The sequence below is a fragment of the Citrifermentans bremense genome, assembly GCF_014218275.1.
GTDB lineage: Bacteria > Desulfobacterota > Desulfuromonadia > Geobacterales > Geobacteraceae > Geomonas > Geomonas pelophila.
In genome coordinates this window covers 342,210-399,880 of the sequence record NZ_AP023213.1, presented here as the reverse complement: position 1 = coordinate 399,880, position 57,671 = coordinate 342,210, and the positions used below count along the sequence as shown (strand labels likewise).

At 59.6% G+C, this 57,671-nt stretch carries 42 protein-coding genes and 1 riboswitch (1 of these 43 only partly in view); of the genes, 17 read left to right on the top strand and 25 right to left on the bottom strand.

All coding sequences use genetic code 11. From position 1 onward, the window contains the following. The 5 genes from recB to rmuC form a co-directional block, all read left to right on the top strand. Positions 1-2,209, top strand: partial view of an exodeoxyribonuclease V subunit beta gene (recB, locus tag GEOBRER4_RS01655; protein WP_185243960.1) — the 3' portion only. It extends 1,181 nt beyond the left edge of the window; only the last 2,209 of its 3,390 coding nucleotides appear in the window; the start codon falls outside the window, past its left edge; its stop codon occupies positions 2,207-2,209. A gap of 17 nt (positions 2,210-2,226) precedes the next feature. Continuing rightward, positions 2,227-4,026 carry an exodeoxyribonuclease V subunit alpha gene (recD, locus tag GEOBRER4_RS01650; protein ID WP_185243959.1) on the top strand — a complete coding sequence of 600 codons (1,800 nt, stop codon included), beginning with the start codon at positions 2,227-2,229 and terminating at the stop codon, positions 4,024-4,026. A 111-nt stretch (positions 4,027-4,137) separates the two neighbouring features. Further along, entirely contained in the window at positions 4,138-4,494 is a 357-nt protein-coding gene (locus GEOBRER4_RS01645) for a four helix bundle protein (RefSeq protein WP_185243958.1), read from the top strand. An 85-nt stretch (positions 4,495-4,579) separates the two neighbouring features. Then, positions 4,580-5,371 (top strand): alpha/beta fold hydrolase, encoded by a 792-nt coding sequence (locus GEOBRER4_RS01640; RefSeq protein ID WP_404813873.1) that lies wholly within the window; start codon positions 4,580-4,582, stop codon positions 5,369-5,371. Positions 5,372-5,407: 36 nt separating this feature from the next. Then, positions 5,408-6,727 carry a DNA recombination protein RmuC gene (gene rmuC, locus GEOBRER4_RS01635; RefSeq protein ID WP_185243957.1) on the top strand — a complete coding sequence of 440 codons (1,320 nt, stop codon included), beginning with the start codon at positions 5,408-5,410 and terminating at the stop codon, positions 6,725-6,727. 199 nt (positions 6,728-6,926) lie between these two features. Here rmuC and GEOBRER4_RS01630 read toward each other — a convergent pair whose 3' ends face one another. Both GEOBRER4_RS01630 and GEOBRER4_RS01625 read right to left on the bottom strand, forming a co-directional pair. Beyond that, a complete protein-coding gene (locus GEOBRER4_RS01630) occupies positions 6,927-7,391 on the bottom strand; it encodes a CHRD domain-containing protein (protein WP_085814154.1) in 465 nt (154 codons plus the stop codon). Between the two features lie 309 nt (positions 7,392-7,700). Beyond that, a complete protein-coding gene (locus GEOBRER4_RS01625; RefSeq protein WP_185243956.1) occupies positions 7,701-8,720 on the bottom strand; it encodes a GPMC system family 4 glycosyltransferase in 1,020 nt (339 codons plus the stop codon). A gap of 157 nt (positions 8,721-8,877) precedes the next feature. On the opposite strand from GEOBRER4_RS01625, the gene GEOBRER4_RS01620 reads away from it, so the two are divergent. The 3 genes from GEOBRER4_RS01620 (at position 8,878) to GEOBRER4_RS01610 (ending at position 14,555) form a co-directional block, all read left to right on the top strand. After that, positions 8,878-9,633, top strand: coding sequence for a GPMC system MBL fold metallohydrolase (locus GEOBRER4_RS01620; RefSeq protein WP_185243955.1), 756 nt, complete (start codon positions 8,878-8,880; stop codon positions 9,631-9,633). Between the two features lie 34 nt (positions 9,634-9,667). Further along, positions 9,668-11,512, top strand: a complete 1,845-nt coding sequence (locus GEOBRER4_RS01615; protein ID WP_185243954.1) for a TIGR04442 family protein — start codon at positions 9,668-9,670, stop codon at positions 11,510-11,512. 265 nt (positions 11,513-11,777) lie between these two features. Then, entirely contained in the window at positions 11,778-14,555 is a 2,778-nt protein-coding gene (locus GEOBRER4_RS01610; RefSeq protein WP_185243953.1) for a GPMC system transcriptional regulator, read from the top strand. 95 nt (positions 14,556-14,650) lie between these two features. On the opposite strand, the gene katG is transcribed toward GEOBRER4_RS01610, so the two are convergent. After that, a complete protein-coding gene (katG, locus tag GEOBRER4_RS01605; RefSeq protein ID WP_185243952.1) occupies positions 14,651-16,852 on the bottom strand; it encodes a catalase/peroxidase HPI in 2,202 nt (733 codons plus the stop codon). 343 nt (positions 16,853-17,195) lie between these two features. On the opposite strand from katG, the gene GEOBRER4_RS01600 reads away from it, so the two are divergent. Then, positions 17,196-17,534 carry a hypothetical protein gene (locus GEOBRER4_RS01600; protein ID WP_185243951.1) on the top strand — a complete coding sequence of 113 codons (339 nt, stop codon included), beginning with the start codon at positions 17,196-17,198 and terminating at the stop codon, positions 17,532-17,534. 600 nt (positions 17,535-18,134) lie between these two features. Here the strand turns inward: GEOBRER4_RS01600 and GEOBRER4_RS01595 are convergent. Continuing rightward, on the bottom strand, positions 18,135-19,646 hold the full coding sequence (locus GEOBRER4_RS01595; RefSeq protein ID WP_197971389.1) for a hypothetical protein: 1,512 nt from the start codon (positions 19,644-19,646) through the stop codon (positions 18,135-18,137). Between the two features lie 170 nt (positions 19,647-19,816). Between GEOBRER4_RS01595 and mobF the strand changes: the two genes are divergently transcribed. Next, a complete protein-coding gene (gene mobF / locus GEOBRER4_RS01590) occupies positions 19,817-20,326 on the top strand; it encodes a MobF family relaxase (RefSeq protein ID WP_185243950.1) in 510 nt (169 codons plus the stop codon). 100 nt (positions 20,327-20,426) lie between these two features. On the opposite strand, the gene GEOBRER4_RS01585 is transcribed toward mobF, so the two are convergent. The 13 genes from GEOBRER4_RS01585 to GEOBRER4_RS01525 form a co-directional block, all read right to left on the bottom strand. Beyond that, a complete protein-coding gene (locus GEOBRER4_RS01585; RefSeq protein ID WP_226377863.1) occupies positions 20,427-20,771 on the bottom strand; it encodes an SPFH domain-containing protein in 345 nt (114 codons plus the stop codon). 82 nt (positions 20,772-20,853) lie between these two features. Beyond that, positions 20,854-21,432 (bottom strand): transglutaminase-like domain-containing protein, encoded by a 579-nt coding sequence (locus GEOBRER4_RS01580; protein ID WP_226377862.1) that lies wholly within the window; start codon positions 21,430-21,432, stop codon positions 20,854-20,856. Between the two features lie 60 nt (positions 21,433-21,492). Next, a complete protein-coding gene (locus GEOBRER4_RS01575; RefSeq protein ID WP_185243949.1) occupies positions 21,493-22,389 on the bottom strand; it encodes a hypothetical protein in 897 nt (298 codons plus the stop codon). A 1,014-nt stretch (positions 22,390-23,403) separates the two neighbouring features. Next, a complete protein-coding gene (locus GEOBRER4_RS01570) occupies positions 23,404-25,155 on the bottom strand; it encodes an ATP-binding protein (protein WP_185243948.1) in 1,752 nt (583 codons plus the stop codon). A gap of 247 nt (positions 25,156-25,402) precedes the next feature. Continuing rightward, on the bottom strand, positions 25,403-25,981 hold the full coding sequence (locus tag GEOBRER4_RS01565; protein WP_085814182.1) for an antibiotic biosynthesis monooxygenase: 579 nt from the start codon (positions 25,979-25,981) through the stop codon (positions 25,403-25,405). Positions 25,982-26,017: 36 nt separating this feature from the next. After that, on the bottom strand, positions 26,018-26,761 hold the full coding sequence (locus GEOBRER4_RS01560) for a ZIP family metal transporter (protein WP_185243947.1): 744 nt from the start codon (positions 26,759-26,761) through the stop codon (positions 26,018-26,020). 40 nt (positions 26,762-26,801) lie between these two features. Then, positions 26,802-27,518, bottom strand: coding sequence for an MBL fold metallo-hydrolase (locus GEOBRER4_RS01555; protein ID WP_185243946.1), 717 nt, complete (start codon positions 27,516-27,518; stop codon positions 26,802-26,804). A gap of 221 nt (positions 27,519-27,739) precedes the next feature. Next, entirely contained in the window at positions 27,740-28,327 is a 588-nt protein-coding gene (locus tag GEOBRER4_RS01550) for an outer membrane beta-barrel protein (RefSeq protein WP_226377934.1), read from the bottom strand. Positions 28,328-28,440: 113 nt separating this feature from the next. Next, positions 28,441-28,517: riboswitch (cyclic di-GMP riboswitch) on the bottom strand. A gap of 65 nt (positions 28,518-28,582) precedes the next feature. Continuing rightward, positions 28,583-29,500: an AEC family transporter gene (locus GEOBRER4_RS01545; RefSeq protein ID WP_185243944.1), complete on the bottom strand. Its 918-nt coding sequence runs from the start codon at positions 29,498-29,500 to the stop codon at positions 28,583-28,585. Positions 29,501-29,590: 90 nt separating this feature from the next. Continuing rightward, entirely contained in the window at positions 29,591-30,469 is an 879-nt protein-coding gene (locus GEOBRER4_RS01540; protein WP_185243943.1) for a LysR family transcriptional regulator, read from the bottom strand. A gap of 33 nt (positions 30,470-30,502) precedes the next feature. After that, positions 30,503-31,300 carry an arylamine N-acetyltransferase family protein gene (locus GEOBRER4_RS01535; protein WP_185243942.1) on the bottom strand — a complete coding sequence of 266 codons (798 nt, stop codon included), beginning with the start codon at positions 31,298-31,300 and terminating at the stop codon, positions 30,503-30,505. Positions 31,301-31,921: 621 nt separating this feature from the next. After that, positions 31,922-32,431 carry an OmpA family protein gene (locus tag GEOBRER4_RS01530; RefSeq protein ID WP_085814190.1) on the bottom strand — a complete coding sequence of 170 codons (510 nt, stop codon included), beginning with the start codon at positions 32,429-32,431 and terminating at the stop codon, positions 31,922-31,924. Between the two features lie 193 nt (positions 32,432-32,624). Beyond that, complete coding sequence (locus tag GEOBRER4_RS01525; RefSeq protein WP_185243941.1) at positions 32,625-34,109, bottom strand: sigma 54-interacting transcriptional regulator; 1,485 nt, start codon at positions 34,107-34,109, stop codon at positions 32,625-32,627. A 313-nt stretch (positions 34,110-34,422) separates the two neighbouring features. Here GEOBRER4_RS01525 and GEOBRER4_RS01520 point away from each other — a divergent pair, with 313 nt between their 5' ends. Beyond that, the gene (locus GEOBRER4_RS01520) at positions 34,423-37,827 is read left to right on the top strand and encodes an acyl-[ACP]--phospholipid O-acyltransferase (RefSeq protein ID WP_185243940.1); all 3,405 of its coding nucleotides are present in this window, start codon (positions 34,423-34,425) and stop codon (positions 37,825-37,827) included. Between the two features lie 92 nt (positions 37,828-37,919). Here the strand turns inward: GEOBRER4_RS01520 and GEOBRER4_RS01515 are convergent, their stop codons facing one another. The 3 genes from GEOBRER4_RS01515 to GEOBRER4_RS01505 all read right to left on the bottom strand — a co-directional run bounded on the left by GEOBRER4_RS01515 (position 37,920) and on the right by GEOBRER4_RS01505 (position 40,511). Continuing rightward, on the bottom strand, positions 37,920-38,645 hold the full coding sequence (locus GEOBRER4_RS01515) for a Tll0287-like domain-containing protein (protein ID WP_185243939.1): 726 nt from the start codon (positions 38,643-38,645) through the stop codon (positions 37,920-37,922). 262 nt (positions 38,646-38,907) lie between these two features. Continuing rightward, positions 38,908-39,732 (bottom strand): nitroreductase family protein, encoded by an 825-nt coding sequence (locus GEOBRER4_RS01510; protein ID WP_185243938.1) that lies wholly within the window; start codon positions 39,730-39,732, stop codon positions 38,908-38,910. Between the two features lie 143 nt (positions 39,733-39,875). After that, positions 39,876-40,511 carry a flavodoxin family protein gene (locus tag GEOBRER4_RS01505; RefSeq protein ID WP_185243937.1) on the bottom strand — a complete coding sequence of 212 codons (636 nt, stop codon included), beginning with the start codon at positions 40,509-40,511 and terminating at the stop codon, positions 39,876-39,878. A gap of 165 nt (positions 40,512-40,676) precedes the next feature. Between GEOBRER4_RS01505 and GEOBRER4_RS01500 the strand changes: the two genes are divergently transcribed. Beyond that, positions 40,677-41,027, top strand: a complete 351-nt coding sequence (locus tag GEOBRER4_RS01500) for a winged helix-turn-helix transcriptional regulator (protein ID WP_085814196.1) — start codon at positions 40,677-40,679, stop codon at positions 41,025-41,027. Here GEOBRER4_RS01500 and GEOBRER4_RS01495 read toward each other — a convergent pair whose 3' ends face one another. The 4 genes from GEOBRER4_RS01495 to GEOBRER4_RS01480 all read right to left on the bottom strand — a co-directional run bounded on the left by GEOBRER4_RS01495 (position 41,028) and on the right by GEOBRER4_RS01480 (position 49,822). Then, positions 41,028-42,260, bottom strand: coding sequence for a c-type heme family protein (locus GEOBRER4_RS01495; RefSeq protein ID WP_185243936.1), 1,233 nt, complete (start codon positions 42,258-42,260; stop codon positions 41,028-41,030). It lies immediately after the preceding gene. Between the two features lie 24 nt (positions 42,261-42,284). Next, entirely contained in the window at positions 42,285-46,091 is a 3,807-nt protein-coding gene (locus tag GEOBRER4_RS01490; protein WP_226377861.1) for a FecR family protein, read from the bottom strand. Between the two features lie 217 nt (positions 46,092-46,308). Next, on the bottom strand, positions 46,309-47,829 hold the full coding sequence (locus GEOBRER4_RS01485) for a tetratricopeptide repeat protein (RefSeq protein WP_226377860.1): 1,521 nt from the start codon (positions 47,827-47,829) through the stop codon (positions 46,309-46,311). A 22-nt stretch (positions 47,830-47,851) separates the two neighbouring features. Then, positions 47,852-49,822, bottom strand: a complete 1,971-nt coding sequence (locus tag GEOBRER4_RS01480; protein WP_185243933.1) for a CHASE2 domain-containing protein — start codon at positions 49,820-49,822, stop codon at positions 47,852-47,854. Between the two features lie 171 nt (positions 49,823-49,993). On the opposite strand from GEOBRER4_RS01480, the gene GEOBRER4_RS01475 reads away from it, so the two are divergent. The 4 genes from GEOBRER4_RS01475 to GEOBRER4_RS01460 all read left to right on the top strand — a co-directional run bounded on the left by GEOBRER4_RS01475 (position 49,994) and on the right by GEOBRER4_RS01460 (position 55,517). Continuing rightward, positions 49,994-52,297: a GspE/PulE family protein gene (locus tag GEOBRER4_RS01475; protein ID WP_185243932.1), complete on the top strand. Its 2,304-nt coding sequence runs from the start codon at positions 49,994-49,996 to the stop codon at positions 52,295-52,297. 92 nt (positions 52,298-52,389) lie between these two features. Then, positions 52,390-52,719: a hypothetical protein gene (locus GEOBRER4_RS01470; RefSeq protein WP_226377859.1), complete on the top strand. Its 330-nt coding sequence runs from the start codon at positions 52,390-52,392 to the stop codon at positions 52,717-52,719. Between the two features lie 106 nt (positions 52,720-52,825). Continuing rightward, the gene (locus GEOBRER4_RS01465) at positions 52,826-53,443 is read left to right on the top strand and encodes an OmpA family protein (RefSeq protein WP_185243930.1); all 618 of its coding nucleotides are present in this window, start codon (positions 52,826-52,828) and stop codon (positions 53,441-53,443) included. Between the two features lie 196 nt (positions 53,444-53,639). Next, positions 53,640-55,517, top strand: coding sequence for a tetratricopeptide repeat protein (locus GEOBRER4_RS01460; RefSeq protein ID WP_185243929.1), 1,878 nt, complete (start codon positions 53,640-53,642; stop codon positions 55,515-55,517). A gap of 66 nt (positions 55,518-55,583) precedes the next feature. Here GEOBRER4_RS01460 and GEOBRER4_RS01455 read toward each other — a convergent pair whose 3' ends face one another. Next, positions 55,584-56,042: a DNA-binding protein gene (locus GEOBRER4_RS01455; protein ID WP_185243928.1), complete on the bottom strand. Its 459-nt coding sequence runs from the start codon at positions 56,040-56,042 to the stop codon at positions 55,584-55,586. A 138-nt stretch (positions 56,043-56,180) separates the two neighbouring features. Here GEOBRER4_RS01455 and GEOBRER4_RS01450 point away from each other — a divergent pair, with 138 nt between their 5' ends. Continuing rightward, a complete protein-coding gene (locus GEOBRER4_RS01450) occupies positions 56,181-57,548 on the top strand; it encodes a chloride channel protein (protein WP_185243927.1) in 1,368 nt (455 codons plus the stop codon). The last annotated feature ends 123 nt before the right edge of the window (positions 57,549-57,671 follow it).

Genomic DNA, 57,671 nt, shown 5'->3' with positions numbered 1-57,671 from the left:
CGGTAAGCCGATCAACAAGGGAGACGCCTGGGACGACCTGCCTGAAGCGGTGGCGGCGGAAATCTCGCGGCTTCTGCGTGACGGCGCGGCCGGGAAGCTGACCATCGAGGAGCTCGACAAGGACCCGGATGGGGGCGACAAGTGGGTGCAGCGCCCGGTCCAACCCAAGGACGTCGCAGTCCTGGTGCGGGCGAACCGGCAGGCGAAGCTGATGCAGCGGGCGCTCACCCGCAGGGGGATCCCGAGTGTTCTTTGCAGCGCGGGGAACCTCTTCGAGTCGGACGAGGCGGCGGAACTGCTGCGGCTCCTTTCCGCGGTGGCGCAACCGGGACATGAGTCGCTTCTGCGCGGGGCCCTTGCCACCGACCTCGTGGGGGTGAGCGGGACGGAACTGGCAGAGCTCATGAACGACGAGAAGGGGTGGGAGGAAATCCTGGAGGAGTTCCGGGACTACCACGACACCTGGAGCAGCGGCAGCTGCATGTCCATGGCCCTGCAGTTCATGGAAAAGCGCGAGGTCAGGAAGCGGCTTCTCGCTGAACCGATGGGAGAGCGGCGGCTCACCAACCTCCTGCACGCCATCGAGACCATCCACCAGGCGCAGGTCGAGGAACGCCTGGGGATGGAGGCGGTCATCGCCTGGCTCGCCTGCCGCATCACCGAAGAGCCCAAGAAGGAAGAGTACGAGATCCGCCTGGAGACCGACGAGGCCGCGGTGCAGCTGGTCACCATCCACAAGAGCAAGGGGCTCGAATACCCCATCGTGTTCCTCCCTTTCTGCTGGGCCGAGTACGCCGGAAAAGACGAGGGGGCGCTCTTCCACGACGAGGATGGGCGGGTGGTCTTGGACATGGGTTCAGAGCAGATGGCAGAGCACAAGGCGCAGGCCGCGCGGGAGGCGCTTGCCGAGAGCCTGCGGCTTCTCTACGTCGCCTTGACGCGAGGCAAGCACCGGACCTACCTCGTCTGGGGCGCCTTCAAGGACGCAGGGGAGAGCGCGCTCCACTACCTGCTTCATCCGGGTGAGAGCCCGGTCAAGGGACAGGTGACGCTCAGCGATGCAGGCATCCGTGAACGGCTGGAAACGCTGGCGGCATCCTCGCCCGGGAAGATCGAAGTCCTGGACCTCCCTGCGGCCGACCTGTCCCCGTACCGGGCGCACGACAAGAAGAAGCCGGATCTGGCGCCGCTTCCTTTTAACGGGGCCATCCCCCGTGACTGGCGCGTGGCGAGCTTCACCTCGCTCTCCAGTCGCAAGCAGCACACAGCCGAGCTTCCCGACCGTGACGAGGGGAGTCCGGTAGAGGAGCGCGCTGCGCACGAGGTCGAGCCGACCGGGATCTTCGCCTTTCCCAAGGGGGCCAAGGCCGGCATCTTCCTGCACAAGATCTTCGAGGACCTCGATTTCACAAGGGCCAAAGAGCAGCTCTTACCCCTGGTCGAGGAGCAGCTGGACAAACATGGCTTTTCCGCTGAATGGAGCGGTGCCGTTGGCCAGATGGTGCATAACGTCCTGCAGGCGCCGCTGGGGGATTGGGAGATCAAGCTGGCGCAGGTGGGGCTGGAGCGGCGCCTCACCGAGATGGAATTCTTCTTCCCCCTTTCGCTCGTTACCTCCGAGCGCCTGAAGGATGCCGCCTCCCGCTTCATGGCGGGAACTGGCGCAGCGCAAGGTCTCCGGCTCCCGGTCGAGCTGGCGGATCTCTTCGGCCGCCTCTCTTTCGCGCCGGTGCAGGGGATGCTCCTTGGATTCATCGACCTCGTCTTCGAGCACGGCGGGCGCTACTACATCGTGGACTGGAAGTCCAACCACCTGGGGAACACCCCCGGCAGCTATGGCCAGGAGGCGTTGAAAAAGGAGATGGCAGAGAACTTCTATCCCCTGCAGTACCTCCTTTACACGGTGGCGCTCGACAACTACCTGAGGCTGAGGATCCCGGATTACGATTACGACCGGCACTTCGGCGGCGTCTTCTACCTCTTCCTGCGCGGCGTCGACGGCACGGGGAACGGGGTCTACGCAGACCGCCCTCCGAAAGAGCTCATCGCCCACCTTGCCGAGGTGCTGCTACCGGAGAGCGCCCGCCCGTCCGGTAAAGGTGAACCAAGCCCCTCACCCCAGCCCTCTCCCGCTGGGCGAGGGGGAGTCGGGAAGAAGTCGAAAAAAGCTGAGATCGAAGGTCAGCTCAGCCTCGATCTGTTCGATTAAAGTCACCAGGAAACCAAATGGCCGCTGAAACATTCCAATTCAACGACATAGACCGGCAGTTCGCCTCCTTCATCTGCCGGCAGGCGGCAAGCCGCGACCCGCACCTCGAAGCTGCGGCGGCGCTCTTGAGCCGCGGTGTGACCGCTGGGGACGTCTGCCTCGATCTCGCGGGCGCCCTGGAAGACGCGCGCGCCGCTGGTTACCGCATCGAATCGGCCTCCGCCTGGCGCGAAAGACTCGCCGCCTCCCCGGTGGTTGGCGCTCCCGGGGAGTTCAAGCCGCTCATCCTGGACCACGCCGATCGCCTTTACCTGCAGCGCTATTGGCGCTACGAGGAGGAGCTCGCCCAGGCGATCATGAAGCGTGGCGAAACCGTGCCATTCGACCGGGCGCTGCTGCAAAAGGGACTCGCGCGGCTCTTCCCGCCCACCCCTGGAGAAACGGACTGGCAGCGGGTAGCGGCGCTCGCCGCCGTCACCAGGCGCTTTTGCGTCATCTCCGGAGGGCCGGGAACCGGCAAGACCTCGACCGTGGTGAAGGTGCTCTCGCTCCTCCTGGAGCAGGCGGAGAAAGCCGCGAACGGCACCGGCCTCAGGATCGCGTTGGCAGCCCCCACCGGCAAGGCGGCCGCGAGGCTCAAGGAATCGATCAGCGCCGGGGTCCAGGCTGCGGAAGAGGGTGTACGTGGACTGATCCCCGAAGACGTCTTCACCCTGCACCGCCTGCTCGGCTACCTGAAGGGGTCCAGCGGCTTCCGCCACAACGCCGACAACCCGCTCCCCTACGACGTGGTCATCGTCGACGAAGCCTCCATGGTCTCGCTCCCCCTCATGGCAAAGCTGGTCTGCGCCCTGCGGCAGGACACCCGCCTGATCCTTTTGGGCGACCGGGACCAGCTGGCCTCCGTGGAAGCGGGCGCGGTCCTGGGTGATATCTGCGACACCGGCGGCGTACACGGCTTCTCCCCCGCCTTCGCCGAATTGGCAGCCGAGGTCGCCGGCGACGCGGTTCCCTCGCAATCCGGCATCGCGCCGCTCGGAGACGCGGTCGTGCTGCTGCAGAAGAGCTACCGCTTCTCCTCCGCCGGGGGGATCGGCAAGGTCGGTTCGCTGGTGAACGCAGGGGATGCACCCGGGGCCTTTTCCGCCTGCCTGGATCCGGCGCTGGCCGGGGTCTCGCTGGCGCCGCTTCCGGCGGCGGCAGCTCTCGCCGAGGCACTGGCCAAAAGGATCACCGAAGGATACGGAGGGTACTTGCGCGAGGAGAGCCCGGAAGCGGCCTTCGCGCAGTTCAGCCGGTTCCGGATCCTCAGCGCCATGCGCAGCGGCCCCTTCGGGGTCGAGGCGATAAACATATTGGTTCGCCAGCGGTTGGCCCAGGCCGGCATGATCACCCCCCGCGGCCGCTGGTACGCAGGCGAACCGGTGATGATCACCAAAAACGACTACAACCTGGGGCTCTTCAACGGCGACGTGGGGCTGATACTGCCCGATAACGAATCGGGAGGAGAGCTGCGCGCCTTCTTCCCCTCCGGCACCGGAGGCATGAGGAAGGTCTCGCCGCTCAGGCTCCCGGAGTACGAGTGCGCCTTCGCCATGACCGTGCACAAGAGCCAGGGCTCGGAGTTCGATCGCGTGCTTCTGGTCATGCCCGACCGCGACGCACCAGTTCTGACCCGTGAGTTGCTCTACACCGCCATCACGCGGGCTAAGCAGTCCGTGGAAATCCTCAGCAGCGACGATATCTTTCTCGATACTGTGCAGCGTAGGGTCGTCAGACGGTCGGGCCTGAGAGAGAGGCTGTGGAGAACCAATTGACAATGGACAATTGACAACTAAAGCGTTGTAAGGCAATGGACGATTGACGATCAAAGCGTCGAACGGCAATTGACGATTGACAATTATTAATTGGCGATTACAACCTTTCGGATGGAAACCAATGCGGTCAAAGAAAAATCTTTTGCTTTCGCGCTAAGAATCATCAAGCTGTACCAGTTTCTCTGCGAGCGAAAGGAATTCGTGATCGGCAAGCAGTTGCTGAGATCTGGCACCGCGGTTGGTGCATTAGTGCGCGAAGCTGAACAGGCTGAAAGTAGAGCCGACTTCATTCACAAAATGGCAATAGCTCTAAAAGAAGCCAACGAAACGGAGTACTGGCTTGAACTCCTTCACCAGTCCAATTATCTCGATGAGAAGAATTATCACTCGATAGCCTCAGATACCAAATGCCTATTGAAACTGCTTACTTCAATAATTAAAACGACCAAGGAGCACAACAAAAAGTAACCATATCCAGTCAAGTCAACTTTAGACTGGGTTATCGTTGTCAATTGTCAATCGTCAACCGTCAATTGGTTCTAAAAGGATTTCCATGCAAATAAACGACATAAACCTTGCCTTCGACGACCTCGGCAGCGGCCCGGCCGTCTTGCTCATCCACGGCTTCCCGCTCAACCGCCAGATGTGGCAGCCGCAACTAAAACCGCTGGCCGACGCCGGCTACCGCGTCATCGCCCCCGACCTGCGCGGCTTCGGCGCCAGCGACGCTCCCGCTACCGGCTACAGCATGGACCGCTTCGCCGACGATCTCGTATCGCTGCTCGACGCCCTCGATATCGAACAGGCGGTCGTGGGCGGTATGTCCATGGGGGGATATATCCTCATGAACCTCCTGGAGCGCCATCCTGACCGGGTCCGCGCCGCCGCCTTCATCGCCACCAGGAGCAACGCCGATGACGAGGCGACGCGCCTGCGCAGAAGCGAAATGGCAGCCCAGGCCGAAAGACTGGGGGCAAACCCGATCACCAAGATCTTCGCCGAGCTCCTTTTCGCCGACGCTACCTCCGTCTCCCGGCCGGAACTTATCGCCCAGGTCACCGCCTGGATGCGCGGCACCTGTCCCCATGGACTCGCGGGGGGACTGCTCGCCATGAGGGACCGGAAGGAGTACACCCCCCTTCTCGCCTCTTTCCGAAAGCCCTCCCTGGTCATCGCCGGAGCTGAGGATAGGGCCGCGCCGCTCGAAGTCGCCCGGGTGCTCATCGATGCGCTTCCCAGCTGCCGGAGCAGGATCATCGAGAAGGCGGGGCACATGGTGAACATGGAACAGCCGGAAATCTTCAACAAGACGCTGATAGAGTTCATCAATTCGATTGCTGGTTAGGATCTCGAATGAAGCACTGCCACATTGGGATTAGACATGACACCTGACCTCTTTCAATTGATCATCCTGCTTCTTTGCGCCGCCACCTTCGTGATCGCGTTCCTTTGCTACCTGCATCTCAAGCGGCTGCACGTTGCGGAAACGCGCTTCGACCAACTGGAGAAGGGGCTGGAGCGGCTGGAGCGCACCCTGCAGGCGGAGCTTGGGCGAAACCGCGAGGAGCTCGGCGGTAACCTCAGGCAGTTCGGGGAGGCGGTGCAAAAACGGATGGTGGATATCGCCTCGCTGCAAAAGGGGCAGCTGGAAGGGTTCACCCAGCAGCTCGGAAGCCTCACCGCGAGCAACGAGCAGCGCCTGGACAAGCTGCGCGAAACGGTGGAACTGCGCCTCAAATGGCTGCAGGACGACAACTCGAAGAAGCTGGAGCAGATGCGCGCCACGGTTGACGAAAAGCTGCACGAGACCCTGGAGAAGCGGCTGGGCGAATCATTCAAGCAGGTTAGCGGGCAACTGGAGCAGGTCCACAAGGGGCTGGGAGAGATGCAGTCCCTTGCCTCCGGGGTCGGCGACCTGAAGAAGGTCCTCTCCAACATCAAGACACGCGGAACCTTGGGCGAAGTGCAACTGCACAACCTTTTGGAGCAGATACTCACCCCGGACCAGTACGGCGCCAACGTCGCCACCAAGCCGGGGAGCGACGCGCGGGTCGAGTTCGCCATCCGCCTCCCCGGCAAGGGCGACAAGCCGCTCTGGCTCCCGGTCGACGCCAAGTTCCCCCAGGAGGATTACCTGCGGCTGGTCGAGGCCCAGGAGCAGGGGAACCAGGCGGCGGTACAGGAGGCGACCAGGCAGTTCGACAAGACCGTCGCAGCCATGGCAAAGCTCATCTGCGAGAAGTACCTCTCCCCTCCCGACACCACCGACTTCGCCGTCATGTTCCTGGCCAACGAGGCGAGCTACGCCCAGGTGCTCAGCCGTCCCGGTCTTTTCGACGCCATCCTGCGCGAGCACAAGGTCATCGTCGCAGGCCCCACAACCATCGCCGCCCTCCTCTCCTCGCTCAGCTTGGGCTTCAAGACCCTCACCATCGAGAAGCGCAGCAGCGACGTCTGGCGGCTCTTGGGCGCCATCAAGACCGAGTTCATGACCTTCGGGACCCTGCTGGAAAAAACCAGGAAGAAGCTCGACGAGGCATCCTCCAGCATCGACACTGCTGCTACCCGCACCCGCCGGATACAGCGAAAGATGCAGGGGATCGAGCAGTTGCCGGAGCATGAGGCGAAGGGATTGCTGGGAGGGGAACTGGGCGTTGCCACCGATCCGGAGAGCGAAGTGATCTTGATTGACGAGGCTTGAGGGTCTTCCGCGAGATTGGTTCGTCAGAGGCAAATCCCCCCTGTCCCCCCTTCGCAAAGGGGGGAACCCAAGGTCGCCTGGTCCTTGGAGTGAACACGCCCCCCGGCTTCCGGAATGGAAGATTACTTTAAAAAAAACCGCCGGCGACCGGTCCTTTGAACCGACGCCGGCGGTCATATGTGAGCAGTTACTTGCTGCTTTATTTGATCTGTCCGCGGATCTCGCCGTCCGGATACTTGTCGGTGTGGACGTTAACGTAGGTATCGCCGGACCTTAAGAGCTTGACCAGTTCGTCGAATTTCCCTTTGTAGTCGCCCATAAGGTCGTTGCCGCTAACCTTACCCTCGGAAAGAACGCCACTAAATTTCCCTTTTTTGCCGCCGCTGAAAAGTCCCACGATCGGGGGACCATTCTCACCCTTTTTGCCTACGTGGATATGCGCGGCGCTTGCGTCTACGACGTTCTTAACGTGTAGTTTATATGTCAGTTCCTTGCCGTCTTTGCTGAGTTTGAACTCGGCCTTGCCTGAGGATTTTGCGTCAGGCTTGGCGACTTCCTCTTTCGGGGTCAATTTTGCTTTGAAGCTGTGCTCAGCGGCATAGCCGGTAGATACGGCAAAGAATGCGGCCAGCACTACCAACAGTAACAGCCTTACCCTTTTCATCTCCTACCTCCTTTGCAGCTTTCATAGTACCACTGCCACCGATTATACCCCTTACATTCAAAAAGCACTATATTTTTGCAGCGTCCGATTTTGCTAGGCAAACTCGGCAATTGCCTGCCCTGGCTGCCCCTGAAGCAGCATTAGAGGCTATGCGTTTTGACTTTTGCGCAGGGAGGAAGAAGGTCGTGTTCTTTGAAAAACCAAGCGTGCTATCACGTTCCCCCCTTTGCGAAGGGGGGACAGGGGGGATTTGTCTCTGGTGAACCAGCTAAGTCAAAAGGTGACGGGGAGGGAAGAAGTGACAGAGCCTTACTTCGCTTGCAGTATCTCGCGGTAGAGGTTGAGGTAGGAGACGGCTTCCTTGTCGGGGGAGTAGTGTTCGCGGACCTGGGCTTTGCCATTTTTGCCCAGCTTTTCCCGCAACCTGGCATCTGCCAAAAGCTCGCCGGCCTTGGCCACGAACTCTCCAGAATCGCGATACAAGAGGCCGGTGACGTGTTCCTTGACCACAGAGCGGTTTCCCTCGATGTCCGCGACCAGAAGCGGTTTGGCATAGGCCATCGCCTCTAGGACCGTGTTGGCCATACCCCCCTCGCTGAGGGAACTGTTCAGCACCACGTCGATTCGGCGGTACAGATCCCCCATGAGGTCGTGCCCCACCACTCCAAGGTACCTCGCGAAGGGGTAGCGTTCCAGTGCCTCCATCACCTGTGCTGCGTAGTCCTTGTCGAGCACCGGGCCCGCTAGAAGCAGGCGCACCTGGGGATGGGCGGCGTAAAGCGCAGCCAAAGGCTCCAGCGGGAACAGTACGTTCTTCACCGGGCGCAGGCCTGCCGGCAGCAAAAAGGTGAAGCTTCCTTCCTCGGCCGGGGGAAGCGTGGTGCAGTCGACGGGGAGATCGACCCCCTGGGGTATTATGGCGGTCCGCTCCTCCAGGCTCGGCATGTGCTTAGCCAGCCGGTGACGGACGCAGCCATGGAACGCCACCAGCCGGCTTGCCCCCCTGAGGGCTCCGTGGAGCTCCAGGTTGCGCTGGTCGCAGAGCGCGTTGTAGATGTCGGTACCGGTGAAGGTCACCAGGTAGGGAATCCCCAGCACCTTGGACAGCACGCAGGCCATCCTGCCGCCGTGGTAAGCGTGGAAGGCGTGCAGGATATCCGGCGCGAATTCAGCCACCGCCCCCTGCAGCTTCTCCCCGGCCATGCGATCCGTCGCGAAAACCTTCACCTCGCAGCCAAGCTCTTTCAGGTGCCGCTCGACGCGCCTCACCGTCACGGCGTTACCGGTTTCCTCGGCGTAGTAGTTTGGGGAGATGATGCCGACGCGCATGTGAACCTCTGCTAAAATTTATTGCTTAAAAACGGCCGGACATGGAGCCCGGCCAGGGTGAGATAATAGCCGCAAAACCCGCGCAAGGCAAGGGATAAACCCCTTGCTTCACTGGCGCATTCCATGCTACCTTACCCAGCATTCCGAGGGGCGACACATGAAGATTACCATCCTCGGCTCTGGCACCTCGACGGGTGTTCCCATGGTCGGCTGCCACTGCCAGGTCTGCGGATCAACTGACCCGCGCGACAAAAGAACACGTGCCTCGATCCTGGTCGAGTCCTGCGGGCAGCGCATACTGGTCGACACCTCGACCGATCTCAGGACACAGGCGCTGCGTGAGGGGATCCCGCATGTCGATGCGGTCCTCCTCACCCATACCCATGCCGACCACATACACGGCATCGACGACCTCCGCGGTTTCTATTTCATCCACCGCCGGATCATCCCCTGCTACGGCAGCCCGGAAACCATACAGTCAATAAGCGACAAGTTCGCCTACATCTTCGAGGGGCTCACTTCCGAAGGGTACTCGCCGCTTCTGGAACCTTTCCCCATCGAAGACCCTTTCGAGCTGTTCGGATGCCGGGTGGTGCCGGTGCCGATCAAGCACGGCTCCTTTAACGCCACAGGCTACCGCTTCGACGACGCTGCCTACCTGACCGACTGCAGCGAGATCCCGGAGCAATCCCTGGCTCTTCTGGAAGGGCTCGAACTTCTCATCATCGACGCCCTGCGTTTTTCCCCGCACCCGAACCATTTCAACATCGAGAGGGCGCTGCAGGTGGCGCAAAAACTGCGGCCGCGCCGCACGCTCTTCACGCACTTGACCCACGAAGTGCGCCACAGCGACGGCTGCCAACTACCCGCCGGAGTCGAATTCGCCTACGACGGCATGACGGTGGAACTCTGAAGAGATAGAAGTTTTACAGAAACGGACGGAACCGATGTTCAAAGACATTCGACTGCACGGCTACGCGAACGAACAGATCGAGTTCTACGCCATCACGGCTGGAACCGAGGCGTACAACCGTTACTTCTTCAACACCGACCCCACCGACCCCGACGAGATCCGTTTCTTCTCACCCGGCAACGAGTTCGTCATCGGCCGCAAAGGGATCACCCACCGCGGCAACGGCGGCTCCTTCTGCGAGTACATGTTCGGCGTCGACCAGCCCATCGCCGACCTCGCCAAGGAGGAGGTCTCGAACCGGCTCATCATCTACGGCACCCATTACGACCACCGGACCGGCACCCTCAAATTCAGCGACCGCACCGAAGGGTACCACAGCTACGACAAGATCTTCTTCGACGGCAACGCCATCTTCAACTATTTCTTCGCCCTGACCGGTTCGGCCTTCAACGGCGCCATGCACGAGCAGCAGGAGCGCATCGTCAAGGTGCTGGGCAAGGCGCTCAAGCGCTCCGACGCCGTGGGAGAGGAGCAGGACAACCTCATCATCGACGAGATCCTCAACATCGTCGACGACCCGGGCGCACACCTTTTCCTCTTCAAGCTCATCAACGTAAAGCACCGCGAATACAGCGACCGCTTCAAGACCCTTTACTTCAACAACAAGAAGATCACCGATTCGGACTTCCAGACGCTCGCCGCCTTGGCCGAGCGCTACGGCATCGACCGCTACCAGCAGGAGCGGATCCGGATCGACGTCATGTACAAGCACCCCGACAACCGCCGCATCGTCGACGAGTACCGGAAGATCCTGATCGCCTGCAACCGCAAGGGGGAGATCAACAAGCTCGAAAACGCGAGGCTCACCCGCCTGAAGACCCTCTCGGTGCGCAACAAGATCCCCGGAGCGCTCTTCTACACGCTCGACGAGATGCTGAAGAAGGACAAGAAGCTCGTCGACCTGGAAGAGAGCAACTACATCTCCGAAACAAGGCAGATCCTGGAGGGGATGTTCCTTTCCGAACGGCACATCGAGAGCACCATCGAACCCGAGGACATGCTGAAGCTCCTCTTCGCGAAGAAGCAGGCTGCGGAAAACCGCGACCACGCCTTCGAGGAGATGCTCTTGGACGCGAGCAAGGCCTGCGACGAGAAGATCCGCGACGGCGCCGACATCTCGATCCTCGAAGGGTACTCCTACATCATCACCTACTTCGACCGCTACGATGCCACCTCGTCCGCGATCAACCAGCTCGCCTTCATGGAAAACGTCAGGATATCCGAGGAGATGATCAGGAGTCTCCTGGGGAACAAGAGCGCCTTCGACATGCTGGCCCCGGACCTCTTCACCAAGCTCTTTATCTCCGGCATCTTCGAGGACAAGTACCTGGGGATCTACGGCCGCAAAAAGGTGACGACGCTTGCGGCCGGGCTGAAGCTGATCGAGGAGAACCGCCTGACCACCACCGCGCTTTTGGAGCAGCTGGTGCGCATCGACAACGACGAGCGCCTCTACCTGACCCTCCTGGAGCACGTGAAGGACCGTATCCGCAATTTCTACTCCAAGTACGCCACCAAGGGCGACCAGGACGCGCTCAAGAAGGAACTCGCCGAGGAGCTCAACCACAAGAAGATCCTTTCGGGCGACATCCCCGCCCACCTGTTCCAGGAGGCGATCCTCACCATCAAGAAGGAAGCGGTCTACATCCACAACCTGCTCCCCCAGATCATCAACGAGAACAACTGCCTGCTGCGCGAGGATTTCCTGGAGAACTCCGGCCTCGACCGTTTTTACGTCGAGGAACTGGAGCGCGAATTCTTCGAACTGAACGGCCTGAACCTCGAGGACCTGTACCAGATCCGCAAAGGGTTCAACTAGAACCGGCACAAGGGGGTTCCCCCCCTACCCGCTCCTGCCACCACTCTTCTTACTCCCTCGCAACCGCCCTCACCCCCGCCCCTCTCCCTCCGGGCGAGGGGAGACAAGAAACCTCGTCCCAGCGTCCCCTCTCCCTTTGGGAGAGGGACAGGGAGGGGGAAAGAGACGTAATTCTGGCTCTCCCCCTGATGTTGACACCGCCTCCGTTTTCCTCTAATGTGTTTCTGGTGTGTAAATTTTGTACTCAGAGGAACAGATAGCCGTCATGGAACAACAACTGAAAAAGTTAGGCGACCGCATCGCCTCTTTCGGAAAGGAAAACCTGGACGAAATGCTGCACCTGGTCGGCGAAGGGTCTAGGCTCGTCTCCGGGCAGGAACGCGTGCGCATATACCTTGAGGATCTCACCAAGGGCGCCCTTTCCTGCGCCTTTTCCTGCGGCAGCTTTGCCACCGAGATCAGACAGGAAACCTTCCCCATCATCTCCGCCGAAGCCGCGGTCTCCCGCACCTTCGTGACCCAAGAGGTGGCCCAGTACCAGAACCCCGCCGAAACCGGACTCCCCTTGGACCAGGAATTCTCGCGCCGTTTCCAGATCGACGGGACGACCATGCTCCCCATTACCAGCCAAGGCAAATCGATCGGCGTCGCCTGCCTGGACGGCGGCGCGCTCTCCCAGGAGAAGATCGACACGCTGGTCCCGTTCCTGGCGAGGGCGGGAGAGAGAGTGGACCATGCCAGGAAATACCACCAGCAGCTTCTGCTGGCCCGGCGGGTCGAACTCTACAAGAGACGCGAGGCCGCCGGCTTCATGGTGCGCTCCGCCGTGAACCTCATCGACGGGCTGACGCTCGCCTCGGTGCTCGTCCCCAACAAGGGGGGGATGGAGGTGCTGGCGAGCCACGCCCAGGACCCGGACCTGAAATACCGCTATGACAACGTGGGCAACATCGACCTGAAGCACGGCACTTCGCTCGTTTCGCGCTACGTCAACGAAGACGGCGTGGTCACGGACCCGAGCCTTCTGAAGCCCATGTTCTTCCCCGACCTTTTTGACCAGTCCATCCAGCGCCGCGCACTGATTGAAGAGATGGGGCTGCGCACCCTGTACATGGTGCCGCGGGTCGAGCCGGAGACGCGGCGCATCATCTGCCTGATGAACTACTTCACCCGCGAGGCCACCAGCTACACCGAATTCGAGATGGGCCTTTTGCAGACCCACGCCGAGATGGTGGAGCGGGTCATCAACGAGGTCGGGGGCGAGCACCTCGAAATCAAGGTCCTTTCCGAGATCTCCGACCTGCTCCAGGAGCCCAACGAGGGGCTGCACGGCTTCCTCACCAAGGTACTCTCCAAGGCGACCGAACTCATCGGCGCCGACACCGGGAGCATCGCCATCGTGCAGGAGCGCGAGGGGGTGAAGTGGCTGGTGGTGGAAACCGAGGAAGGGACCATCGTCGGGGCTAAGAACAAGGAATGGCTCAAGAAGAAGATCCCCCCCTTCAAGATCGGCGGCGCCGACCTTCCCGCCGAGGAGCGCAGCCTCACCGGCTACGTCGCCTGGAACAAGGAACCGAAGATCATCGAGCAGGTGGCGGACCAAAGCCAGCACGAGGGGTTCCACCGCCCGATGAACGAGTTGATCCAAAGCGAGATGGCGGTCCCGGTCATCAGCGATGACGAGGTGATCGCCGTCATCTGCCTAAATTCGCTGCAAGAGGGGTACTTCACCGAAGAGCACAAGCGGATCCTGCAGATCATCGACCGGCTCACCTCGCGCCACATCTCGGACATTCAGCGCATCGAAAGGCTGCAGTCCGAGGTGAACAAGCTGCAAAGCGACATCTCCTACAAGGACCCGAAAGTCTCCTCCTACCGCCTGGGAAACATCATCGGCAACAGCCGCAAGGCGCAGGAGATCGTCGCCTTCATCAACACCGTGGCGCAGCCCTTATCCAACCGGATCGGGTTGTGGAGCAAGAACATATTGCAGGAGGCGACCATAGGCCTCCCCTCCATCCTGGTGCTGGGGCCGACCGGCGCGGGGAAGGAATTCTTCTTCAACAACCTCTACAACAAGCTCAACGAGCTGTACCGGCAGCAGATAAACCCGGACGGCGAGCTCCCGGTGAAGAAGACCAACATCGCCGCCTACAGCGGGGACCTCACCTACTCCGAGCTCTTCGGCCACATCAAGGGTGCCTTCACCGGCGCCTACAGCGACCGCAAAGGGATCATCGAGGAAGCCGCCGGAGGCATCGTCTTCCTGGACGAGATTGGCGACGCCGACCCCAAGACCCAGGTCCAGCTGCTGCGCTTCCTCGACAACGGCGGGTTCGTGCGCCTGGGCGAGAACCGCGAGCGGATCAGCCGCGTCCTGCTCGTTGCCGCGACCAACAAGGACCTGAGCAAAGAGATCGCCTTGGGGAACTTCCGCGAGGACCTCTTCCACCGCCTGACCGAGCTCTCCGTCGTGGTGCCGTCGCTTAACGAGCGGCGCGAGGACATCCCCGACCTCTCCACCCACTTCCTTGGAAAGCTCTACCGCACCTACAGAAGCCGCGAAGAAGAGGTGCGCGACGACGAGCCGAGCCTCTCCCAGGACGCGAAAGACGCCTTGGTAAGTCACAACTACAAGGGGAACATCCGCGAGCTGCGCAGCATACTGTTGCGCGCCCTCTTCTTCAGGACCGGCAAGATGGTCACCGGCGAGGACATAAAGAAAGCCATAAGGGACGGGATGCGCGAGCAGATGGCGCCCGCGGCCGAAAGGCTTTCCGAAGAAGTCGCCGGGGGGATATTAGCCGAGATAGAAGGTGGGAGCGATTTCTGGGAGGCAGTGTACCAGCCCTACTCGCAGAGCCAGATTTCCCGCGACGTGGTGCGGCTGATAATCGAGAAGAGTCGGGTTGCCGCCGGCAAGAACATGCCCGAGATCGCCAAGTATTTAAAAGCCATCACCGGCGATCCCCAGGAGGACGAAGAAGAAAGAAAGCGCTTCTTCCGGTTCAAGAACTTCCTTTACAAGACGGTGAAGATCTGAGGTTTTGGGAAGGATTGCAACAGGCCCAGCAGAGGTCCCTGTCGTGCATGACAGGGACCTCTGCTTTTTTAGCGGGCTTTATCCGCATCCGATCACTATGACTTGGCGATGTCGAAGCGGTCGAGGTTCATCACCTTGCACCAAGCCGCAATGAAGTCAAGCAGGAACTTCTCCTGTGAGTCCTTGCAGCCGTATACCTCCGCCTGGGCTCGGAGCAGCGAATTGGAACCGAAAATGAGGTCGACACGGGTGCCGGTCCACTTCATCTCGCCGGTAACGCGGTCGCGCCCCTCAAAGACATCTTCGGCTTCCGAGGTCGCGCTCCACGTGGTGCTCATATCGAGCAGATTCACGAAGAAGTCATTGGTGAGCGTTCCCGGCTGCTTGGTGAACACCCCGTGCCGGGACTGATTCGCGTTAGCATCCAGAACGCGCATGCCGCCGATGAGGACCGTCATCTCTGGTGCGCTCAGCGTCAGTAGTTGCGCTCGATCAACGAGCAACTCTTCTGCCGATACCGAGTACCTTGCCTTGAGGTAGTTTCGGAACCCGTCCGCTGTCGGTTCCAGGGGGGCAAATGCAACCACGTCGGTTTGCTCCTGCTTCGCATCAGTGCGTCCCGGCGTGAATGGAACAAGAACTTCGTGGCCGGCATTCCTTGCTGCCAGCTCTATAGCAGCGCATCCACCAAGAACGATCAAATCGGCGATCGATACCCGCTTGCCGCCAGACTGGGCGCTGTTGAACTGTTTTTGGATTCCCTCAAGGGTTTCTAGCACGAGCTTCAACTGAGCCGGCTGGTTAACTTCCCAATCCTTTTGCGGGGCAAGACGAATGCGCGCCCCGTTGGCCCCACCGCGCCTGTCGGAGCTGCGGAAGGTGGATGCAGATGCCCAAGCAGTCGAAACCAACTGCGGGATCGACAGCCCTGAGGTAATGATCTTGCCCTTGAGTTCAGCGATGTCTTTATCGTCAATGAGCTCGTGATTCCGTGCGGGGAGTGGATCCTGCCAGATCAGATCTTCTGCAGGAACCTGTGGGCCGAGATAACAGGCGCGCGGCCCCATGTCACGGTGCGTCAGCTTGAACCAGGCCCGGGCAAACGCATCTGCGAACACGTCAGGCTGCTCATGGAAGCGCTTGGAAATCGGCCCATAGATCGGATCCAACTTCAGGGCGAGGTCCGTGGTAAGCATCATGGGCGCATGCCGCTTGGTTGGATTATGGGCGTCCGGCACGGTGCCCTTTGCGGCGGGATCGGTTGGAGTCCACTGATGTGCACCGGCTGGGCTTTTGGTGAGAGCCCAATCATAACGGAACAAGACGTCAAAAAAGCCATTGTCCCACTTCACCGGGTTCGTGGTCCAGGCTCCCTCCAGACCGCTTGTGATAGTGTATTCGCCTTTCCCGGTGCCGAAGCTGCATTTCCAACCCAACCCTTGCTCAATGATGCTTGCGCCTTCCGGCTCGGGCCCCACATGCGTTGCAGCGCCGGCGCCGTGGCATTTGCCGAAGGTGTGCCCACCGGCGATGAGCGCCACAGTTTCCTCGTCATTCATCGCCATACGAGCGAAGGTTTCGCGTATATCCTTTGCCGCTGCAAGCGGATCAGGGTTGCCGTTCGGGCCTTCGGGATTCACATAGATCAGACCCATCTGAACGGCGGCCAGTGGATTTTCCAGCAGCCGCTCGCCGGAATAACGTGTGTCGCCCAGCCAGGTATCTTCCGCCCCCCAGTATATGTCCTCTCCTGGCTCCCAGATGTCCTCGCGCCCGCCACCGAAACCGAATGTTTTGAAACCCATCGATTCAAGCGCACAGTTGCCAGCGAAGATCAGCAGGTCGGCCCAGGAGATCTTCTTGCCGTACTTTTGTTTGATAGGCCATAACAGCATGCGCGCCTTGTCGAGGTTGGCGTTGTCGGGCCAACTGTTCAGGGGGGCAAAGCGCTGACTGCCAGATCTTGCGCCGCCGCGGCCGTCGCCGGTACGGTAGGTGCCGGCGCTGTGCCAGGCCATGCGTATGAACAACGGACCGTAGTGGCCGTAGTCGGCTGGCCACCACTCCTGTGAAGTGGTCATCAACTCGAAAATATCCTGCCTGACTGCGGCCAGGTCGAGAGTCTCGAATTCTTCTGAATAGTTAAAATTACCACCCATGGGATTGGATAGGGGGGAGTGCTGGTGCAGAATCTTGAGGTTCAACTGGTTCGGCCACCAGTCGCGGTTCATTCTACCACCTCTGGCTGAGTGCTTGTTAGCTCTGCCTGTTACCGGGCACTGACTGTCGGTGCTCATAGGATTAGCTCCTTTCATTGGTGTGGGCGACCGAATCCAATCTGAATAAAGTTATAAGAGGCACGCTCTGCGGCTGATTCTGAGAATCAGTAAATAAAGAGGTTACATAGCATCAAGGGGTTGTCAACTTGGTGTTGCCAACCCAATGCATGCCATGGTCCTGCCTGGAAATGTTGAGTTCTGAATGTCAAAGACAGGCGGATTGGCAACGCGCTCAGTTTCAAGGGGCATTCCCCTTCGCCCCGGTTCCCTTCCCCCCTCCCTCAGACACAACATTGATTGGCGCTAATTTTGAAGTATCATCTCCCGTTGAACGAGAAACCTACCTAAAGGAGGAGAAGCGATGCGGCGACTATCTAAATCATTGGTGATCGGCGGCTTGGGTCTTGGCTTTATTTGCGGTGCAGCCAGTCCTGGCTTGGCTCTGCCTAAGCAGCAAACCTTCCACTGCGCATGCGACTGCTCATACAACAGACAAATTGACCACACGGTCAATTTCAGCACATCCGATTGCAGCGTAGCCATCGGCATGGTGTGCCAGGTCGAAGTGCCCCAACAAGGAGTTTGGGTGATCCGTAACGGCGAAATCACAGGCTGCCTGGGAACGGCAGCTTCAGGCACACGGAAGATCGACTCCGTGGGAGTAGGCATCCCGCCGATTATCAAAGACATGCCCCGTTAACTCGAACCTCTCCTTTACTTCGCTTCACAGCAGGCGCAAAAGAGCCCCCTCTCATACAACGACAGGGGGCTCGATTATTTAACCGGAATTTGCAGTGCCAGGTTTTCAGACCTGGCACTCAGCGTGCGAATTTCTGGTCGGGGTTGCCATACAGGGAGCGGTCACCTCATATGTCATGCTCTTAATCAGTATTGTGTCCCCGGAATTCACTTACAAACCGCGGTGTCGGCAAATTCAAGCTCTGACCCCGCCCCCTCCCTAGGAAAGTAAAGTTTACAGACGCGACCCCGTTCTGCTTTATAGGTACAGCGTCTTAGGTGAGACGAAGAGTTACACAACTTACCCACTGTCCCCTCACCCCTCAAATTCAAGCTCTGACCCCGCCCTCTTTTTTTTGAAACGCCAGATAACCTGAGGTTGCGGCGAACAAAATTGCAAGTGAGGGGTAAAGAAGCTCCTTCCACGTGTGGCTTCTTTTAAAGATATCAGATAGCCATGCTGCTATTGATGCTAATGTTCCAATGCCAACTAAGATTTGCCATATTTTTAGACTCGTTTGCAATTGTTCCTTCCTTTTTTGTCTGTTGTTTACCACAAATTTTACATTGGGCTTTTTATAGGAGAATGGGACTTCCGATAGATTGGATCTTCATTTTTGGGATTATACACAAACGCCTCTTTATCCAAGATGACTCTAGACCCCAATATGTCGCGAGCCTCACCAAGGGACCAAGTCGTTGACAAATCGTGTGTTAGGTTCCTGTATACCGAACTAAAGCCTCTATTCTTATCGAATTTTAAAAAGTCTGGCAGCTTAACGGAAAAGTTATAATCTGGGAGCGTTGGTAGACCTTTTAGGGCTGCCACAGTATTGTAAATGTGTACCAGTCGAGTAACCGGAACTCCTTGTTTTGTTTTGATCCCATATTTTGTTCTCATGTCAGTTGATGCTTTTTTCAAATCCACAATTATTTTTGTTACAGCCTTATTTGCCGAACCAATGTCAGACTCATCGAACAAACGTCTTACCTCTCTTAGTTGTTCTCTGGCTTCCTGGAACTCGGATCTTTCCCTTAATTCTAAGGTTGCAGTGATTAGTGTAGCAGGGTCTCCAGTCTGCCTTGCCATCCAAGCACCAAATATTGGCAAATCGATGGCACTCGCTGTTGCCAGTCCACCCTGCTGTATTGCAATAATGTCCTCGCTAAAAGTACTGGAAAATGATTCTACAATTCGCTTAGGGTAGTTCTGCCCGTAGTTACAACTTTGGCTGATGTAGTGTTGTTGGTAAGCCTGCCTTATCGGGTAGAGGAAGGTATCTGCTTGCAGGTATTTCGCCACCAGTGAATAAAAAATTGACCTATTTGCTAACCATACAAGGGAAGCAACAAACGGTTTTATCGCACCCGTCATGCCACCAGTGCTTCCGTCCCCCCATTTCGCTCCTGGAATTTTGTAACCAGAACCTATGGGCTGGCCATAACGATCGAATAGCGCTACATCCCCTGATGTTCGTTTTCCTGAATCCGCAGCATCGCCAAGTTCACTGAAAATTGCAGCGGCTAAATTTCCGTACTTTTCAAATTCTTCGCTGTTTTTTTCAGCGAGTCCTTTTAGCGTTAGATAATAGATGCTTGAACTTACATCCCACGTGCAAATAATGTGCGTTTGCAAGAGTTCAAGTAATCTTTTAAAGTCTTCGTTCACAAATTCACCGCCCCTTATTTCAGGACGTAACTCTGCTGATTTTTCGCTAGCCTTTGCAGCTAGTGCATCCAGATTATAATCAGCAGATCTCAAAAAATTTACGAAGTTGAAAGACTTAATCCTAGCATCCCGATGTCGAGGTATGTAGTCGTCAATAGCGATAATCTGGTCGTAAAACAAAACAGCTTGTAGGAAGTTTTCCAGAGCGACTATGTCCGTATCTACTGAATCTCTGGATTTAGTTTTAACCTGCCCAAGGATTCTCTGGACAGCAGTCAATGTAGCATTATCTACAAGTGCGTATGTCAATTTTTCCTCCATTTCAGCGAGTATGTCACCGACTTTCCCATACCTTTCCAGCAGTTGCTTGCCCCCCCTCTGGCTTGGCTTGGGATTCAAGCGCAATCTTAGTACCCTCCCCCTGACTGGGCGCAGCATATCATGCTAGGTTAATGAATAACAATAAGAAATTGCTCCTGCTGCTGACGTTGGAATGTTGCTGATCTTTGTTAAAGTACGCTAATGTATTATGGCGCTTTGGAACAAACACCACGGCCTTTCGCTCACCGGAGGTGATGGCGATGATGTCGGTTTCGCCAGGGATGGCCGCCGGGCAAGCTGGTGGGTATTTCTCCAGGGAAGACTATTATCTGGGCGGACTCGAGGAAGGGAGCAGCCACTGGTACGGCCGGGGAGCAACGGCACTGGGGCTCGACGGCCCAGTCGCGGAGGAGGAGTTCCGCGCCCTCTGCCGTGGGGAAGACCCGGAGGGGAACCGGATCGTCGCACCCAAGCTGAGCCGGGATCCAGAAAGCGGCTTGCTTGTCGAGACGCATCGGGCCGGCAACGACTGCACCTTCTCAGCCCCCAAGTCGGTCTCCATCGCCTATGCCGCAGGGATGGACCTGGTCCGGGAGGCGCACGACGCGGCGGTGCTCTCGGTCCTCTCGCACATGGAGGAGCATTACTCCCATTACCGCAGTCCTGAGGGGATCAGGTGCGGCGACATGGTGGCGGCGAAGTTCGACCACGCCACCTCCCGGAACGTCGATCCGCAGCTGGGAGTGTCAGGGGTCAGAGCTTGAACTTGAAATAGCTGCAAATTCAGGCTCTGCCGCCACCACACAACCACATGTTCAGAAAGGCGCCCCCCGCTTTATAGGCCCGTCGCTTTTGTCCCATAAATTACATGCTTCTTCCAGCAATCCCCTTTACGGCGCCGAGTATGTCGGCTGGCAACACGAAGTTCTTTGTGTTCGGCGAGGCGGAGAGCTTTTGAATGGCATTCACATAGCGGTCGCCAAGTAGGAACAGGGCGGGGAGCTCTTTGTCGCCTACTGCTACTGCAATATCCTCGATCGCCTTGGCGGAGGCCTCGGCTAACATGATCTGGGCTTCGGCTTCTTTCTTCGCCGCTTCGAGCTTGCCCTCGGCTTCCCGGATCATCGCTTCTTTTTTACCTTCCGCTTCCAGAATCATTGCGCGCTTCAACCGCTCGGCGGTCGCCTGCTGCTCCATCGCTTTCTGCATGGACTCGGACGGCTTGATATCCTTATATCTCTTATGACTTCACCAGAATTCGCAGTTGGTGACGTCATCGGAGGCTCTCTTCTCAAAAGGCTCTCGGCAGATCCAACCACAGCTCTTTTCTGCTGTCGTATTTCCTCAGCTTGTCGACCACACTGGGAACCGGTGCGGCAAAGATCGTTTCGTAAATGAACTCACCGGCCGCAGGATCCATGTCGAAGGCAAGCTGCTCTTTCTCGACACTGAACTGGGCATCGATGCTGCCGGTGTTCCCACGCGCATCCAGCCTTATCCACTTGTTGAGGGTGGCTAAATAGACGCAGTTGAAACCGTGTAATACCAACTCGTTGTTGACCGGCGGATCGAGCCGCAACACCTGGTAGCAGAACCCGGCCGGGATACCGACCGCCCGCAACAACGCGGCCAGCAGATGACTTTTGGCAAAGCAGATTCCCGTGCCATGACGTAGAACTCCGCTGGCCGTGCAGGTCACGACGTCCATGCCGACGTCATTGGAATGGGGAATAGCGTCCCTTACCCACTCGTACAGACAGCGGGCCTTGTCGACGTCACCGGCAAGCGATCGCGTCAGATCAAGCGCTTTCTGCCGCACTTCAGGAGCCTTCCAGTCGACGATAGTGTCAGAAACCAGGTAATCGTTCATTTCATGCGATTGAAGTTTAATAGCCCCCTCCTTCAGCGATGAACTGTTGGTCTAATCATCTCAATTTACCGGGACAAGGGACGACACTGACCGGTAATCATAGTTATAATCTGGCGCATATTGAGCTCCATCGGTCATGACGAATCTCAGATATTTAACGTCCGCAAGATTTACTGGAGCTACCGAGACGTTTGTGGTTGCGGGAACTATGGACAGTTCACCTGCCGAAGTTATCAGATCAGTACTGGCATGATCGCTGGTTGCGTACTCGTTGGTGGTCATCCCCAGGTAGTTCTTGTTCGCATCAAACAGCCATATATACGAGTTGTACTTTCTTTGTTCAGACCAAAGGTATGCAGTCCGCACCGCTGACATACCGATGCTGCTGATTTTGCCCCCGTTATCCGGCGAATACTGCACCTGATACCCCTGGGAGGGGTAGCGGGCCAATGCCGCTACGTATCCACCCGGAAAAACTGGGGACCAGTCCTCTTTGGTATAGAGATAAGGGCGGCTTGCACTGGCAGTACTCCCCGGCTCATGCAGCGACATTTCAAATGGGTAAGTCGGGATGTTTTTCAGCTTTACGTGGAAACTCCATGTCCCAGCAAGAGGGATCGCTTCTCGGTTTGAGAACACCAGGGTGGCAACCAAGCAGGGGGAGCCGTTACTGGACGTGCTGAAGGATAAATTGGGGGTCCAGTACGCACCTGTTGGAGAAGTGATGACGATGCCGTCTATCTGGTCTTGTGGGATAGATTCGTCATAGTAGAGGCGGACGTTTAGGATACTGTTATCGCCAGAAGGGACAATATCAGATGGGACGTTATCGAACATCCAGCCAACTCTCTTAAGGACAGTAACGGGTGTTGCTGTGCTGTCTCCTCCGCCACAACCCGCCAACAAAAACAGTGAACAGGCCACCAACATGACCACACCGACAAATCTCAATTTCAACGTTGTCCCTCCGAAATATTAAATAAATAACAGGTGTGGCAACGAGTACCGGGTTATCTGTTTGGTACCCCAATTAAACTTCTCGGAGCCTCGTTTAACTTAGATGGAGTGTCATTTTATAATATCGGACCACCATTTTATTTTGTTGGAGTTCCAACTTACATAAACGGCATACAGGCATTCTTATGTGGCGCTCCGTTTATTTTAGTCGGCACTCCATTTTTACTTGCTGGGACTACGGTGTAACTAAAGGGGAGCTCCATTTCTACCAGGCTGGCATGGCGAGTGAACTAAGCGGAGCTCCAGTTTTACTTTTCGGCGTACCGCGTAACCTAAAACGGCACTCCACTTACGCCAACCGATGCTCTATTTCACAAAAAAGGAGCTCCGATATTGCACATCGACATGCCACTCAGAAAAACCGGTGCTGCCTCACCGCCCAAGCGAGCTCCCATTTGCCCCGACGGACCACCTGGAGGTGTCCACCCGCCCCGCTTCAACTTGTTATACGGCACTTTCTCGAAGTTAGTTGGAGCACCAACTTTTTAAACGGCATGCCGCTTAAGTTATTCGGACCACCGCTTTAGTTGAATGGAGCTCCATTTTAATGGAACAGACCTCCCAACTTTTTTAAATGGCCCTCCATATAGGTTTGTCGGGAACTCCACTTAAGTTAATCAGCCCACCATTAAAGTTCGGCGAGAGCTCCACCTCAGTTAAACCGCCCCTCCGTTTGAGGTTGTTCGGCGCTCCATCTAAGTTGGTCGGCACTCCGTCTTCGCTGAACGGTATCTCCGCTTCGGTTAAACAGCCCTCCGTCCTGGCAAAACGGCTATCCGTTTCGGTAAGACGGAGCCCCGTTCGAATGAAATGGCTCTCCGAGTTGTTTGGTCGGCGCTCCCTCTTGCTTGGGCGGCGCTCCGTCTTAGCTGAACGACATTCCGCTTAAATGGAACGGGCCCACCGCTTCGGTTGGGGAGCGCTAAGGCGTGTGATGACTGCGGATAATGCGGGTTAATTCGGCAAGGTGAAGTAGAAGGTCGCCCCCTTTCCTACTTCTCCCTCAGCCCAGATGTCACCACTGTGACGCTGGATTATGCGCTGAGCGGTGGTAAGCCCGATCCCTTCTCCTTCGAACTCCCCGGTATGCAAACGCTGGAAGGCAACGAACAGGTTGTCCTTGTACTGCATGTCGAACCCTGCGCCGTTATCTTTGACATAGAAAACTGCGCCTTCGCCTCGCTTTGAACTGCCGAACTCGATATGAGCATTTACGGTTTTGGAGGTGTACTTCCAGGCGTTTCCCAGCAGATTCTGAAGCAACTGTTGCAACAGTGTCCGGTCCCCCAGCACCCGCATATCCTCTTCGACAAATATTTTGACCGTCCGCTTCGGCTCCATCTCCTGGAGAACGGTCAAAATGGACGCGGCCATCTCGCTCAAATCCACCGGCTCCAGTTTCAGCGCCGCCCTCCCTACCCTGGACAGTTCAAGCAGGTGGTCGATCAATCCCCCCATCCTGTTGGATGCTGAGCGGATCCGCTCCAGGTAGTCCTTCGAAGTAGGCGGCAGTTCGTCCGCTAATTCCTCCATCATAATGGCGCTGAAGCTGTTGATGTGGCGCAGGGGAGCGCGCAGGTCATGGGAAACGGAGTAACTGAATGACTCGTGTTCCCTCATTGCTGCCTCCAGATTGGCGGTTCGCTCGGCAACGCGGCTTTCCAACAGGTCATTTGCCAGTATCAAATCTTGTTGCTTGCGCAGAATCTCCTCGTGCAGTTGTTGCCGCTCTGTCACGTCCATAATCATCGCCTGCTTGGAAACGATCTTGTTGTTTTTCCTTATCGGGGTATTGGAAACTTCGTACCAGCGGTTGTCTTTTGGGCTTTGCACCACCCAACGATGGCTCTCGCCTGCAAAAATCAGGTCGTTTTTACACCAGGGGCAGATGGCATCAAGTCCATGCAGAGCTTCATAACATGGCTCGCCGGTGGCGTCGTGCCCAATACGCCGCTTCAGGGCTTCATTCAGGAACTCGATCCGGTAATCGGCCGAGCAGATGTATATCAACCCGTCGAACGCTGTCACCATAGCGCGGTAATATTCCTCGCGCTTTCTGAGGCTATCTTCCTCCCACCGCCTAACTACCGCAACGGTCACGCTGTCTGCCAACAACTCTACAAGTGAGATAAACCCTTTGGAAAATCGATCCTTGCGTCGATCGTTGAACTGTATCAGTCCTATGATTTCTTCATTATGGTGAAGTGGAACCAGGGCTACTGATTCGTATCCCTCCGCGCTGCATCTGTTGCGGGTTCGTGACTGGAGGTCCTCTTCGGTAGTACCTTCGAGTAACTCACTGGTACTGTTTGTCCAGAAACTGCCATTCGGGGTGAAGAAAGGCTTGCCATGGTCAAAGCGCCCGCAGAGGATGTTGCCGCACATGCATTCCAGAACCGGATTGCCGATGTTGTCCCTTTTTATCTGGCCGGCCAAGTCTTTTGCGCACAGATGACTCTCAGCGTTCACGAACTCAGATGCGAAACCCAGGGTATGGAAATAGGGGTAATCCTCTTCTTCACGAAGTCGGACAGCTACAGCTTCACATCCTGAAAGTTCTTGAAAAAAAGGTAACAGCGTGGACATGACCTCTTCGGAGGATTTCCCTGAGGCAAGTAAGTGCAGCAGTCGGATCGAAGCCAAAAGGTGGCGTTCGTCAAGTTCGCCTTTCTTCTTGAGGTCTTGCAACAAATCTTCTGTGGTCATTTCTGTGGTCGCCTTCCTTGCATCATTAGATGCTGACAATTCACTTCATAGCGAGTTTGGCTAAACCTTGGCGGTCCGATTTCGGGCAATCAGACTATCACGCGCAGTTGGGGGATATCAATTAGTATTTGTCAAGACAGTGGATTCGTAGAGGGAAACGATGCGAAGGGGGTGAAGAGGACTGGAGGCAGGGTTTGAGAGTGCTATTTGGGAAGTGCCAAGATCCGGGGCAATAGTACAAGTTACGCTAATCCGTTTCTTCATACAGCCAGCGCTTCACCAGCCGGGTGTAGCGCGGCATTATCACAAAAGTCATCAGCGCCACGATGACCGCAGCGATTAGCAGCGCCTTTACCAAGGGGAACTGCAAAGGTCCCGTCGCGCCGAACAATGGATTCAGAAGGTAGGGGATGATTAAGGTCAGCGGGTAAATGGCAGAGAGGACAAGAAGAAACTGCTTCCAAGATTTAGGTGGCTTTATGTACTGGGGGGTAAACCAGAAATCGACCCCGGTCCTGACCTCGTGGACATCACCTTTGGTCAGGAGGTCGCTGACCCGGCTGACCATTGATTTGCGATCATCGGAGTGCGCCCAGGCGTTAAGATTATGGTAAGTGTCGAATCGCAGTATTGAGGTGTACGTCCTCGTCCCTTGGGCCGGGCGGAATACCTCCCTTCCGAGATAGCCAGGGGCACGGCTGACCAGGCTGAGAATGTCAGAGAGCCAAGCCTCGTACCGCTCCTCTTCACCCTCCTTGATGGTGTGGGTGATGATGAAGGCGACGGACTTGGCCTGGTCGATATCGAGGTTGCTTTCAATGCCCACAACGTCCCCCCAGGATCACAATATATTTTAGCGGGATTACCCTTGCAGTTTGCTCAACACGAATGAGACCAGGAACCCTGCTGTCGTTATCAGCCCGACAATGGCGCCCCCTTCTTCAAATGCCTCTGGCATCATGGTGCTGGCCAGCATGGTGAGGATCGCTCCTGCCGCGAATGCCTGGATCCCGCCGATGATGTTCCCCGACACGCCGGCCAATAGCAGGTAGCCCACCAGCGAACTGGCGGCCGAGATCGCCACTACGGCGGTCCATACCAGAAGGATGAATTTCCTTGAGTGCCCCGCTTTCTGCATCCCCGATGCCGATGACAAAGACTCCGGAATGTTGCTGAGGAAGACGGCGACGACCATGACGACTCCTACCGTCCCCCCCTTGAGCAGACTAACGCCGATGGCAATGGACTCGGGGATGCCATCCATGAGTGCCCCCAGCAAGATCGCGGTGGAGGATCCACCTGCCTGCTGCCCTTGGGACCGTTTCCGATGTTTGCCGCCTTTCTTCTCGATGATCTGGTCGCCCACGTAAAAAAGGATAGCGCCAAGGGAAAGCCCGATGGAGGCGGCGTCGAAACCGCCGCTGCGAAACGCCTCGTCCATCAGCTCGAAAGCTACGGAAGAGATGAGAACGCCGGCGCCGAGCGCCATAACGGCTGAGATCACCTTTTTCGATGTCGGAACGAAAAGGCCGATGACGGCCCCGATGAGAAGGGAACATCCCCCCACCAAGCCCCAAAACCCTGCCGCGAGTGCACTGTTTCCCATAGGTTGCTCCTTGCCGCAAGGAAGTTCACCATCTTCAGGTTCAATATCCCCCAAATATGGGGCCGGCGTCGAACCTGCGCTTCCACTCGCCGTAGCCGATCACGTAGTTATAGCCGCAGACGGTGGAGAACTGACGGTCGCTGATGATCTCTTCGATGACTCTTCCCCCTGCGATGGTGAGGTCGGCGGGACCGAACGGGTTGTATTTCAAGCGGTCGCCATCGAGAAAGACGTAGTCGCAGATGAAGAAGACGTCCTCGAAGATGTAGCAGGTGAACCCCGGGGTATGCCCCCCGATATGGAACGCCTCTATCCCGTTGTGGACGAAGTTCTCCTGGAAGGTGGCGTCGAAACTGAAGGGGCGGCAGATGTCGTGGGTGGAGTCGAGTTGGTGGATGCGCACCTCAGCTTCGAAGTGATCGCGATAGAGGTTGGAAGCACCGAGGAAGTGGTGATGGGTGAAGAGTATGGTATCGGCCTTGGCGAGCGAGGTATCGAAGCAGGACGGGCAGTCGATCCAGCACGCGCCGTTGCCCGTCTCGATCCGGTAGGCGGCATGCTCGATGCCGAGGGCGGGCTGGGAATTGAGCCTCGACACTTTTTGGTTCACCGGAGTCGAGGTGACACGGAAGCGCGCTGAGCATTCTTCCGCGGTTATGAAATGCTTTGACGAGGCGCCGCAAAAAGGGCAATGGGAGGGATGGAACCCGATCATGTTGAAGCCGCAGACCAGGCAAACGTGCTGTTCGCGATTCATAAAGGCCTCCGTTACCGAAAAAAAGCAACAGGGGTGATTATCGCACCGGGAATGGAAAGGGCAACCGGCCTAAATAAGGCCTGGCCGGTGTCTGCCTGACAGACACCGGCCGGAGAAATTCTTAAAAGTAAATCCCCCTAAATCCCCCTTCGCAAAGGGGGACTTAGGGAAGGCACAGTGGGACATACTGATGTTCCAACTTCTGGACTCGTTTCGCCAGGTCAGTTGAAGAAGAAACGGACTCCGAAGGCGGTGGAAAAGTTGGTCGGATCGAAGGAACCGCTGTGGTAGCCGTCTTCAGTGATGTCGGCGTCCGGCGCCAGCACTAGCTTTGCCTCGGCGCTCAAAGCGACCTGTTTTTCGATGAAGTAATCGACCCCACCGCTCACATGGACGCCTAGAGTCGTATCCACATGCCGGTTCCCACCGAAATTTGCGTCGTAGTCAGTGCTGATGACGTCCAATCCGGCTCCAACATAGGGGACCAGCCTTCTGTCATGCATGTTTGTGATCCGGTACTGGCCTCCGAAGGAGACATTGGTGACGTCGAAGTCGCCGGTTTCCGAATCGAAGTAGTAGTTGCTCACATCCAGTTCAGCAGCGAAATGATCGTCGATGCCGTAAAGCAGACCGCCGCCCAAGACCAGGCCGGCGTCGGTGTTGTTGTCCCTGAAGCCGTATTCAGCTTCGTTGTCAGCCGGGATGATAAACCCGACTTTCCCAGTCACGCCCAACCTCCCCTTGATGCTGTCAGCCATGGCAGTACCAGGGACCAGGGAAACAAGCGCCAACAAACCTGCAAGAATCATAAATCTCTTCATAATACTTCCTCCTTTGATTAGCTCAGATCGCACAGAAATAGCTGTGGCCTGAGGCATGGAACGAAAAAAGCCGGGCCACCCTGAATATCGAAAAAGATATTTTCGGCGACCCGGCTGTCTCAGTGAGACCCTATAGGCTTTCCGTCCCATCCTCGCGGAAGGTTTAGTATTGTCGTATATCTGTAGCAGTCGAAGCGGCGATATAGATAACCCAATGAGGAAATGTTGTCAAGGGGCGAAGGATCATCTCAACAGCCAGAGCGTGAGCGGGAGGGTGAAAAAGGAGAGGCAGGTCTGAACGGTGATTATCACCGCCATGCTGTCATGGTCTCCGCCCATCTGCCTGGAAAGGATATAGGCAGTCGGCGCGGTAGGGACACTGAAAAGCAGTACCGCGACTCCGGCGGCAACCCCGGACAAACCCGTGGCTGCCGCCAGATACCAGGCGATGACCGGCTTGCAGACGAACTGGATGCCGCAGCTTGTCAAAAGCGGCTGCCAGTGCCGGGCTATGTTGCCGGGGCGGTATGCGGCCCCTACCGCCATCAGACCGACAGGAAAGGCTGCCTTGCCGAGAAGGGTGAGCGAACCGTCGATCGCCGACGGCAGTTTCACCCCGGCGGCGTTGATGCCGATGCCCAGGGCGCATCCCCAGATCAGCGGGTTCCGCAACAGGTCGCGCCCTACCTTCTTCAGGTCGCAAACGCCGTCGCCGACGGCCACCGAGAAGGCGGAGACGCATAGAACGTTGATGATCAGTATCATGAACCCCGCACCCAGGGAGGCCAGGAACAGGCCTTCCTTCCCGAACAGGTTTTCTGCAAGGGCCAGCGCTACGAAGGTGTTGAAGCGAACCCCGCCCTGGAAAAGCGAAGTGAAGGCCGCTCCCCCCATCTGTCTGCGCATGAGCCAGCCCAGGATCACGAACAAGACGCTGGCGAAGATGGCGCCGCCGACCGTGAGCAGTATGTTCAACCAGGGCGAGGAGCCGATCTCTTTGCCGGCGAGGCTGTGGATCAGGGTGGCCGGCATCAGGAGGTAGTAGGTCAGCTTTTCCGCGGAAGGCCAGAAGGAGGAGGGGATGAATTCAGTGCGCCTGAGGAGAAAACCCAGAAGGATCAGCGCCAGAACAGGGGTGAGGGCATTTACGATAACGGCCATGCTACAACCTCTTCATGTTGGACTGTGGCAAGAGGGTAGCACGACCATGTCTTTAAAAAAAGTTGATAGTTTTTATCTCTTCCTTGAGTTTTACTTCAGCTTTGCCTGCGACAACTCGTCCAGAACCTTGCAGGTCAACGCCAGGCGTGGGTGTTGCCGCTTCTGGTACATACCGACGCGCCGTGTCAGCTGCGGGGTGCCGAAAGGGGTGAGGGTGAAATTGCTGCCGACGTGATCCAGGCGCGATTTGCCCAGCGGCACCACGGCAATCCCCAGCCCTGCCTCCACCAAGGCGAGGGCGGCTTCCAGGGAATCGAATTCCATGACCTCGCGCGGCCGGATTCCGTGCAACATCAGCTCGCGGTCTACCATGGCGCCTGCCCAGGCCATCTTGTCGAAGCGCACGAAAGGAAAGCGCTCGAACAGCAGCCGGACGTCTTTGATGCCGGCTCCCAGGGGAGCAACCACGAAAAAAGGCTCTTCATCGTACGGGATCCATTCGTATTGCGGCGGCACGGCGTAGGGGGGCTCTGTCGTCAAGGCGGCGTCAAGGTCGCCCTCTTCGACTTTGCGCACGAGTTCGGTGGAAAGTCCCGAGACCAGTTTCACATGCATGTCGCGGTAGCGGGATCGAAGCCGCTGGAGTGCGGGAGGGAGCGAGCCGGTGATCACCGTAGGGACGGCGCCCAGCGTCAGCAGCCCCTGCACCCCGTCGGCAGGGGAAAGCCGCCCCTTTATTTCATCGTAGATAAGAAGAATCTCCGATGCCCGGTCCACCACGTAGCGGCCGTTCATGTTGAGCCTGGGACTGCGACCTCCCCTTTCGAATAGCTGCACGCCCAGTTCGTCCTCCAACTTCTTGACCTGCAGGCTTACGGCCGACTGGGTCAGCCCCAGCTGGTCGGCTGCGGCTGCGAAGGTTCCTTTGCCGGCAATGGCGGTGAGGATGCGAAGGCTGCGCAAAGACACGGTTACTCTCCTTTGGGGGGTCGTTCCCTTTTCTCAATCAAAGAGGTGCGAAAGCCGGCTCTTCAGAGAGGCAAGATCGAGACTCTTCAGGCCGAACTCCTGGTCGAGAACCTGAACCACTTCATCGAAGGTCGTCAATTCCCTTTCGGTCTCTCCGTCAGCGCCCACCGTGCGAAAGAGGCGATCGCGGAGCGTTTTGCGCCCGCTATCCGTGGTCAGCGCGGCGACCAGGCTTTGGGTGAAATACGAGTTGGGGTGGGTCGACGTGTAATGATTGCCGGGGATGTAGTCCTGGGGACGCACCGGGCAGGGGAGCAGGCTGTACAGGTTCTTCCATTCCCCATCCGCAAGCCGCGACAGCATGGTTTCCCCGTTGTCGGTCGCATCAAGCCGGAACGTGTCAGGGCCTTGTACCGCGGCCTCACCGGGAGACCAGGGCAACGGCTCCCTCAACGTCCCTCCCCCGAAGCCGACATCGCAAAGGTAGGGACGGTCTTCCACGAAAACACGCAGCGTCATATGGGTCAGCGAAGGCGCCGGTGCGCCGTTCGCCCAGACCCTGCCAAGCAGGCGCTCTAGCTTGTAGCCAAGGCGCTCAAGCAGATGGGCAAGAAGGCCGTTCAACTCGAAGCAATAGCCACCCCTTCCCTCTCCGACCACTTTTGCGAAAATGTCGCTTGGTTCGAGGCTGATGTTCTTACCTTCCAGAACGGCCACGTTTTCGAAGGGCACCGTTTTGGTCATCGCCCTGTGCAGGGTCTGAAGGCGCTTCAAGGGTGAATCTGGAAGTGACTGAACCCCAATTCGTTCGAGAAATAGATCAATATCCATAACCGATCCTGCTTTCCTTATTTCAACTCCTGGATACTTCCAGGTGCTGACTCACTCTTTGTCGTATGCTTGGTCGGGGTTGGCGAAAGGAGATACTTTTCGCCGCCAATTTCCATACTGGGCCATGAACAACCAGCCGTTGCCAATATTGCTGATAGCAAAACCAACCTGACGAGTACTTGGTCAGTGCAGCGCGTGATCTCTGCCGCCATGCTTAATCCTCCGGCCTAATGTGGAATTCGATGCGCCCCTCGAAAGGATCCTGTCCGGGCTCACAAACACGGAAGGAGCGGCTGGGTTTTCGGTTGCGTAGCTCTTTACGGAACTCCATGTCACGGTACACCAGAAAACATACAACCAGGAGGAAAATGGCAATGGCATAGATCATGGGAAACTCCATATCTTCCCTCACCCGCCTTCGCGGACCGAAGCGCTACGGCGCGCAGGCCCGCCCTTCGGGCACCCTCTCCCAAAGGGAGAGGGTATGGACGGCACGTCGGTTTAGTCTTTCTCCCCTCGCCCTCTGGGAGAGGGGCGGGGGGGAGGGCGACATTCATCTGTGCAGCTTTGAGATTATGACGATAGAGAAAAAGGGGAGCCGGACGGCTCCCCTTTGATTGGCTACATCTTGGTGACGGTGAAATCGACGCGGCGGTTCTTCGCCTGGCCGGCCTTGGTCTTGTTGTTGGCAATAGGCTGGCTGTCGCCGAAACCTTTGGCGGAAAGGCGCTTGGCATCGACCCCCTTCTTGTCCACCAGGTATTTCACCACGGCATCGGCACGGTCCTGGGAAAGCTTCTGGTTGGCCTCGGGCTTGCCGACGTTGTCGGTGTGGCCGTCAACCTGGACGTGGAAGCCGGGGTAGTCGGTCATGATTGCCGCGATGGCGGTCATGGTCTTGTCGCAGGAAGGATCGATCTCGGCTTTGCCGGTCTTGAACTTGATCGGCCCCTTCTCGTTCTGCACCTTCTTGAGCTTCTTGGTCACGGCGCTGAGCGCCCCTTCCTTGGCGCTGGCAGCAACGCTCTTACCTGCTTCCTTCCCCAAGCCCTTGAGAGCGTCAAGCCCTGCATGGGCAACACCGGAAACCATCAGCGACAGTACTGCAGCAATAGCAACTTTTTTGAACATACATCCTCCTTTGTTGTTTTAGCAGGCTTGAGGCACTCCCCGAAGCCCACCAAATATTATCCCGCCTGCCTGGTGAGTCAATGAGCGGGACAGCAAGATACATCCGACAGACAGACTGGACTGCTTGATCAAAGCAAATAATTGCTTGTTATTGCCTATGGCGCGCTCTATGTCAATGGGATTCACTTGTAGTTCATTCCCTGTTTCTACCCATCTCCACGTACTTCTTGACGGTGCGCCGGTCGAGCCGGGTCCTGCGGGCTACTTCCTCGTAGGTGCCGAAGCTTTGATAAAGGGACGCGCAGTAGGCTGCAAGCAGTTCCTCGGCATTCATCGAACCTTCCGCCATCTCCCGGGAAAGCCGGGCCGCGGCGTCCTGCTTCGGGACTTCCCGTTTCACCCCCTGGTAGCGTCCGGTGAGGATGATCCTCTTTATCGCCTGTTCCAGCTCCCGCACGTTCCCCGGCCATGCGTAATCCGGCCCGAGGTCGCGCTTCAGGATCCTTTTCACCAACTGCTTCTCGCGCCCCGGCATCTCGCCGGCAAGACGGGCGAGGAGAACGCCAAGCAGGTTGTCCAACTCCTGCGGCTCCTCTTTAAGGCGCACCCTGAGGGGAGGAAGCGTGATGACGTCGGAACAGAGGCGGTAGTAGAGGTCGTCGCGAAACTTACCGCTTTCCAGCATCTCGTCCAGCGGACGGTTGGTCGCAGCGACGATGCGCCCGCTGAAGCGTCTGGCCTCGTGACTCCCCACCGGGAAGAAGATCCTCTCCTGCAGCACCCGGAGCAGTTTTATCTGCACAGGGATGCTGACGTCGCCTATCTCGTCCAGGAAGATGACGCCGTGCGGGGCGCAGCGGCTGAAGAGCCCTTCGTGGTTGTCGACGGCGCCGGTGAAGGCGCCTTTCTTGTGCCCGAAGAGTTCGCTTTCCAGCACCCCTTCGGAATACTGCGACAGGTTGATGGAGACGAAGTTGCGGGTGAAGCTCTCGGCAAAGGCGTTTTTTGCGACGTCGAAGGGAATGAACCCGGAGCGCCCGATGGCGGCGGCCGCGGCCCCCTTGCCGGTGCCGGTTTCCCCCAACAGAAGTATGGAGAATTCCTCCATCTTGTCCCAAAGGCCCGCCTCGAACCACCTCATATCGTGGGTGAAAACGCAGTCCCAGAGGTGCCGGCGCAGGGTCTTCATTGAGGGGGAGCTCCCCACCAGCCCATTCTTGATGAAGTAGAAGGCGCGGCGCAGCTGGTAGAAGACGGCGAGGACGCGCACCGCGTCCTGGTCGCTTATGCCGAAACCGGTCAGCTCCCCCAGCACGTGCCGGGCGAAGGGGACGCGGCACTGCTTGTCCCCCTCCTTCAGCTGGGTCTTTATCAGCTCGTCGAAATGGTCCAGGTAGCGGTGGAAGACGTGAAAAAGACAGACCCTGCGCATGACCTCGCGCCGGTGTCCGTCCAGACTGCGCAGGTCGGCCACTCCCCTGTCGCTCAGGCTCTGCAGCTGTGTGTCGATTCGGGTCACTACCGCACGCAGGATCTCGTCGGCCGATGAACCAGGTGCGGCCCCGCTTATGGCTATATCGAGATCGTCTCTCGTTTCACCGAACGGATTGGCAAACGCGGCGCGCGCAACTGTCTCCAGGAATTCCCACTCGCTGTCTGTAGCTCTTGATGATTTCATGCATCGAATGTACTGGGTGCGTACATTGAATGTCAATTGGGTTTTTGCCTTCACCTGGCAGACAAATACACTTATGGCTTTGGATCAAGCGGTTACATGGCTAAGTGAATGAAAAGAGCGATTGGCATAGTCCCTGTAATAGGGAAGGCCTGAGAGGCAAATCCCCCCTGTCCCCCCTTCGCAAAGGGGGGAACGTTTGCCGTCCTGCAATGTTTCGTGGGCAAACGTACCGCGGGTCCTGTATTTCCTGTCAACACAATAGCAAAAGCCTTTGATATCCGGTTATGGCATTGAAATCACCATGAGGTATGAAATGACAACGTATAGACAAAGCTCCAACCCGCTCGCCTGGCTCAACGCGACACAGTTCCTCGGTGCCTTGAATGACAACATACTGAAGCTTTTGATCATCTTCTTTCTGATCGGGCGCCTTGGCGCGGCCGAAGCGGGTGCGGTCACGGCCGGCGTGGGCGCCGCCTTCGTACTCCCCTTCCTGCTCCTGTCGGCGCCCGCCGGGAGCCTCGCGGACAGGCTGGCGAAGTCGCGGCTGATCGTCTGGGTGAAACTGTTCGAGGTGGCGACGACGCTTCTGGCGGTAATCTCCTTCGCCCTGCGCTTTGAGCCAGCCCTATACCTGGTCGTTTTCCTGATGGGATGCCACAGCGCACTCTTCGCGCCGGCAAAATACGGGGTAATACCGGAACTGGTCCCCAAGGAAGGGCTGTCGCGCGCCAACGGGCTGATCGAATCCTTTACCTTCCTGGCCATCATCGTCGGCACTGCCATCGCCTCGGCGCTCTCCCAGGCGGCAGGTGGGCGCTATTGGCTTTCGGCCTGCGCCTGCCTCGCCGTGGCGCTCACCGGGCTCGGCTCGGCACGGTTGATGGGGAACACTACCCAATGTAACGCCTCCCGCCCGGTCGCCCTCCTCCCGACCCGGATTCTCAAGACGGTGAACGAAATGCGCCGGGACCGCCACCTCATGCTGGCGGTCATCGGGCTCGCCTGGTTCATGTTTATCGGCGCATTCGCCCAGTTGAACCTGATCGGCTACGGCATTGAGGAACTCGGGCTCAGCGAGGCGCAAAGCGGCTACCTGTTCCTCGCGGCGGCCTTCGGCATCGGCATCGGGTCGCTTCTTGCCGCGAAGCTCTCGGGGAGGGACGTGGAGTTCGGCATCGTGCCGCTCGGGGCAACCGGCCTCACCTTGGCGCCGGTCCTGCTGCACGCCGTCCCCGGTAACCTCGCAGCAAGCCTTGTCATCATCGTCGGCTTCGGCGTCTCGGCCGGGGTGTTCAGCCTGCCGCTGCAGACCTTCATCCAGCTTCGGGCGGACGACTCGAAACGGGGCGAAGTGCTGGCGGCCTCAAGCTTCATCAACTGGGTGGGGATCCTCGCGGCTTCCGGGCTCACCTGGCTCTTCAGCGGCCCGCTGGGACTTTCCGCGGCGCAGGGGTTCAGCGTCGTCGGCGCCATGACCCTGATCCTTACGGCTCTTTCCTTCTGGGCACTCCCGGACTTCCTGCTGCGCTTCCTCGCGCTTTTGACCATGCGCGTCTTTTACCGCATCAGGATCATCGGGAAAGACAACCTCCCCGTGGAAGGGCCGGCGCTCCTCATCCCCAACCACGTGACCTGGGCCGACGCGCTCCTTCTGACTGCAACCAACCAGCGCCGCATCCGCTTCGTCATGGAACGGAGCATCTACAACACCCCCATCCTCAACGCCCTGTTCCGGCTCATGGGGGTGATCCCAGTCTCCTCCACCGACGGCAAGAAGGAGATGCTGCAATTCATCAAGAGCGCCCGCGCCGCGCTTGACCAGGGGTACATGGTCTGCATCTTCGCCGAAGGGGCGCTCACCCGCAACGGGATGCTGGGCGAGTTCCGCGGCGGCTTCGAGCGCATCGTCAAAAACAGCGCCTACCCCATCGTCCCCGTCTACATCGGCGGCGCCTGGGGGAGCATCCTCTCCTACGCGCACGGCCGGCTTCTCTCCAGGCTTCCGGCCTTTGCCCCCTACCCGGTCACCATCCTCTTCGGCGCGCCGATGCCGGCAGCAAGCCGCGCGGTCGAGGTGCGTCAAAAGGTCGCGGAACTCTCCTGCGACTATTTCGAATCGAAGAAAGGAGAGCGCCGCCCCTTGCCGGAATACTTCGTGCGCACGGCGCGGCAGCAGTGGCAGCGCAAGGCCGCCGCGGACAGCTCCGGAAAGACCCTTTCCTATGGCCGGACCCTTACCGGGGCCGTGGCGCTGGCGGGGAAACTGAAGCAGGAGATTGGCGAAGCCGAGCATGTCGGGATTCTCCTTCCCCCTTCGGCGGGAGGGGTGATGGCCAACCTGGCGATCTCCCTCTTGGGGAAGGTCCCGGTGAACCTCAACTACACCGCGTCGGAAGCCTCCTTTCGCTCCGCCATCGACCAGTGCGGCATCAACACCGTGATAACCTCGCACGCGTTCCTGGAGAAGCTCCCGAACCTGCCGCGGCTCTCCGGGATGATCTTCCTGGAGGAACTGGTCCCCGCCCTCTCCCGCTTCGACAAGCTGGCGGCATTGGTGAAGGCGCGCCTTTTCCCGGTGCGATTCATCTGCCGCAGCGCAGGCTTTCACCCGGACCGGACCGCGACCGTCATCTTCTCGTCCGGCAGCACCGGCGAACCGAAGGGGGTCATGCTCAGCCACCACAACATCATGTCAAACATCGAGGCGCTGCGGATGGTGTTCCGGGTCGACCTGAACGACAACATCTGCTCCGCCCTCCCCTTCTTCCATTCGCTCGGGTTCACCGGGACGCTATGGTTCCCTCTGGTGTCAGGCTTTTCCGCCGCCTACCACCCGAACCCGATGGAAGGGGAGAAGATCGCCGCGGTCGTGCGCGAGCACAAATCGACACTGCTCCTCGCCACCCCCACTTTCCTCCTCGCCTACCTGCGCCGGGCAAACCGGGAGGATTTCGCCACCCTGCGGCTGGTGATCACAGGGGCCGAGAAGCTGAAAGCGAAGGTCGCCGACCTATTCGAGGAGAAGTTCGGCGTGCGTCCGATGGAGGGATACGGGGCAACCGAGCTCTCGCCGGTGATCACCCTGAGCCTCCCCGACGTGGAGATCGACGGGGTCAGGCAGCAGGGCTCCAAGGAGGGAAGCGTGGGGCACCCGATTCCGGGGGTCGCGATCAAGGTGGTCGATCCCGAGAGCGGGGCCGTCCTTGCGCCGGGAGAGGCAGGGATGATCCTGGTCAAGGGGCCGAACGTGATGTCCGGCTACCTGGGGCGCGCCGACAAGAGCGAGGAGGTACTGCGGGACGGCTGGTACCTGACCGGCGACATAGGCGTCATGGACGAGGACGGTTTCATCAGGATCACGGACAGGCTTTCGCGGTTCAGCAAGATCGGCGGTGAGATGGTGCCGCACGGCGCGCTGGAGGACGAACTGCACGCGCGCCTGGGGCAAACGGGCGTGCTGGCGGTGACGGCAGTGCCCGACGAGAAGAAGGGGGAAAAGCTGGTTGTGGTTTACACCAGGGGGGCGACCGATGCCGGGGCCCTGCAGCGGCATCTGGCGGAGAGCGCGCTTCCGAACCTCTGGAAGCCCGCGCGCGATTGCTATCTCGAAGTGGAAAACCTCCCGATGCTCTGCACCGGGAAGCTGGATCTGAAAGGGCTGAAGGAGTTGGCTCTGGCTGAACAACACGGCATCGCACACGGATTTTGCGGATGACGCGGATAGAGGCGGATCAATCCGAGTTTTGGATTTATCCTCGGTAATCGGTTTTTATCCGCGTCATCCGCGTGCGATGCCTTTGCCTGGCTCTACATTACCGGCACGGCTACGCTGATGGCACCGCGCAGCTCACCTTCCTTGTAGCCTTCCCTTTTGTACCCGGAGACGTCGACGCTCCCGGCGGGGTCACCGTGGCAGGTAAGGCATGACTTCCCGACGTAAAGCGGCACCAGGTATCTCAGCACCTTTTGGCCGTTCAGTTCCGTTTCTTCAACATGGACCTGCTCTCCTTTGCCCAGGGCGAACTTCTTCAAGACGGCCGTCTCGTACTCGTCCGGCTTGTTGTGGTCGGCGCGGAATTGCAGGCTGGTCTGCTTGATCCTCAACTGTGAGCGTTTTTCCAGGGTTGCGCCCACTTTCGCGCCGAACGCGGCGGGATTGTACCCCTTGAATCCCTTCCCCTGCTGGTTAATCACCGGCTGCGCTTCCGCAACCACCAGCTTCGCCGATTGGTGGATATCCGAGAGGGCCTTGCCGAAGTCGTCGTCCCCCATCTTGGTGATGTCCGCGGAAGTCCTGGAGAGGAATTCCATCCTTACCTGCTGTTCATAGACAGCAGGAGTGAACCCCTTGTCACCTTTAGCGGGGTCATTGATTAGTTTCTGGTTCTGGGCCAGGACGGCGCGGGCCGAGAGAAGATATTCCGCCATTGCAGTCGCGACCGATTCTTCTTTTTCACCAGCAGACAAGATGTTCGCACTCAAAACGATTGCTACGGACAAGACCAGCGCTGCGGGCTTCAGACCTTTGAACATGCCTTCCCTCCATACCGAAATTGTATTGTATCCCATAGACAGAAGCGTTACCGCGACTGAGGATACTGAGTTTATTCGGCGACCATTTAGTTTTACTTAAACAATAAATGTGGGGGGATTTGTTTGATGAGGTTAAAAAAACAGGGGTACGGCACCGCACACGGATTTTGCGGATGACGCGGATAGAAGCGGATTAACCCCGGGTTTCGATTTATCCGCGGTAATCGGTTTTTATCCGCGTCATCCGCGTGCGATGCGTTTGTCAGAGCGGGCGGTGGATCAATGCCGGGGTGTGCTGGACGGTCCTCTTGTAGCTTACGGCTGGCCTGCCGAATGCCATGGCGCAACCCACGAGGTGGTCCTCGGGGATGCCGAGCCGCACCCGGCTCTCGGGGACAAGGTCATTGATGGCGATCCTCGCCAGGCCGTCCCACACGGTGCCGACGCCGTTGGACTGGGCGAAGAGCTCGAAGTAGGACAGGGCGATGATGCAGTCGGGCATCGGGGACGCGACCGTCTGCGGCACGGACGCTACCACGAGGTGAGGAGCCCCGCGGAAGAGGACGTCAATCCCGTCTTCCTCCCACATGCGCACGAAGTCGGCGAAGAAGGCGTACGCCTCGGGAAGTGCGTTCTCCCTTACCAGGCGCCCCAGACCCGCCATGACCTCGGCGCGAAACCCCGCCAGCTTTTGCTTGTCGTCTATGACGGTGAAGCGGACCTGGCGCGAATTGACCCCGGTCGGGGCATGCCAGGCGACCTCCAGAAGTCGCTGCAGCAGTTGCGGCTCCAGGTTCTGGTCCAGGTACTGCCGCACCGACCGGCGCCCCTTGATCAGGGTCTCGACCTGCTCCGGGTCGGGCAGGTTCCCCTCGAGCAGCCGGCTGTCTTCCGCCCTTCTCCCGAGTATGGAAACCGCCCCGGTGGGGCAGATGGTGAAGCAGTGCTGGCAGCGATAGCAGTACGGTTCTTTTTCCGCGGCCATGGCGGGATAGCCCTGCTCCATGGCTATGACCCTGGGGATACAGTCGGCGACACACTTGCCGCAATGGTTGCATTTCTCCCGGTCGACCTTGAATTCCAGCATATGGACTCCTTTGACGGCATCGCACACGGATTTGGCGGATGACGCCGATAAAGGCAGATCAATCCACGGTTTTAGATTTATCCGCGATAATCGGATTTTATCCGCGTCATCCGCGTGCTATGCCTTTGCGTCGGTTTCTATGATTACCGGACGAAGTTGGTCATTACCTTCGCTTCTTTCTCAGGCGCCGGCACCGCCCCTTTGCCGTGCTGCACCAGCTTCATCAGCCACGCCATGTTCTTGCCCAGGACGCTCATGATCTGCACCCCTTCCTCGTCCTTGAGCGCTTCGCCGGGGACCCTGCCGTGGATCACGTTCCAGTAGTTGGAGGTCGCCACAAGCATCTCGGAGTAGTTGATGAAGTGGTTCAACTGGTCGAAGGTGGTCACGCCGCCGGAGCGACGCACCGCCACGACGCAGGCGCCTACCTTGTGCCGGAACAAGCTGCCGTTGACGCCGCCGACGAAGAAGGCGCGGTCAAGGAACGACTTCATGGTCCCGCCAATACCGGAGTAGTGCACCGGGGAGCCGAGGAGGATGGCGTCGGCGCCCTTCATCTTCTGCACCCACTCGTTAACCTCGTCGTCCTTCAGCGCGCACTGCTCGTCCTGGTTTTTCGCGCACTGCATGCAGGCGATGCAGCCGCGGATGGTCTTGTTGCCCACGTGGATGATCTCGGTCTCTATCCCTTCCTTCTCCAGCTCGGCGGCGACGAGCTTGATGGCGTGATAGGTGTTCCCTTCCCGGTTGGGGCTTCCGTTGAATGCCACCATCTTCATGTTGTGTTCCTCCGATTGGTGTTGTATTCCAGGCTTTTCTTTCAGAGTGAGATGGGCTATATAGGACCATTCGCGTCAAATGGTCAATAACGAACTTATTTGAAACGTAGTACCTTTTTCGACACTCGGTACCCTTTCGGTAACCGTGGAGGCTTTGGAGCAGAGATGGGAAACGGGCAGGCGGCGGCACAGATGGTTTTCAGGGACAAGGAGTACAAGTGCGGCATCGACGTGACGCTGGCGCTGGTGGGGGGGAAGTGGAAGGCGTCCATTCTCTGGCACCTGGCCCAGGAGACCATGCGCTTTTCGGATCTGCAGCGCCAGTTCTCCGACACCACCCGCAAGATGCTGACCCAGCAGCTGCGGGAGCTGGAAGTGGACGGGCTGGTGCACCGCAAGGTCTACGCACAGGTGCCGCCCAAGGTGGAATACTCGCTCACCGAGAAAGGAAAGACCATCTTCCCCATCCTCGACCTCATGTGCGAGTGGGGACGCACCTATCTGCAGGAGGAATAGTTATTCCTCCGGGTCCCGCGCGCCCCGTTTCTTGTACGACTCCTGCAGCTGATCGAAGCAGGAGGGGCAGATGCCGTGGCTGAAGTGGGCATCCGAATGCTCGCTTATGTACTGCTCCAACTGCTGCCAGCTCTCCTCGTCGGTGCGGATCTTCTTGCAGTAGGAACAGATGGGGAGGATGCCTTCCAGGGTCCGCACCTTGGCCAGCGCCTCTTGAAGCTGCGCCACCTTCGCCGCCAGTTCCTGCTGTATCTGCTCCCTCTCCCTTACGTCTTCCTCCAGCGCCTGGTTCGCCGACTCCAGCGCGGCAGTCCTCTCCTTCACCTGCTCCAACAACCCGTCCTTCTCCTTGCGCAAATGGCGGGAGAGCTGGTTGAAGGTTACGGTCAGCTCCTTTAGTTCCTCCGCCCTGGACAACTCCGGTATATCCTGCCCCAGCCTGTTTTCATCGCGCAGGATCGCGTCGGTCCTGTCGCGCAGGACGGCGAGCGGGTTCAAAAGCATCCGGTTCATGACCAGGAACTGCGCTCCCGACGACACCCCGAGGATGGCCAGCAGCAGGAAGCAGAGCTCGAAGGAGAGCTTGTTGGCGTTGACATAAGCCTCGTGCAGCGGGATGCGGATCGATATGGCGGAGACGAGCTCCCGGTCCTCGCGGCTGAAACTGCGCTCGGGGCCATATCTCGCCACCATGTCGGCAGGCGCCGCGCCAGGTGTGCTGTGGCACCTAAGGCAGCTCTTCTCCATGCTCTCGCCGCGGCGCATCACCACGAAGTAGGGCTTGCCCTCGATCTCGCGGATGAAGGACTTGACGGCGAGGCGGGGATCCTTCCTGGTCTCCTCCAGGAAAGCGCGTTCCACCGGGTCCGCCTCGTTGCGGGGGCTGCGGGCGTTGATCGCGCACTCCTTGTAGTAGAAGTCGCTGTTGGAGAAGGCCTTGTTGTAGAGGTCGATCTCGCGCACCGCATAGGTGGAAGACATCCATACCGGATTGAAGTATTCCTTCGGGCGATACAGGTCCGTCAGCTGAAAAAGCTGCGGTTTCAGCTGGTTGGAGAAGTAGCTGTGAATGGCAAGGTTGTGGTCCAGTATCAGCCTCGCCTTCTCCTGCGCCACCACCAGCGCCTGGGCGCGCTGCTGGTGGTTGACCGTGAAGATCGTGGCGGCGGAGACAATGAGAAACAGGGACACATGCAGCAAGGTGAACATTTTCCGGGTTGTGATCGTCGGCATGATGATCCCTCCAGCCCTTCCCTTTTACTTGACAACACCCGCTGCAGTGCCCGTGAAGGTGGAGGCGCCGGGGTTACTGCGGCCGGCGGCGACCCCGGTGAACTGGACGTTGCCATACGTGCCGACCGCGCCGCTGTTGCCGTTGAACTGGAGGCTCGCGGACCACTTGTTGTTGGTCGTATCCCACTGCTTGACGGTGAAGGTGGGGGAGAACCCGGAGACGTTGACGCCCGAGCCGACCACCTGGTTCAGCGTCGCGGCGGAGCCCAGGGTGGGTACAGTCACGTAGCTACCCGAGATGCTGTCGGTGGCGAAGATCTCGGGGCGGCCGGTGGCGACCGGCGCGAAGAAGCGCAGGTTCTGGATCGTTACGTTGTACTCGCCGTTGCCGCCGGAGAAATCGGCCTTCCCTACTTCGACGGCAGGTATCTTCAGCTTGTTCAATGCGCCCGGATCGCTCGCAACCATCGAGAGGAACTTGTTGGTCTCCAGCCACATGCCGGAGGTAATGGACTGCAGCGACACCGGGTTGAAGGTTCCCACCGTCTCGCCGATGAAGATGCCGGTTTTGGGCGTCGCAGTGGCGTCTACATTTACCATATCATACCATCCCGCCCGGACGCCCGCGGCCATCTGTCCTCTCCCGGGGTCCCACATCTGCCCCGACATTGTTCCCACCGTGGTCAGGTTTGAATCGGGAAGAACGAAATCGATGCTCCAGGGGGTGTTGGCGGCAGGTCCCGAGCTGACGGGGGCGTAAAACCCGAAATTCCCGATGCCCCACTGGGGCGTGTTCGTTAGGAAACTGCGGGTAAAGCCATCGGCGTCCCCTCCGCCTAGAGTCACCCCGTTGCCGGTAAAGGTGGAGGCGCCGACGACAAACGTGGTCGTACCCGTGATGACGCCGCCGTTGTTCAGCGTGGTCGCGGTCACCGACGGGGCCGCGTCGAGCTCTACCGGGAAGAAATCGCCTTCGTTTTGCCAGATGTTGTTGGAGGGGTCGAGGAAGCCGGAGAATTTCCCCTGCAGTACCCCGGCTTTGCCGGCCGGGTCTATGTAGAGGGCGTTGGCTGCGCCGATGATGCCTGGACTGTCGGGGTTGCCCCCTACTGTGCTGACCCCTGCGACCAGCTGCCCGTAGTAGGCGCCGCCGTCGGCGGTCATCGCCTGGCCTGACAGGTCTTTCGAGATGAGCGGAGCACTGAATACGTAGTCGGTATTGGTCAGCGCCTGGCTCGGGGTGAGGAACCCGATCCCCCGGAACTCCGAGGTGAAAGAAGGCTTGGCGTTCCACAGGGACATGCCGCCCATGACGCCGTTGACGGTGCCATAGGAGGTGACGCTCCCGCCGGAGATGCGCCTGAGGTCCCCGGTGATGTTGTTGTAGTAGGTGACCGGGTGTGCGATGCCCGCGGCGCTGCCGCTGAAGGTCGTGCCGCTGACGGTGCCGACCGCTACGCCGTCAAACTCGTTTCTGAACGAGGTGCCGGTCTCGCCTATCGCGTTGACCTGCCCAAGCCAGGTGCCGTTGGCTGCGTTTACACCCGAAACCCAAAGATTCCCCATCACGCTGCTGCTGCTTGCAGTGGCGCCGTTCATGAGCGAGAAGTTTTGCTGCTGCAACGTCCCTCCAAAGCTGCCGCTCACGTTCTGCGCCACCCACAGAGAAAGGGGGCTCCCCGACCTGCCGTAGAACTTGAGAGTGCCGAAGTTGACGCTCCCGGTGGAGTTGCTCCCGTTCAAGGTGAAGCTGTCGACGCCGGCCAGGGTCGGAAATCCGAGACCGGCGGCCAGGGTAGGGTTGGCCAGGAAGCGGTTCAGGTCGATATAGACGCCGGTGGTCACCGCTCCGAAGGTCGAGGTGGCGGGGTTGGAGCTCCCCGTGAGCGTGCCGGTGAGGAGTTTGAGGCTTCCGTTGCCCAAGTCGCCCCAGACGCCGTCGGCCTTGCCGGTGAGCGCGCCTTCCTGCCAGTTGCCCAGCGACACCACCTTGATGCTGTTCTCTAGGTTGAAGACGTTAGCCGCGTCGACCGTACCCCACTCGGCGTTGCTGGTCAGCACCAGCTGGCTGCCGCTGCCGGCGTAGGAGCCAAAGGATTCCCTGGTCCAGATGCCGAAACTCGGATCAGCCGCCAGGTGCGCAAGCCTCAGCACGTCGCCCCGGTCGGCTATAGTGCCGCTGTAGTTGAGGCCGGAATCGAAAAGGTACCCTTCCGCCTCGTTGCCTCCGTCCATGTTACCGGTCAGCACCGGGCCGGTCAGTTCGACCATGGTCGTTCCCGTCTTGGAGTCCCACCAGCCGGCGCCGAAAGATGCGGGAAGGAGGGTGCTGGTCGGCGTCATCTCCGTCAGGGTCAGGGTTCCGGTGCCGCTCACCTTGCCGCTAGGCGCGGCCCCCGTGGCGCCACCCTGCATCAGGCCGATCTTCCCGGTCGGGTCGACGTAGATCCCGCTCAGGCTGGCGTCGATGGCGGTCCCCGCCGCAGCGGTGCTGTCGAGAGAGCTCCCGCCGAAATAGCCGAAGAAGGCGCCGCCGTCGGTCGTCGTGTGGGTGGGCGTGCTGTCGGAGAAGAAGTTGCCGAACCAGTAGTGGTTGGGCTGCTGCAGAGGCAGGGTCGGATAGCTGCCGGCAAGGCTTATCGAAGCGCTCTTGGTCGCCCAGGGCGAGGTCGTGCCCGAGATTACCGGCGCGAAACCGGGGTCGCTGACAATGGTAAGCAGGTTGGAGCCGGGGTCTATGGCGGCGCCCCGGGACATCAGCCCCCCGGCAAGCGTGCCGCTGAAAACCGGCGGTGTCGCGGGAGGGGGGGTAGTGCCTCCCGGGTAAGTCGTTGGCGGCGTATCAGGCGTCTTCCCGTCAGGAGAAAGGGGGTCATCTGGGTTTGGCTTATCCTCGGGCGGGACTAAATCTGTCACCGGCGGTGCCACAACAGTGGGGGAAATCGGCGTCGTAGGAACCGGTGCCGGAGCTTGCGGTGGCGGCGCGCTCAGGTCGGGGCTCGGATCCGTAAAACTAGGGCTGGTGGCGACGGGGCCGCCAGTGCTGGGGGTATCAGAAGAGGGGCTGCCGGAGCCGGAGTCGGACGACTCGGCAGTTGTAGTGCCGGTCGGCGAAGTAGTGCCGGAAGTCGGCTGGGAACCGGAGGATCCCGCACCGGCATCGCCGCTTTCGGCGGCGGGCGCCGCCTGCGGCTCGCCACCCTGTTTACCTGTCGGGTTGACGTCGCTTTGGTGGCTGTTCATCTCATTGTCGGATACCGGCCGCGGCGGCGTCGGCGCGCCGCGCCTGGTGACGGTGGTGGCGGTGCCGGCGACGAGGGTCACCCCCTTGGAGGGCTGCGACAGGCTCGCGGTATGCACCACCCCCTGCAAGACGGCCACCCCGGTCACGTTGGCCTGGTGATAGACGTAAAAGGAGGTGCCGCGCACCCCTGCGATGGCGTTGGGGGTCCGGATCTCGAAGCTGCGCGCCGTGCCGCCGGCGGCCGCGGGGACTACCGTCGCCTGCACCTTGCCGCGGGGAAGAGCGAGCTTCCGGTTGGAGGCCGAATATTCCCCCACGTCGATGCGGCTTCTCTGGGCGATCTTGATGACGCTCCCGTCGTTGAAGGTGAGCTCGGCCCTGGCGTTGCTCTTGGTGCGGACGAAGTCGCCTTTCTGCACCGCCCCCCCGACCCTGGCGGCTACCGCGGGGAGCTGCCCTCCCGGCATGATGTCCACCGCACCTTCCACGACGGTCAGTTTCCCCACCACCTCGGCCCATGCGGAGCCGGGAACGGTCAGGAGCAGCAGGGGAAGCAAAAGCGATATCAGCACCAGGATGCGTTGCATCGGAAGGCCAGGCTTCGAGCTACTCTTGAGCTCCCAGGCCGGAGCCTGCGAACAAGGGAATCCGTTGTTGCGTTCAAAAGCCGGGGCCTGGAAACGAGGAGAGTCGCTGCCGTGCTCCAAAGCCGGGGACTGCGAGCGAGTAAACTCGATATTGCGTTCCAAAGCCTGGGCTTCGGGACGGGAATAGCTGTTTCGGGCACTGATCATGGTGTGTCTCCTAAAAACTGAACTCTATCCCGGTGCTGAAGGTGTTGCGGTTGTAGTCGTACACCTTGATGTTGGATTTAGCCGTTGTGTGTGAGTACTGGGCCAGAAGCGCCACGTTGCCGGTCAGGTTCCAGCTGAGGCCGGCGGTACCGAACCAGGTGGTGTCGTCGCGCTGGACGTCGAAGACGGTGTTGGTCTTGAAGTAGTCCTGGGTGGAGACCTCGCCCGAAAGGTTGAACTTCAGCGCCGCGGAGAGCGGAATCACCCCGCTCGCCGAGTAGCGGTGCCCACGGTTCTTCCAGTTGACTCCCCTGGCGTTGTCGTAGCTGAAGTCGTAGCGCAGAGCGGCCATCCCTCCCTGGTCGCCATAGCTGAAGATGTACCCGGCGGAGGCGCCCCCTATGTTGGCGTCGCGGTCCTCGTCCTGCACCAGCGGGTCCTGCAGCATGTCGCGGCGGGTGAAGTTGGCCGCTGCCTGCAGTATGTGCTGGGGTGCTGCCTGCCAGGACCAGGTGGGGCGGACCGTGACCAGCACTTGGTACTCCTTCTCCTTCAAGAAGACGTGGCTGAAGTTGATGGGGAGGGAGAAGATGGAGTTGCCGAAGGAGCGGCCGGGGTTGACCGTGAGCGAGTTGATCACGGTACTGGGATTTTCCTCAGCGGTGTTGGTGTCGCCGTACTTGGTGCTCTGCACCAGGTACTGGGCGCTGAAGGTGTAGTCGTTTTCAAGAAGAGGGGTGTAGTCGAGCCGGAAGCTCCCCATGAAGGCGTGGTCGCGCTGCCCGGTCGGGTTCCCGATCTGCGCCCTGGCGCCCGCGTTCGACGGGCTGGAGATGGCGTTGTCGTCGTAGAGGTAGTTGAGCCCCAGGGTCAGGTGCAGCGGCCGGTAGCTTTCCAGGATGCGGGTGAAGGACTGCTCGTATTCCCTCGCGTACCCTGCTATCTCGGAGTTGGGGTCGGCGGCTACCACCGCCCGCAAGGCGTCGCGGGCCCGGGTGAGCTTGCGCGACCCGGCCATCGCCATGGCGATCTGGAGCTGTGCCGGCTGGTTGAGGGACGGGTCGAGCCCTTTCGCCTTTTCGAACGAAGCGACCGCCTCATCGGTTTTGCCGAGCCCGGCGAGGATGATCCCCTTCAAGAAGGCGCTCCGCGCCGGGTTCACCCCTGCCGCCTCGGAGCGGTTCGCCCATTCCAGCGCCTTGTCGTCGTCCCCCTGCACATGCCAGGCGTCGGCGAGTTCCAGGTAGGCGTCGAGCACCGGGGGCTTCAGCGTCGCCGCGTCGGTGAGATCCTTGATGGCGCCCGCGATGTCCCCCCCCTGTTTGCGCGCCATGCCGAGGTAGAACGCCGCAAGCGACGACTCCGGCTGTTCGGCCCGCGCCTTCTGCAACAGGGCCAGAGCCTCCTCGAAGTTCTCCATGCGGTACTGGACGATCCCCTCGTCGAGGTTTGCTGCCTGCGCCGGCGCGCCAAAGGTCAGGGCGGCTACGAGAGCCGCGGCGGCCAGGGATGCGGTTTTAATCACGGGCATTCCTCCTAAAGTCAAAACCATTTTATTTCTCCGTCAGTCTCAAGGGTTCCATCTCCTCGCACTCGATGATGACGGCGGGGGCGTCCCCGGTGGAGACTGCGGTGTACAGCGTCACCGGCTGCTCTTTCCCTTTCACGATCACGCGGCTGACGCCGCTCAGCTCGATCCCCGCAAGCGTCCCGGCCTCGATCGGGCCCCGCAGCTTCTCGACCGTCTTCTCGGTGACCAGTATCCCCGCGTCGAACCTGCGGGTGAGCGACTCGACCCGGCTGGCGAGGTTCACTTCGTCGCCGATGACGGTGTAATCCATCTTCTTCCCCTCGGCGCCGATGTTGCCGACGATGACCCAGCCGGTGTTGATGCCAATGCCGCAGCAAAGCTTCGGCTTTCCCTCCCGCTCCCACTTCTCGTGAAGCTCGGCTAGCCTGGCCTGCAGCTCCAGCGCGCAGCGGAGCGAACGCTCGGCGTGGTCGGCGCAGGGAAGGGGCGCGTTCCAAAAGACCATGATGGCGTCGCCCACGAACTTATCGAGGGTCCCCCCCCACTTGAGGATGACGTCGGTCATCTCCCCCAGGTACTCGTTCAAAAGGGCGACCACTTCCTCCGGCGCGTGCTGCTCGGAGAAGGTGGTGAACCCGCGCACGTCGGAGAAGAGGATGCTTATTTCGCGCTTCTCGCCGCCGAGCCTCGCCAGGGCGGGGTTGTCGATCAGCTCGTTGACGATGGTAGTGGTGACGTAGCTCGAGAACATGGCGCGTATCCTGCGTGCGCGGCGCTCCTCGACCGTGTAGTTCCAGGCGGTGACGGACATGAACAGGAAAAGGAGGTTCCCCAGCGGGCAGGCGAGGTTCACCCACACCCCGAACCGGCTGAAGAGGAGTATTCCTGCGGCCGCTACGACCGCAGCGCCGACCGCTACCGCCACCGCCCCCCAGAAAAGCCTCAGACGGCTCAGGATGAGCGCCATGACCAAACCCGACAGCAACAGGAAGAAGAGGTCCTGGGCCGTAGTCGCCTTCACCAGGAACCGGTGCTCCAGGATCGAGGCGGCGATGGTGGCCTGCTTCTCCACCCCGGGCATCACCGCGGTGAAGGGTGTAACCCTCAAATCGAGCATTCCCACGGCGGAAGCGCCGATGAAGACGATGCGGTTGCCGAGCTCTTTCGCACCGACCTTGCCGTCGACGATGTCTGCGACCGACACGTGGCGCAGCGTCCGGCCCGGCCCGTAGTAGTTGATCGGCATGCGCCCCCAGCGGTCGGTAGGTATCACCGTGCTGCCGACCTCGATGGATCGGGTGGCGTGCACCTGCAGCTTCTCGGGGGAAACCCCCTTGTAGAAGGCGGCGCTTTTGAGCCCCAGGGACGGGTAGAGGAGACCGTCGTAGGCTACGAGCAGCGCCTCCCAGCGCAGGGTGCCGTCGAAGTAGTCCGGCAGCATGCTGATGTGCGCCAGCGACATGGCGCTTTCCCGCAGCGGCTTAACCGGTATGATCGGCTCCCCGGTCGACGTTATCGGGGGAAAATCCCGGTACAGCTCCGGCTCCAGGATCGCGGAAACGGCCGACGGCTCCAGGTCGGGGTTGGCACGCCCCTTAGAGGAAGTCTCGAAATCGAAGACGATGGGAAGAATTACGTTGCCGGCGTCTTCGATGGCGCGAGAGAGTACCCGGTCGTTCTCATCGCTCTCGGGGAAGATCACGTCGAAGGCGATGACCGCCGCCTCGGCCCGGGCCAGCTTGTCCACCAGCCCCGCCATCACCTCCCGGCTCCAGGGCCAGCGCCCGAACCTCGCCAGGCTTTTCTCGTCGATGACGGCGATCACCACCTGGTCCGGCGCCTTCACAGGTCCGCGCAGGTGGAAACGGAGGTCGTAGAGCTTAGCCTCGGTGATCTCCAGCGGGAGCGGATTTTCGACCAGCAGCAGGCAGAAAAGAGCGGTCACGGCGCAGCCGATAAGGAAGCGTATTGTGGCTGAGCTGAGATTCTTCATAAACCAGCAATTCCTTCAGTTCACGATCTATCTGCCGATGAGCCTACTACATGTAACGTTTCGGAAACGGCGTTTAAAACTTTAAGTTAAGCAGCAGCCGGACGTGTTAACCAGGACTAATCCAACCGGAAGCTGCCGGCAAAGTATGCCATCGCCACAGAGGACAGATCTATGCCAGATGCAGATCAACTCAAACAGCAACTCGAACATCGCAAACGGTTCATGGAGAAGATCAACGAGATCCACTCCTCCGGGAACCTGAACACCATACTGGTGCAGTTGAAGGACAGCATCGCCGAGCTGTTCAAGGCGGAGCGGCTGACCATCTACGTGATCGACCATAAGCAGAAGATGCTCATGTCCAAGGTGAAATCGGGGGAGGAGATCCAGCAGATCACCGTCCCGATCGGCAGCAACAGCCTCGCCGGGTTCTGCGCCCTCTCGGGGACGCTGCTTAACATAAGTGACGCCTACGACTCCCACGAGCTGAAGATGATCAGTTCGGGGTTGAGCTTCGACGTCACCTGGGACAAGAAGAGCGGCTTCCGCACGAAGCAGGTGCTCTGCGTCCCGATGAAGTTCAACAACCAGATGATCGGCGTGATGCAGCTCATCAACAAAAAGGCCGGGGACAGCTTCGACGACACGGACCTAAGCTACGCAACCGAGCTCGCCACCTCGCTCTCCATAGCCATCCACAACATCTTCCGGCTCGCCGCCTCGGCCAAGCTGATCAGGAACAAGTCGCGCTACAACTACCTTTTGGACAAGAACCTCCTGGAGGAGTCCGACATCCAGAGGGCTACGGCGCATCCGGACGTGGCGAGCATAGGGCTCGACCACGTGCTGATGCGGGACTACAAGATCCCACGCGAGGAGATGATCAAGTGCCTGAGCCTCAACTTCGGCACCGAGTTCGTCTCCTTCGACCCGGACCTGCCCAGGCTGGACGACGTGCTGAAAAAGACCAGGCCAGACCGCCTCAAGAAGGAGCGCTGGGTCCCGGTCAAGATCGACCACAGCGTGCTGCAGGTCGCCATGGAGGACCCCACCGACCTCGCCAAGCAGGACCTGATCAAGTTCGTCTTCCAGGAGTACAAGAGGATCAGCTTCGTCGGTGCCTTCAGAGAGGACATCGGAAAATTCATCGACCACTACTACCAGCTCGCAGGGGGGAGCGCCGAGGGACCTTCGGCCAGCATCTCCGACCTTCTTAGCAAGCTCGACACCGACGACGACCCGGCGGTAGAGCAGGAAATGCAGAAGGTCTCGGAGCAGGACAGCGTCATCGTCCAGCTGGTGAACAAGATCATCTGCGAGGCACACGAGAAGAACGCCTCCGACATCCACATCGAGCCGGCGCCGGGACGCGAGGACGTGACGGTGCGCCTTAGGATCGACGGCAGGTGCGCCGTGTACCAGCGCATACCCTACAAGTACAAGCACGCCCTGACCTCCAGGATCAAGATCATGGCGGGGCTCGACATCGCGGAGCGGAGAAAGCCGCAGGACGGAAAAATCGACTTCAAGAAGTTCGGCCCCAGGGACATCGAGCTCAGGGTGGCGACCCTCCCGAGCTCGGGACAGCTGGAGGACGTGGTGTTGAGGATTCTCGCCTCGGGAGAGCCGATCCCGTTCGAGAACCTGGGGCTCACCGAGCGAAACCGCGAGGTGTTCACCGACTGCATCAAGAAGCCGTACGGGCTGATCCTGGTGGTGGGCCCGACCGGCAGCGGCAAGACCACCACGCTCCACTCCGCGGTCTCGGTGATCAACACCCCGCAGACGAAGATCTGGACCGCCGAGGACCCGATCGAGATCACGCAGAAGGGGTTGAGGCAGGTGCAGGTGAACGCGAAGATAGGCCTAACTTTCGCAGTCGCCCTGCGCGCCTTCCTGCGCGCCGACCCCGACGTGATCATGGTGGGGGAGATGCGCGACGAGGAGACCGCCTCTATAGGCGTGGAATCCTCTCTTACCGGCCACCTGGTCTTCTCGACCCTGCACACCAACTCGGCGCCGGAGACGGTGACGAGGCTACTCGACATGGGGCTCGATCCCTTCAGCTTCTCCGACGCGCTCCTCTGCATCCTGGCGCAGCGACTGGCCCGCAGGCTCTGCAGCGGCTGCAAGGAAAGCTACCGACCCGCCGAGGACGAGCTGCAGGAGATCGTCGCCGAGTACGGCGAGGCGGAGTTCGCGGCGCTCAGGATGGACCCGGCCACCATCACGCTCTCCAGGGCCAAGGGGTGCGCCAAGTGCAACGGCTCCGGGTACAAGGGGAGGCTCGGCCTGCACGAGCTGTTGGATTGCGGGGACCAGATGAAGGCGCTCATCAAGGGGAAGGCCGAGGTGGCGGAGTTGCGGAAGCAGGCGATCGCCGACGGCATGACCACGCTGAAGCAGGACGGCATCCTGAAGTGCTTCCAGGGGCTCACGGACATTCATGAAGTGCGGCGCGTCTGCATCAAGTAACTCAGCCACTTAGAGTCCGTTTCCTTGTTTTTTGAAAGGGAATGGGGTATAAGGGCGTGTCTGCCAGTGAAATCCCGGCCGGCACATCGTCTATGATCAAAAATCACCTCACCCAAAAAAGCCTGCTGCTTCTGGCCACCTGCGTCACCGTGATCTGCATCGCGTTCACGGGGATGCGCGTGCCCGACCTTTCACGCCCGCACCGCGCGAAACCGAGCCAACGGGTCTTCATAGAGAAGCAGATCAAGAGCTGCCAGGAGGAAGTGAAGAAGTCACTCGACCTCTTCGCCCTCCCTGCCAAGTTCGCTGTGCCGCGCGCCGACATCCGGTACGCCGTCCATCTCCAGGCCGCCTTCAACGGCACCGGCCTCGCCCCCGATTTCCCCAACCTTTCCCGGGCTCCCCCCATCCGCTGGGCCTGACTCACCGCTGGCCAGATTTTTAAGTTCGCAGCCGACTGCCAAGGGAGGAGTGCGCGCCGCTTCTGCGGATTAGTGCATCCAGAAATCCATTTCACAGGAGAAAAGCATGAATACCAATAAGACCAATATGAAGTTCCTTGTCCCCGTACTTTGCGCCGGCATGTTCATCTACGGCGGATGCGCAAAACAGCAGTCCGTGAAGCTGGACCAGCCCATTGCCCAGTCCGCGACCACCGCAGCTGCGGCCGCCGCTACTGAAAAGCCGGCGGCAAAGGCTGCAACGGCGGAGCCCGCAACAGCCCCTCTCGCCGCCAGCGCCATCTCCAGCGGGTCGATCCCGCCGCAGAGCCAGCCCCAGCAGGCAGCGCCCCAGGCAGGCGCTTCCCAGACCTCCGCTCTGGAAGCCATCTACTTCGATTTCGACTCGACCGTCTTGAGCGACACGGCCCGCGCCACCCTGGCCGCCAACCTGGAAAAACTGAAGGCAGCCCCGAAGGCGGCTCTGAGAATAGAAGGGCACAGCGACGAACGCGGTTCCGACGACTACAACCTCGCCCTGAGCGAGCGCCGCGCGCAGAGCGCGAAGAAGTACCTGCAGGCGCTGGGATTCCCCGCGGAGAAGCTTTCCGTCCTGGGCTACGGCGAGGAGAGACCGGCGGTCAAAGGGGAAGGCGAGGAGATCTGGGCAAAAAACCGGCGGGACGAATTCGTCATCGCCCGATAACAGCTGGGAAGCCGGGGCCGCACCAGTGCGGCCCCGTATCCTCGTCCTCAATCTCAAGCTTGGGGACGCATAGGCAACTGGAGGCTTCGCTTCCTTTTGTAAAGTACACAAGCGGTGGCACGACTGAGGGTTCCCAAGCTGGAGCTTGGGAACCAGAAGATATAGTTGCTGCAGGCTGATAAAAAAAAGAGGTCACATGAATCTTCGAAAAAACGGCAGGATCTGCCGCCCCGCGCTGCTCGTCCTGGGCTTTTTGTCCTGCGGCTTTACCTGGGGCTCGAGCCTGCCCCCCTGCGACAAGGCAAGTGAGGCGGTCAAGGAGATCACCCGGCAGAGTTCGGCCGACAAAAGGCTTGAAGCTGAGAAGAAGGTCCGGGAACTCTGCGCCGACGGCGGCGCCGCCCATTATCTCAAGGGACTCGCGCTGGAGGCGGCCCAACGGCAGGAAGAGGCGGTTGAAGAGTACCGGAGCGCCGTAAAAAAGGACCCCCAGCTTGCGGAGGCGCACGGCAGGCTCGGACTGCTGCTTTTCGAGAAGGGAGCGCGGGAAGAGGCCTCGGTGGAACTTTTCGAGGCCTCCAAGTCGAAACCTGATCCAGCCTACGCGAAGGCCCTGGGTGACATCTTCCAGGCTGCGCAGCTGTACGCCCTGGCCCTGTCACAGTATGAACGGGCGCTGCCAACGTACGGAAACGATGCGAAGCTGCGTGTCGGCATGGCGCGCAGCTACCTTGGACTGGGCGAGCGCGCCAAGGCCCGGGACCTGCTCGTCGAGGCGCTGCGGCTGGATCCCGCGAACCTGGCGGCCAGCCTGGAATTGGCCGAGATCTACCGTGGGGACAAGCAGTACCAGGACGCGCTGCAGCAGCTTAAGCAGGCAAGCGCGGCACACCCCGACAACCGCGACATCCACTTCCGCCTGGCACGCCTTTTGGACCTGATAGGCGAGGAGAAGCTTGCCGATGCGCAATACCGGCAGGCTGGAATGGAGCGGGCATCGACGCCCGCGGACCACCTGGAAAAAGCGGCGCTGTACCAGCAAGGGACCGCGTTTTTGAAGGCGGCGCGGGAGTACGAGGCGCTGCTTCTGAAACAGCCGGACGCGCCGGGGGTACGCGAGAAGCTGGGGGATGCGCTTTTGGCCGCGGGGCATGACGGCGAGGCGATAACCGCATACGAGGAAGCGCTGCGACGAAAGGAGACATCCAGCCAGCTGCTCTACAACCTGGGAACCCTCTACGAGCGCAAGGGGGATCTGGACCAGGCGATCCGCCGCTTCTCCGAGGCGATACGGCTCGACCCCGAAAACGGCGACGCCCGAAGGAGGCTCGCCGAGATCCACACGGTACGCGGCGACTTGGATGCCGCCATCGCACAGTACCGGGAGCTCGTCTCACGCCACGGGGACAACCCGCTGAGCTACTACAAGCTCGCCCGGCTCTACGAGCAGCGCCGGCAGTACGAAGACGCCATCAGAGCCTACTCGAAGGCCATAGAGCTAGATCAGGACAGTGAGGTCGCCCATCTGGGGATCGCACGGCTCTACCAGAAACGGAAACAGCCGGAGCAGGCGGAAAAGCACCTTATCGAGGTGCTGAGGCTCGACCCGAGGCACGCCGAGGCGAGGGAACTCCTCATATCGCTGTACGTGAAGGCGCGGCGTTACGACGACACCGAGAAGCTTCTTAAAGCATCGGCCGAGTTGAACCCGGAGAGCGCCAACGACCAGTACCGGCTGGGGGTCATCTACGCCTTCCGCGGCAACAACGACGGCGCCCGGGAGCAGTACCAGAAGGCGCTCGCGCTGAAGCCGGACCATGCCCGGGCGCTTAACGCGCTGGGCAAGCTCTACCTGCGGCTGGGCGAGAAGGAAAAGGCGCGCGAGGCGCTGGCGGCGGCACGGAAAGCCGACCCGGATCTGCTGGAGCCGGTGGAGCTTCTGAGCAAGCTGGACCTAAAGAAGGCGCATAAGAAGCAGGAGTACAGGAAACATCTCTCCAAACACAAGAAGGGGAAGAAGGTTTCGAAGGAGCGCAAGGGGAAGTCGAAAAAGAAGAAGAAAGCCAGGAGGTAAGCTCCGGCTCTGAATCAAACGAGGCGCACCGGGCGGTGCGCCTCGTTGCCTCGTGAGACAGCGCAGTTATTTTCGCCGCCACCCCGCCCAGGCCGGGACGCCGGCCGCGTCGCGAAGTATCAGCACCTCGTCCCCCTTCCTGACCTCGGCTGCGATGATGGCGGGTTTGCCCCCGAAATCCGCCCTGGCCCCCTTCACCTCGACCCGGTCACCCGTAGCGATCCTGGTGTCCTGGCGCTCAAGGTACCACGAGGGGCCGAGATGCACCGGGATGGTCCCCTGGTCCGTCTTGAGCTTGAGATGGATCCCCTTTTTGGGACCCTTCCCCATGCTCACCTCGTCGACGACGACCACCTCGCCTGCGACCGTTTCCACCTTCGCCGGGTCGTACATCCGCTGGTAGGCACTCCCCATGCCCCAGCCGCCGCTGCCGCGCCACTGCTGCCACGGCGCTGCGAAGACCGGCGCTGCGACGAGCGCCGCGGAGAGCGTTGCCAATAGGATGCGGTAAGTGCTTGCTTTCATACGAGCCTCCTTGCAATTGGGATCTAAAGAGCATACCATCGGCGCTACCGCTTTCCATTCAGTTTTCGATATATCTCCAGAGGACGCCGATTTTGCTTCGATTTCGGCTCGCCCCTATCCCCTTTTGAAGGAACACAGATGCGCAAAAACCTCATGGTGCAACTGACACTTCTAGCCAGCGTCCTCAAGTGGGCCACCTACGCCTCCGCGGTGGGAGTCCTCGTCGGATGCGGCACCGCTGCCTTCCTCCGCTCCCTGGCCTGGACCTCCGGCCAGTACGCCCGCTTCCCGGACTACTACCTGCTGCTCCCGGTCACTCTTGTCGCCAGCACGCTCCTGGTCCGCTGGCTCGCGCCGGAAGCGACCGGCCACGGCACGGAGAAGGTGATCGAGGCGGTGCACCAGCGGATGGGCAGAATCCCGCTCATGGTGGTGCCGGTGAAGCTTGTGGCAACGGTGATAACGCTTGCCGGTGGCGGTTCCGCCGGCAAGGAGGGTCCCTGCGCACAGATAGGCGCAGGCCTAGCCTCGGGCTTTGCCTCGCTGCTCAGGCTCAACGACATCGACCGCCGCAAGATCGTGATCTGCGGCATCAGCGCCGGTTTTGCCACCGTTTTCGGCACCCCCATAGCCGGTGCCCTCTTCGGCGTCGAGGTACTGGTGCTGGGCCAGGTATTCTACGACGTGCTGTTCCCCTCTTTTGTCGCGGGGATCGTGGGCTTTCACGTCGCCACGCTTTTAGGGGTGAACTACCCGCATCTCGCAGTGACCATCTTCCCGAAGGTCACCGGCTGGAACTTCGCGGAGATGATCATGCTGGGGGTCTGGTGCGGGCTGATCGCGCTCATTTTCATCGAGATCATGCAGTGGGGGCACCGCCTGTTCCAACGCCTTTCCTGGCACCCGGTGGCGAAGGCACTGTTCGGGGGGGGCTTGCTGGTCCTGGTGGGAAGATTCATATCGCTGCGCTACCTGGGGCTCGGCGTCGATTCCATAGAGGCGGGGCTAAACGGTGCGGTGCTCCCCATGGGGGCTACCTTCATGAAGATGCTGACCACCTCGATAACGCTTGCCTGCGGGGGGAGCGGCGGCGTGGTAACCCCCATCTTCTTCATCGGGACTACGGCCGGCAACCTCTTTGCCGTTCTTTTGCACGAACCGCTGGTGGCGACCTACTCGGCCATAGGGATGGCGGCGCTCTTAGCCGGTGCGGCGAACACGCCGATCGCCGCCTCGGTCATGGCCATGGAACTCTTCGGGGCTGCCATCGCGCCGCACGCAGCCATCGCCTGCATGGTGAGCTTCCTCATCGTGGGCTACCGCAGCATCTACCCCAGCCAGATCCTGGGGATCGAGAAGAGCGGGTCCCTCAAGGTGGAAACCGGCATACCCATGTCCCAGTTCAACCCCGAGAAACTGGAGAGCGCGGCGATCTCGCTGCCTGGGTTCCTGCTCAAGGGCGTGAAGGTTATCCGCCGCCGCAGCTTCGAGAAAAAGAGAAAATAAGGCCACAACTTTCCCCCCCTGTACCTCCCCGGCATCTACTGCCGCCGGCTCCCGATCATATCGCGGTGCCGGCGGCTCTTCCCGTTCTTCTTCCCATCCCTGCTTTTACCCCTTTACTCCCTC

Bases quoted from the DNA above. Each gene is read 5' to 3' on its own strand.
- GEOBRER4_RS01610 (WP_185243953.1), top strand. From the start codon at position 11,778: ATGGAACAACAACTGAAAAAGTTAGGCGACCGCATCGCCTCTTTCGGA.
- GEOBRER4_RS01615 (WP_185243954.1), top strand. From the start codon at position 9,668: ATGTTCAAAGACATTCGACTGCACGGCTACGCGAACGAACAGATCGAG.
- GEOBRER4_RS01510 (WP_185243938.1), bottom strand. From the start codon at position 39,732: ATGCTGGAATTCAAGGTCGACCGGGAGAAATGCAACCATTGCGGCAAG.
- GEOBRER4_RS01530 (WP_085814190.1), bottom strand. From the start codon at position 32,431: ATGTTCAAAAAAGTTGCTATTGCTGCAGTACTGTCGCTGATGGTTTCC.
- GEOBRER4_RS01570 (WP_185243948.1), bottom strand. From the start codon at position 25,155: ATGACCACAGAAGATTTGTTGCAAGACCTCAAGAAGAAAGGCGAACTT.
- GEOBRER4_RS01630 (WP_085814154.1), bottom strand. From the start codon at position 7,391: ATGAAAAGGGTAAGGCTGTTACTGTTGGTAGTGCTGGCCGCATTCTTT.
- GEOBRER4_RS01525 (WP_185243941.1), bottom strand. From the start codon at position 34,109: ATGAAATCATCAAGAGCTACAGACAGCGAGTGGGAATTCCTGGAGACA.
- GEOBRER4_RS01495 (WP_185243936.1), bottom strand. From the start codon at position 42,260: ATGCCGACGATCACAACCCGGAAAATGTTCACCTTGCTGCATGTGTCC.
- GEOBRER4_RS01505 (WP_185243937.1), bottom strand. From the start codon at position 40,511: ATGAAGATGGTGGCATTCAACGGAAGCCCCAACCGGGAAGGGAACACC.
- GEOBRER4_RS01455 (WP_185243928.1), bottom strand. From the start codon at position 56,042: ATGAAAGCAAGCACTTACCGCATCCTATTGGCAACGCTCTCCGCGGCG.
- GEOBRER4_RS01585 (WP_226377863.1), bottom strand. From the start codon at position 20,771: ATGCAGAAAGCGATGGAGCAGCAGGCGACCGCCGAGCGGTTGAAGCGC.
- mobF (WP_185243950.1), top strand. From the start codon at position 19,817: ATGGCGATGATGTCGGTTTCGCCAGGGATGGCCGCCGGGCAAGCTGGT.
- GEOBRER4_RS01465 (WP_185243930.1), top strand. From the start codon at position 52,826: ATGAATACCAATAAGACCAATATGAAGTTCCTTGTCCCCGTACTTTGC.
- GEOBRER4_RS01470 (WP_226377859.1), top strand. From the start codon at position 52,390: ATGATCAAAAATCACCTCACCCAAAAAAGCCTGCTGCTTCTGGCCACC.
- GEOBRER4_RS01480 (WP_185243933.1), bottom strand. From the start codon at position 49,822: ATGAAGAATCTCAGCTCAGCCACAATACGCTTCCTTATCGGCTGCGCC.
- GEOBRER4_RS01475 (WP_185243932.1), top strand. From the start codon at position 49,994: ATGCCAGATGCAGATCAACTCAAACAGCAACTCGAACATCGCAAACGG.
- GEOBRER4_RS01550 (WP_226377934.1), bottom strand. From the start codon at position 28,327: ATGATTCTTGCAGGTTTGTTGGCGCTTGTTTCCCTGGTCCCTGGTACT.
- GEOBRER4_RS01580 (WP_226377862.1), bottom strand. From the start codon at position 21,432: ATGAACGATTACCTGGTTTCTGACACTATCGTCGACTGGAAGGCTCCT.
- GEOBRER4_RS01640 (WP_404813873.1), top strand. From the start codon at position 4,580: ATGCAAATAAACGACATAAACCTTGCCTTCGACGACCTCGGCAGCGGC.
- katG (WP_185243952.1), bottom strand. From the start codon at position 16,852: ATGAGCACCGACAGTCAGTGCCCGGTAACAGGCAGAGCTAACAAGCAC.
- GEOBRER4_RS01560 (WP_185243947.1), bottom strand. From the start codon at position 26,761: ATGGGAAACAGTGCACTCGCGGCAGGGTTTTGGGGCTTGGTGGGGGGA.
- GEOBRER4_RS01620 (WP_185243955.1), top strand. From the start codon at position 8,878: ATGAAGATTACCATCCTCGGCTCTGGCACCTCGACGGGTGTTCCCATG.
- GEOBRER4_RS01645 (WP_185243958.1), top strand. From the start codon at position 4,138: ATGGAAACCAATGCGGTCAAAGAAAAATCTTTTGCTTTCGCGCTAAGA.
- GEOBRER4_RS01485 (WP_226377860.1), bottom strand. From the start codon at position 47,829: ATGCCCGTGATTAAAACCGCATCCCTGGCCGCCGCGGCTCTCGTAGCC.
- GEOBRER4_RS01520 (WP_185243940.1), top strand. From the start codon at position 34,423: ATGACAACGTATAGACAAAGCTCCAACCCGCTCGCCTGGCTCAACGCG.
- GEOBRER4_RS01555 (WP_185243946.1), bottom strand. From the start codon at position 27,518: ATGAATCGCGAACAGCACGTTTGCCTGGTCTGCGGCTTCAACATGATC.
- GEOBRER4_RS01460 (WP_185243929.1), top strand. From the start codon at position 53,640: ATGAATCTTCGAAAAAACGGCAGGATCTGCCGCCCCGCGCTGCTCGTC.
- rmuC (WP_185243957.1), top strand. From the start codon at position 5,408: ATGACACCTGACCTCTTTCAATTGATCATCCTGCTTCTTTGCGCCGCC.
- GEOBRER4_RS01450 (WP_185243927.1), top strand. From the start codon at position 56,181: ATGCGCAAAAACCTCATGGTGCAACTGACACTTCTAGCCAGCGTCCTC.
- GEOBRER4_RS01500 (WP_085814196.1), top strand. From the start codon at position 40,677: ATGGGAAACGGGCAGGCGGCGGCACAGATGGTTTTCAGGGACAAGGAG.
- GEOBRER4_RS01515 (WP_185243939.1), bottom strand. From the start codon at position 38,645: ATGTTCAAAGGTCTGAAGCCCGCAGCGCTGGTCTTGTCCGTAGCAATC.
- GEOBRER4_RS01535 (WP_185243942.1), bottom strand. From the start codon at position 31,300: ATGGATATTGATCTATTTCTCGAACGAATTGGGGTTCAGTCACTTCCA.
- GEOBRER4_RS01545 (WP_185243944.1), bottom strand. From the start codon at position 29,500: ATGGCCGTTATCGTAAATGCCCTCACCCCTGTTCTGGCGCTGATCCTT.
- recD (WP_185243959.1), top strand. From the start codon at position 2,227: ATGGCCGCTGAAACATTCCAATTCAACGACATAGACCGGCAGTTCGCC.
- GEOBRER4_RS01600 (WP_185243951.1), top strand. From the start codon at position 17,196: ATGCGGCGACTATCTAAATCATTGGTGATCGGCGGCTTGGGTCTTGGC.
- GEOBRER4_RS01490 (WP_226377861.1), bottom strand. From the start codon at position 46,091: ATGCAACGCATCCTGGTGCTGATATCGCTTTTGCTTCCCCTGCTGCTC.
- GEOBRER4_RS01625 (WP_185243956.1), bottom strand. From the start codon at position 8,720: ATGCGCGTCGGCATCATCTCCCCAAACTACTACGCCGAGGAAACCGGT.